At 71.2% G+C, this 57,671-nt stretch carries 43 protein-coding genes, 1 tRNA gene and 4 pseudogenes (2 of these 48 only partly in view); 34 read left to right on the forward strand and 14 right to left on the reverse strand.

The window, feature by feature from the left end; genetic code table 11:
* The 7 genes and pseudogenes from ssd to DDJ31_RS21225 all read left to right on the forward strand — a co-directional run.
* On the forward strand, positions 1–465 hold the final stretch of the coding sequence (gene ssd / locus DDJ31_RS21195; protein ID WP_127178745.1) for a septum site-determining protein Ssd. It extends 639 nt beyond the left edge of the window; the window shows 465 of its 1,104 coding nt (coding positions 640–1,104); its start codon lies beyond the left edge, outside the window; the stop codon is at positions 463–465.
* Positions 462–1,715: a TadA family conjugal transfer-associated ATPase gene (locus tag DDJ31_RS21200; RefSeq protein ID WP_240678123.1), complete on the forward strand. Its 1,254-nt coding sequence runs from the start codon at positions 462–464 to the stop codon at positions 1,713–1,715. Before ssd ends, DDJ31_RS21200 begins: the two co-directional genes overlap by 4 nt.
* On the forward strand, positions 1,712–2,569 hold the full coding sequence (locus DDJ31_RS21205; protein ID WP_127178744.1) for a type II secretion system F family protein: 858 nt from the start codon (positions 1,712–1,714) through the stop codon (positions 2,567–2,569). The genes DDJ31_RS21200 and DDJ31_RS21205 overlap by 4 nt, the downstream gene beginning before the upstream one ends.
* A gap of 305 nt (positions 2,570–2,874) precedes the next feature.
* Complete coding sequence (locus DDJ31_RS21210; protein WP_127178743.1) at positions 2,875–3,669, forward strand: type II secretion system F family protein; 795 nt, start codon at positions 2,875–2,877, stop codon at positions 3,667–3,669.
* 86 nt (positions 3,670–3,755) lie between these two features.
* Entirely contained in the window at positions 3,756–3,965 is a 210-nt protein-coding gene (locus DDJ31_RS21215; protein WP_127182669.1) for a DUF4244 domain-containing protein, read from the forward strand.
* On the forward strand, positions 3,952–4,317 hold the full coding sequence (locus DDJ31_RS21220; protein ID WP_127178742.1) for a TadE family type IV pilus minor pilin: 366 nt from the start codon (positions 3,952–3,954) through the stop codon (positions 4,315–4,317). Before DDJ31_RS21215 ends, DDJ31_RS21220 begins: the two co-directional genes overlap by 14 nt.
* Positions 4,314–4,658, forward strand: a pseudogene (locus DDJ31_RS21225) (Rv3654c family TadE-like protein); the annotation flags it as partial. The gene DDJ31_RS21220 and the pseudogene DDJ31_RS21225, both read left to right, overlap by 4 nt.
* A gap of 236 nt (positions 4,659–4,894) precedes the next feature.
* Here DDJ31_RS21225 and DDJ31_RS21230 read toward each other — a convergent pair.
* On the reverse strand, positions 4,895–7,399 hold the full coding sequence (locus DDJ31_RS21230; RefSeq protein ID WP_164784922.1) for a DEAD/DEAH box helicase: 2,505 nt from the start codon (positions 7,397–7,399) through the stop codon (positions 4,895–4,897).
* Positions 7,400–7,479: 80 nt separating this feature from the next.
* On the opposite strand from DDJ31_RS21230, the gene bldG reads away from it, so the two are divergent.
* From bldG to DDJ31_RS21285, 11 genes are all read left to right on the forward strand, one after another.
* Positions 7,480–7,821 (forward strand): anti-sigma factor antagonist BldG, encoded by a 342-nt coding sequence (bldG, locus tag DDJ31_RS21235; RefSeq protein ID WP_003975386.1) that lies wholly within the window; start codon positions 7,480–7,482, stop codon positions 7,819–7,821.
* Positions 7,822–7,936: 115 nt separating this feature from the next.
* A complete protein-coding gene (locus DDJ31_RS21240) occupies positions 7,937–8,368 on the forward strand; it encodes an ATP-binding protein (protein ID WP_127178740.1) in 432 nt (143 codons plus the stop codon).
* A 382-nt stretch (positions 8,369–8,750) separates the two neighbouring features.
* Positions 8,751–11,150, forward strand: coding sequence for a sodium-translocating pyrophosphatase (locus DDJ31_RS21245; protein WP_127178739.1), 2,400 nt, complete (start codon positions 8,751–8,753; stop codon positions 11,148–11,150).
* 218 nt (positions 11,151–11,368) lie between these two features.
* Entirely contained in the window at positions 11,369–11,962 is a 594-nt protein-coding gene (locus tag DDJ31_RS21250; protein ID WP_127178738.1) for a small secreted protein, read from the forward strand.
* Between the two features lie 485 nt (positions 11,963–12,447).
* Positions 12,448–13,980 carry a DUF7059 domain-containing protein gene (locus tag DDJ31_RS21255; RefSeq protein WP_127182668.1) on the forward strand — a complete coding sequence of 511 codons (1,533 nt, stop codon included), beginning with the start codon at positions 12,448–12,450 and terminating at the stop codon, positions 13,978–13,980.
* Positions 13,981–14,321: 341 nt separating this feature from the next.
* The gene (locus tag DDJ31_RS21260; protein WP_127178737.1) at positions 14,322–14,519 is read left to right on the forward strand and encodes a hypothetical protein; all 198 of its coding nucleotides are present in this window, start codon (positions 14,322–14,324) and stop codon (positions 14,517–14,519) included.
* Positions 14,520–14,764: 245 nt separating this feature from the next.
* The gene (gene topA / locus DDJ31_RS21265; protein WP_127178736.1) at positions 14,765–17,599 is read left to right on the forward strand and encodes a type I DNA topoisomerase; all 2,835 of its coding nucleotides are present in this window, start codon (positions 14,765–14,767) and stop codon (positions 17,597–17,599) included.
* A 218-nt stretch (positions 17,600–17,817) separates the two neighbouring features.
* Positions 17,818–21,285, forward strand: coding sequence for a dTMP kinase (gene tmk / locus DDJ31_RS21270; protein ID WP_127178735.1), 3,468 nt, complete (start codon positions 17,818–17,820; stop codon positions 21,283–21,285).
* A 381-nt stretch (positions 21,286–21,666) separates the two neighbouring features.
* Positions 21,667–22,872, forward strand: a complete 1,206-nt coding sequence (locus tag DDJ31_RS21275; RefSeq protein ID WP_127178733.1) for a DNA polymerase III subunit delta' — start codon at positions 21,667–21,669, stop codon at positions 22,870–22,872.
* Between the two features lie 223 nt (positions 22,873–23,095).
* Entirely contained in the window at positions 23,096–24,706 is a 1,611-nt protein-coding gene (locus DDJ31_RS21280) for an alpha/beta hydrolase (RefSeq protein ID WP_127178732.1), read from the forward strand.
* Positions 24,707–24,833: 127 nt separating this feature from the next.
* Positions 24,834–24,910: transfer RNA gene (locus tag DDJ31_RS21285), tRNA-Thr, on the forward strand.
* Between the two features lie 456 nt (positions 24,911–25,366).
* Here DDJ31_RS21285 and DDJ31_RS39895 read toward each other — a convergent pair.
* Positions 25,367–26,041, reverse strand: a complete 675-nt coding sequence (locus DDJ31_RS39895) for a CHAT domain-containing protein (protein ID WP_127178731.1) — start codon at positions 26,039–26,041, stop codon at positions 25,367–25,369.
* A gap of 280 nt (positions 26,042–26,321) precedes the next feature.
* The gene (locus DDJ31_RS21295; protein ID WP_164784921.1) at positions 26,322–27,320 is read right to left on the reverse strand and encodes a TauD/TfdA family dioxygenase; all 999 of its coding nucleotides are present in this window, start codon (positions 27,318–27,320) and stop codon (positions 26,322–26,324) included.
* A gap of 239 nt (positions 27,321–27,559) precedes the next feature.
* On the opposite strand from DDJ31_RS21295, the gene DDJ31_RS21300 reads away from it, so the two are divergent.
* The 3 genes from DDJ31_RS21300 (at position 27,560) to DDJ31_RS21310 (ending at position 30,856) form a co-directional block, all read left to right on the forward strand.
* Positions 27,560–29,050, forward strand: a complete 1,491-nt coding sequence (locus tag DDJ31_RS21300; protein ID WP_127178729.1) for a class I adenylate-forming enzyme family protein — start codon at positions 27,560–27,562, stop codon at positions 29,048–29,050.
* Positions 29,047–30,057: an aldehyde dehydrogenase family protein gene (locus tag DDJ31_RS21305; protein WP_164784920.1), complete on the forward strand. Its 1,011-nt coding sequence runs from the start codon at positions 29,047–29,049 to the stop codon at positions 30,055–30,057. Before DDJ31_RS21300 ends, DDJ31_RS21305 begins: the two co-directional genes overlap by 4 nt.
* 115 nt (positions 30,058–30,172) lie before the next feature.
* Complete coding sequence (locus DDJ31_RS21310; protein WP_127178727.1) at positions 30,173–30,856, forward strand: GPP34 family phosphoprotein; 684 nt, start codon at positions 30,173–30,175, stop codon at positions 30,854–30,856.
* Positions 30,857–31,122: 266 nt separating this feature from the next.
* On the opposite strand, the gene DDJ31_RS21315 is transcribed toward DDJ31_RS21310, so the two are convergent.
* From DDJ31_RS21315 to DDJ31_RS21325, 3 genes are read right to left on the reverse strand one after another with little or no spacing between them, the layout of a single operon-like run.
* Entirely contained in the window at positions 31,123–31,818 is a 696-nt protein-coding gene (locus DDJ31_RS21315) for an SDR family oxidoreductase (RefSeq protein ID WP_008744236.1), read from the reverse strand.
* Positions 31,819–31,834: 16 nt separating this feature from the next.
* Positions 31,835–32,485 (reverse strand): response regulator, encoded by a 651-nt coding sequence (locus tag DDJ31_RS21320; RefSeq protein WP_008744237.1) that lies wholly within the window; start codon positions 32,483–32,485, stop codon positions 31,835–31,837.
* A complete protein-coding gene (locus DDJ31_RS21325) occupies positions 32,482–33,684 on the reverse strand; it encodes a sensor histidine kinase (RefSeq protein WP_008744238.1) in 1,203 nt (400 codons plus the stop codon). Before DDJ31_RS21325 ends, DDJ31_RS21320 begins: the two co-directional genes overlap by 4 nt.
* Positions 33,685–33,837: 153 nt before the next feature.
* Here DDJ31_RS21325 and DDJ31_RS21330 point away from each other — a divergent pair, with 153 nt between their 5' ends.
* Both DDJ31_RS21330 and DDJ31_RS40065 read left to right on the forward strand, forming a co-directional pair.
* Complete coding sequence (locus DDJ31_RS21330) at positions 33,838–34,440, forward strand: hypothetical protein (RefSeq protein ID WP_127178726.1); 603 nt, start codon at positions 33,838–33,840, stop codon at positions 34,438–34,440.
* 34 nt (positions 34,441–34,474) lie between these two features.
* A pseudogene (locus DDJ31_RS40065) lies at positions 34,475–34,599 on the forward strand (IS481 family transposase); the annotation flags it as partial.
* A gap of 81 nt (positions 34,600–34,680) precedes the next feature.
* On the opposite strand, the gene DDJ31_RS21340 reads toward DDJ31_RS40065, so the two are convergent.
* On the reverse strand, positions 34,681–35,124 hold the full coding sequence (locus DDJ31_RS21340) for an FAS1-like dehydratase domain-containing protein (protein ID WP_008744241.1): 444 nt from the start codon (positions 35,122–35,124) through the stop codon (positions 34,681–34,683).
* A 168-nt stretch (positions 35,125–35,292) separates the two neighbouring features.
* Between DDJ31_RS21340 and sbnA the strand changes: the two genes are divergently transcribed.
* The 4 genes and pseudogenes from sbnA to DDJ31_RS21360 all read left to right on the forward strand — a co-directional run bounded on the left by sbnA (position 35,293) and on the right by DDJ31_RS21360 (position 41,091).
* Positions 35,293–36,375: a 2,3-diaminopropionate biosynthesis protein SbnA gene (sbnA, locus tag DDJ31_RS21345; protein WP_127178725.1), complete on the forward strand. Its 1,083-nt coding sequence runs from the start codon at positions 35,293–35,295 to the stop codon at positions 36,373–36,375.
* Entirely contained in the window at positions 36,369–37,370 is a 1,002-nt protein-coding gene (sbnB, locus tag DDJ31_RS21350; RefSeq protein WP_127178724.1) for a 2,3-diaminopropionate biosynthesis protein SbnB, read from the forward strand. Before sbnA ends, sbnB begins: the two co-directional genes overlap by 7 nt.
* Positions 37,371–37,966: 596 nt before the next feature.
* A pseudogene (locus DDJ31_RS21355) lies at positions 37,967–38,403 on the forward strand (sensor histidine kinase); the annotation flags it as partial.
* Between the two features lie 777 nt (positions 38,404–39,180).
* On the forward strand, positions 39,181–41,091 hold the full coding sequence (locus DDJ31_RS21360) for a peptidoglycan recognition protein family protein (protein ID WP_240678121.1): 1,911 nt from the start codon (positions 39,181–39,183) through the stop codon (positions 41,089–41,091).
* A 73-nt stretch (positions 41,092–41,164) separates the two neighbouring features.
* Here DDJ31_RS21360 and DDJ31_RS21365 read toward each other — a convergent pair whose 3' ends face one another.
* Entirely contained in the window at positions 41,165–41,872 is a 708-nt protein-coding gene (locus DDJ31_RS21365; RefSeq protein ID WP_127178723.1) for a hypothetical protein, read from the reverse strand.
* A gap of 271 nt (positions 41,873–42,143) precedes the next feature.
* On the opposite strand from DDJ31_RS21365, the gene DDJ31_RS21370 reads away from it, so the two are divergent.
* Entirely contained in the window at positions 42,144–42,968 is an 825-nt protein-coding gene (locus DDJ31_RS21370; protein ID WP_127178722.1) for a hypothetical protein, read from the forward strand.
* Between the two features lie 63 nt (positions 42,969–43,031).
* On the opposite strand, the gene DDJ31_RS21375 is transcribed toward DDJ31_RS21370, so the two are convergent.
* Positions 43,032–44,486, reverse strand: coding sequence for a PE-PGRS family protein (locus DDJ31_RS21375; protein ID WP_127178721.1), 1,455 nt, complete (start codon positions 44,484–44,486; stop codon positions 43,032–43,034).
* A gap of 641 nt (positions 44,487–45,127) precedes the next feature.
* Here DDJ31_RS21375 and DDJ31_RS21380 point away from each other — a divergent pair.
* From DDJ31_RS21380 to DDJ31_RS39900, 3 genes and pseudogenes are all read left to right on the forward strand, one after another.
* Positions 45,128–45,355, forward strand: coding sequence for a hypothetical protein (locus DDJ31_RS21380; RefSeq protein WP_127178720.1), 228 nt, complete (start codon positions 45,128–45,130; stop codon positions 45,353–45,355).
* 131 nt (positions 45,356–45,486) lie between these two features.
* Positions 45,487–46,315 (forward strand): annotated as a pseudogene (locus DDJ31_RS21385) (IS5 family transposase).
* 186 nt (positions 46,316–46,501) lie between these two features.
* A complete protein-coding gene (locus tag DDJ31_RS39900; protein ID WP_367396724.1) occupies positions 46,502–46,606 on the forward strand; it encodes a DUF6221 family protein in 105 nt (34 codons plus the stop codon).
* Between the two features lie 108 nt (positions 46,607–46,714).
* On the opposite strand, the gene DDJ31_RS39270 is transcribed toward DDJ31_RS39900, so the two are convergent.
* Genes DDJ31_RS39270 through DDJ31_RS39280 form a run of 4 tightly spaced genes read right to left on the reverse strand, consistent with a single transcriptional unit; the run spans position 46,715 to position 52,964 of the window.
* On the reverse strand, positions 46,715–47,938 hold the full coding sequence (locus DDJ31_RS39270) for a CHAT domain-containing protein (RefSeq protein WP_164784919.1): 1,224 nt from the start codon (positions 47,936–47,938) through the stop codon (positions 46,715–46,717).
* A gap of 56 nt (positions 47,939–47,994) precedes the next feature.
* A complete protein-coding gene (locus DDJ31_RS39275; protein WP_240678120.1) occupies positions 47,995–49,731 on the reverse strand; it encodes a hypothetical protein in 1,737 nt (578 codons plus the stop codon).
* A gap of 3 nt (positions 49,732–49,734) precedes the next feature.
* Positions 49,735–51,249 carry a hypothetical protein gene (locus DDJ31_RS38775; RefSeq protein ID WP_206280664.1) on the reverse strand — a complete coding sequence of 505 codons (1,515 nt, stop codon included), beginning with the start codon at positions 51,247–51,249 and terminating at the stop codon, positions 49,735–49,737.
* Positions 51,249–52,964, reverse strand: a complete 1,716-nt coding sequence (locus DDJ31_RS39280) for a hypothetical protein (RefSeq protein WP_240678119.1) — start codon at positions 52,962–52,964, stop codon at positions 51,249–51,251. The genes DDJ31_RS38775 and DDJ31_RS39280 overlap by 1 nt, the downstream gene beginning before the upstream one ends.
* Before the next feature lie 135 nt (positions 52,965–53,099).
* Between DDJ31_RS39280 and DDJ31_RS21420 the strand changes: the two genes are divergently transcribed.
* The 3 genes from DDJ31_RS21420 (at position 53,100) to DDJ31_RS21430 (ending at position 56,009) form a co-directional block, all read left to right on the forward strand.
* Complete coding sequence (locus DDJ31_RS21420; protein ID WP_127178718.1) at positions 53,100–53,525, forward strand: hypothetical protein; 426 nt, start codon at positions 53,100–53,102, stop codon at positions 53,523–53,525.
* A 142-nt stretch (positions 53,526–53,667) separates the two neighbouring features.
* On the forward strand, positions 53,668–54,834 hold the full coding sequence (locus DDJ31_RS21425) for a DUF5954 family protein (RefSeq protein WP_127178717.1): 1,167 nt from the start codon (positions 53,668–53,670) through the stop codon (positions 54,832–54,834).
* Between the two features lie 272 nt (positions 54,835–55,106).
* A complete protein-coding gene (locus DDJ31_RS21430) occupies positions 55,107–56,009 on the forward strand; it encodes a glycosyltransferase family 2 protein (protein WP_127178716.1) in 903 nt (300 codons plus the stop codon).
* A gap of 200 nt (positions 56,010–56,209) precedes the next feature.
* Here the strand turns inward: DDJ31_RS21430 and DDJ31_RS21435 are convergent, their stop codons facing one another.
* Positions 56,210–57,671, reverse strand: partial view of a bifunctional 3'-5' exonuclease/DNA polymerase gene (locus DDJ31_RS21435; protein ID WP_127178715.1) — the 3' portion only. Its footprint extends 251 nt past the window's final position; 1,462 of the gene's 1,713 nt are visible here — the last part of the coding sequence; the start codon falls outside the window, past its right edge — the gene reads right to left on this strand; the stop codon is at positions 56,210–56,212.

Consider the following 57,671-nt stretch of genomic DNA (forward strand, 5'->3'; position numbering starts at 1 on the left):
CTCCGGGTCCTCAGCTGGGACCGCGGCGACTGCCTCGCCGTCCCGCCGCAGGCCGTCCGGGCGGTCCTGGCCGCGGGCCGGAGGCGGGGCGGCACGGTCGTCGTCGACCTGCCCAGGCGCCTCGACGAAGGGGTCGCCGAGACCCTCGCCCAACTCGACCTCGGCCTCCTCGTCGTCCCGGCCGAACTGCGGGCCGTCGCGGCGGCCGGCCGGATCGCCTCCGTCGTCGGCATGGTGGTGCGCGATCTGCGGGTCGCCGTGCGCGGTCCCTACGCGCCCGGACTCGACGACCGCGAGGTGGCACGCCTGCTCGGGCTGCCGCTGGCAGGCGAGGTGCCCGTCGAGTCGGGGCTGCTGCGCCCCGGCGAGGGCAGGACACCGCCGGGCGCGGCGGGCCGCGGACCGCTGGCGCGCTTCTGCAAGGGGTTCTGGGAGCGCGCGCTTGTCGAGGCGGGGAACACATGAGCGGCCCCACGGGAGCGGGCCTGCGGCCGGAGCGGACCCCGGCGCCCGCCTCCGTCGGCGGCGGCGAGGTGCCGTCAGGGCTGCTGGACGGGGTGCGGCGGTGGCTGGTCGAGAGCGGCGCCGAACCGACCCCCGCGCGCGTGGCGCAGGCGCTGCGGCACCAGGGGCGGGTGCTCGGGGACGCCGAAGTCCTCGGCGCGGCCGAGCGGTTGCGGTCCGAGCTGATCGGCAGCGGACCACTTGAGCCGCTGCTCGCCGACCCGACGGTGACCGACGTCCTGGTGTCCGCGCCCGACCGGGTCTGGGTGGACCGGGGACGCGGACTGGAACTGACCCCGGTGGCCTTCCCGGACGCGGCGGCCGTACGGCGGCTCGCGCAGCGGCTGGCCTCGGTGGCGGGACGGCGGCTTGACGACGCGCGGCCGTGGGTCGACGCGCGGCTGCCCGACGGGACCCGGCTGCACGCGGTCCTGCCGCCGGTCGCCGTCGACTGCGCCTGCCTGGCGCTGCGGGTGGTGCGGCCACGGGCGTTCACCCTCGGCGAACTGGTCGAGGCCGGCACCGTGCCGCCCGGCGGGGACGGGATGCTGCGGGCGCTCCTGGAGGCCCGGCTGTCGTTCCTCGTCAGCGGCGGCACCGGGTCGGGGAAGACGACGCTGCTGAGCGCCCTGCTCGGGCTGGCCGGGCCGGGCGAACGGATCGTCCTCGCCGAGGACTCGTCGGAGCTGCGGCCCGACCATCCCCATGTCGTCCGGCTGGAGACCAGACCCGCCAACCAGGAGGGCGCGGGCCAGGTCACCCTCCAGGATCTGGTCAGGCAGGCCCTGCGGATGCGCCCCGACCGGCTGGTCGTCGGCGAGGTCCGCGGGCCCGAAGTGGCATACCTGCTCGCCGCGTTGAACACCGGGCACAGCGGCTGCGGCACCGTGCACGCCAACGCGGCCGCCGATGTGCCGGCCCGTCTCGAGGCGCTCGGCACCGCCGCCGGGCTCGACCGGGCCGCGCTGCACAGCCAGTTGGCGGCGGCCCTCTCGGTCGTCCTGCACCTCGCACGGGACCGGAGCGGGCGCCGCCGGATCGCCGAGGTGCACGTCCTGGAGCGGGACCCCTCGGGCCTGGTGCGGACGGTCCCGGCGCTGAGCTGGGGCGCGCAGGCCTTCGTCCGGCGGCGCGGATGGGGGCGGCTGCGGCAACTGCTGCGAGGCGCGAGCGCCGCCGGCGACGGCACGGAACAAGGGGAGGGGCGATGACGGTGACCGGCGCGGCCGTGCTGTGCGCCGGGGTGGCCGCCTGGCTCCTGGGGGAGTGGAACTCCGACGCGCGGCGGGCCCGGCTGCTGCTCGCGGGCGGCGGGGTGACCGGGGTGACCGGAGGCGGGCGGCCCTCCTGGCGGGAGACGGCGGCCGGGCTGCGGAGGGCCCGGGAGCGGTTGCGGCCCGAGTGGTGGGCGTTGGCGGCCGGCCTGGTGCTCGCGGTCGTCGGGGCCTCGGTGGTGCCGGCCGTCGCGGGGGCGGCCGGGGTGCCGTTGCTGCGCCGGGCGCGGCTGGCCAAGGAGGCCCGCGGGGCACGGGAGCGGCAGGGGGACGCGGTGATCGCGCTGTGCGGGGCGCTCGCCGGGGAGGTGCGGGCCGGGCGGCAGCCGGGGGAGGCGCTGGCGCGGGCCGCGCGGGACTCCGGCGGCCTCGGCGAGGCCCAGCCCGCGGTGCTCGCGGCGGCCCGGTTCGGCGGTGACGTACCTGGCGCGCTGACCGGGGCGGCCCGGCAGCCGGGCGCGGAGGGGCTGCGGGGCCTGGCGGCCTGCTGGCGGGTGGCCGTCGACCAGGGAGCGGGGCTCGCCACCGGACTCGACCGCCTGGAAGGTGCGTTGCGCACCGAGCGCGACCAACGCGCCGACCTGCGAGCCCAGTTGGCGGGTGCCCGGTCGACGGCGCTGCTGCTCGCGGGGCTGCCGGTGCTCGGTCTTCTCCTCGGCACGGCCCTGGGCGCCCACCCGCTGCACGTACTGCTGCACACCGGGCCGGGGCTGGGATGCCTGCTGATCGGCGGAGTGCTGGAGGGAGCCGGGATGTGGTGGGCGGGACGGATCGTGCGGGGGGTGGGGTGAGCGGGGGAGCGGCATGGGGCTGAGACGGGGAGCACGAGGACGGAGGCGGGGAGAGCTGGTGGCGGGGGTTGCGGGACGGAGGCAGGAGCGGGGCTGGGCGGGGCGCCGGTGGACAGGGCGAGATACGGAGGCAGGGGCGCGGGTGAGTGGGGCGAGGGACGGAGAGAGGGGCGCGGGTGGATGGGGCGTGGGACGGAGAGAGGACGCGTCGGTGACGGGTGGGCGTGCGGGTTGATCGGTGACGGAAGCAGGGGCCTGCGTGCGTTCGCGGGGGCGGTCGGTGCGGGAGGGAAGGAGGCGGTGTCGTGAGCGGGGAAGTTGTCCACAGGCTGGGGGCAGTCCTGGGGATGCTGGCCGGGGCCGGGTGGCTGGCGCGGCGGTGGGAGGCCGGGCGGCGCGAACGGAGGGTGCGGCGACGGCTCGCCGGGCTGGTGAGAGGGGCGGAGGCGCCGGCCCGCAGGGCACGGGCAGAGGTGCGGGAGGTCGTGCGGCGATGGGCGCCGCCGGTCGGGGCGGCCGGTGCCGGGTGGGCGCTGGTCGGAGGAGTCGCCGGAGTCCTCGTGGGGCTGGCGGGGGCCGTGGGGCTGTGGTGGTGGGCCAGACGGATGGCGGTCGAGGGCGTCCGGGCACCCGACGCCGGGAACGGCGGGGAGAGCGCGGACCGACTGCCGCTGGCGGCCGACCTGTTGGCCGCGTGCATCGCCGCCGGGGCAGGTCCCGTCGTCGCCGCACAGGCCGTCGGTGAGGCGCTGGGCGGCCCGGTCGGGGACGCGTTGGCGCGGGGCGCGGCGGAGGTGCGGCTCGGCGGGGCGCCGGCGGAGGCCTGGCAGCGGCTCGGCGCGCTGCCGGGGGCCGGTGGTCTGGCCCGGCTCCTGGAGCGGGCCGGCGAGTCCGGGCTGCCCGCCGCGGGGCCTGTCGCCCGGCTGGCCGCTGAGGCCCGCGCGGACTGGGCGCGCGGCGCCACGGCACGGGCCAGACGGGCGGCCGTCCTGATCACCGCACCGGTCGGCCTGTGCTTCCTGCCCGCGTTCATCGCGGTGGGCGTCCTGCCCGTGGTGATCGGCCTCGCGGGCGGGGCGCTTGGCGGGGGTGGCCGATGACGGGGTGACGGCGGGCGAGCAGTGGACGGTGAGCCCGGAGCAGGGCTCAGACAACGCGAAGAAACCGAATTCTCATGGGGGTTGCGATGTACAAGGCGGTACGGGCTCGGGTGGGCGTCCTGGTCGGCGGGACGCGCGCGGCGCGGCGGGACGGCGGGATGGTCACCTCGGAGTACGCGATGGGGATCGTGGCGGCGGTGGCGTTCGCGGTGGTCCTCTACAAGGTCGTCACCAGCGGTCAGATCAGCGCCGAGTTGCAGGACGTCGTGAAGCGGGCGCTCGATGCGGGGGTGTGAGCGGGGCCGGGACCGGGGGTTCGCGACGGCGGAGTCGGCCATGGTGCTGCCGGTGCTGGTGATGGTCGCGCTGGCGCTGGTGTGGGGCCTGCTGATGGTCGTCGTCCGGATCCAGTGCGTGGACGCGGCCCGCACGGGGGCGCGGGCGGCGGCTCGGCAGGATCCGGCCGAGGCCGTCGTACGGGTGGCGCGCGAGGTGGCGCCGCGCGGGGCGGAGGTCGCGGTGACCCGGGAAGGCGACCAGGTCAGGGTGGTGGTCGAGGCCCGGCCCGCGGGGTTGCGCGGGCTGCCGTTCACGGTGCGGGAGGTGGCCGTGGCGGCGGCCGAGGACCTGGGCGAGGTGGCGAGGTGAGGCGGACGGCGGGTGGCGCGTCGGGCGACCGTGGCTCCGCCACCGTGTGGAGCGTCGGGGTGATCGCCGTGCTGTGCGCGGTGTTCGGCGCCGTGCTGGCCTTGGGGCAGGCGGTGGTGACGCGGCACCGGGCGGCGGGCGGCGCGGACCTGGCGGCGCTGGCGGCGGCGGACCACTGGACCGAGGGCACGGCGGCTGCCTGCGCCAGGGCCGACCTGGTGGCCCGCTCCCAGGGCGTGCGGCTGGTGCGGTGCGCGGTCGTCGGGGACGTGTCGGACGTGACGGCGGCGGCCGGGCGGGGGGTGTTCGAGGCGCGGGTACGGGCTCGGGCGGGGCGCGCGGGGGCGGTGGGAGGCGAGGGGGCGGTGGAGGGTGAGGGGGTGACAGGGTTCATAGGGCTTGCGGGGTCTGCGGGGCATGTGGGGCATGTGGGGCTTGCGGGACCTGCCGGACCTGCGGGACCTGCCGGACCTGCGGGATCTGCCGGACCTGCGGGGTCTGCGGGGCATGTGCGGCTTGCGGGACCTGCCGGACCTGCGTGGCTGTCATGCCGGACGGGCCCGTGGGGCCCACGGGGTCAATGGGACCCGCGTGGCGAACCGGGGGGCTCCTCCTGGGCCCGGTCTTCCGGTGCGGCTCGCAGCAGGGCTGTGAGCAGGCGTATCGCGCCCCTCTTGTGCAGCGGGTCGTTGCCGTTGCCGCACTTGGGGGACTGGATGCAGGACGGGCAGCCGGCCTCGCACTCGCAGGAGGCGATGGCTTCGAGGGTGGCGCTGAGCCAGGTGCGGGCGGTGTGGAAGGCGCGCTCAGCGAAGCCCGCGCCGCCGGGATGGCCGTCGTAGACGAAGACCGTCGGCAGCAGGGTGTCGGGGTGCAGGGGGATCGAGACGCCGCCGATGTCCCAGCGGTCGCAGGTCGCGAAGAGGGGCAGCAGGCCGATGGAGGCGTGTTCGGCCGCGTGCAGGGCGCCGCCGAGGATCTCCGGGTTGATCCGGGCCTCGTCGAGCTGGTCCTCGGTGACCGTCCACCACACCGCGCGGGTGCGCAGCGTGCGGGGAGGGAGGTCGAGTTTGGTCTCGCCGAGGACTTCGCCGGTGATGACCCGGCGGCGCAGGAAGGAGACGACCTGGTTGGTGACCTCGACGGAGCCGTAGCAGAGGCGGCCGTCGCCCCACGGGATCTCGGTGTCGGTCTCCAGGACGGAGATGGCGGTCGTGTCCCGGGCGACCGTCGAGTAGGACGGGGTGGCCTGCTCGACCAGGGCCACCGACTCGTCCAGGTCGAGCGAGCGCACCAGATAGGTGCGGCCCTGGTGCAGATGGACCGCGCCCTCGTGCACCGTCGTGTGCGCGGAGCCGGCGTCGACGGTGCCGAGCAGGCGGCCGGTGCCGGTCTCGACGATCTGGACCGGCGGTCCGCCCTCGCCGCGGATGTCGGTGAGGTCGGCGGCCCGCTCCCGGCGCGTCCAGTGCCAGGCGGTCGCCCGGCGGCGCAGCAGCTTCGCGGCCTCCAGCTGGGGCAGCAGCCCGGCGGCGGCCGGGCCGAACAGGGCGAGGTCCGCCTCGGTCAGCGGCAGCTCAGCGGCGGCGGCGCACAGGTGCGGGGCGAGGACGTACGGGTTGTCCGGGTCGAGGACCGTGGACTCCACGGGCTGCCGGAACAGCGCCTCGGGGTGGTGGACGAGGAAGGTGTCCAGCGGGTCGTCGCGGGCGACCAGCACGGCGAGGGCGCCCTGGCCGGCCCGTCCGGCGCGGCCCGCCTGCTGCCACAGGGAGGCGCGGGTGCCCGGGTAGCCGGCGATCAGGACGGCGTCGAGGCCGGAGACGTCGATGCCGAGTTCGAGGGCGGTGGTGGCGGAGAGGCCGAGGAGTTCGCCCGAGTGCAGGGCCTGCTCCAGGGCGCGGCGCTCCTCCGGGAGGTAGCCGCCCCGGTAGGCGGCCACCCGCTTGGCCAGCGAGCGGTCGACCTCGGCGAGGCGTTCCTGGGCGATGACGGCGATCAGTTCGGCGCCGCGCCGGGAGCGGACGAAGGCGACCGAGCGGACGCCCTGCACGGTGAGGTCGGTCAGCAGGTCGGCGGTCTCGGCGGTGGCCGAGCGGCGGACCGGCGCGCCCTTCTCGCCCTCCAGGTCGGTGAGCGGCGGCTCCCAGAGCGCGAACACCAGTTCGCCACGGGGTGACGCGTCGTCGGCGACCTCGACGACGGGCAGGCCGGTCAGCCTGCGGGCGGCCACCGAGGGCTCCGCCGCGGTCGCGGAGGCCAGCAGGAAGACGGGTGAGGCGCCGTAGCGGGCGCAGAGGCGGCGCAGCCGGCGCAGCACCTGGGCGACGTGCGAGCCGAAGACACCGCGATAGGTGTGGCACTCGTCGATGACGACGTACTTCAGCGACTTCAGGAAGGAGGACCAGCGGGGGTGGGACGGGAGGATGCCCCGGTGCAGCATGTCCGGGTTGGTCAGGACGTAGTTGGCGTACTGCCGAACCCACTCGCGTTCCTCGAACGGAGTGTCGCCGTCGTAGACCGCGGGGCGGATCGCGTTTCCGAGGGGTTGTGAAAGTTCTTTCACGGATCTGCGCTGATCGGCGGCGAGGGCCTTGGTGGGGGCGAGGTAGAGGGCGGTCGCGCCCCGGCCGTTGGGTGCCTCGGCGCCGTCCAGGAGGGTGGACAGGACGGGCACGAGGTACGACAGGGACTTCCCGGACGCGGTGCCGGTGGCGACCACCACCGACTCGCCGTCCAGCGCGTGTTCGGCTGCCTCTGCCTGGTGGGCCCAGGGGTGTTCGATCCCGGCGTCCCGCACCGCGGCGATCACTTCGGCGCGAATCCGATCAGGCCAGACGGCATGCCGACCCGCACGCGGGGGCAAGTGCTCCGTATGAGTGATGCGCGAAGCCCGGCTCGGCCCCGAGGCGAGCCGGTCGAGGACTATGCCGGGCGCGAGCCGCGGCACCCCGGAAACAGAGTCCGTCAGGGGTCCGTCGGGTCGGTGATTCTTGGCCATCGGCATCGAGTGTGTCACTGGCGTGACGGACAATGGGACCAAGGCGTCGTGCACGCCCGCCGGTAAGTGATTGAATGCCATCGCGGCTGGCGAACCGTTCCGGGGGCTCCGCCGAGGTGTCCCGAGGGACGACCGCTCGATAGCAAGGTGCTGGAGGATCCGTGGACCTGTCCCTGTCGACCCGTACCGTCGGCGATCGTACGGTCGTCGAGGTCGGTGGAGAAATCGACGTATATACCGCGCCCAAGTTGCGCGAGCAGCTGGTCGAGCTGGTCAACGACGGGAGTTTCCACCTCGTCGTCGACATGGAAGGTGTCGACTTCCTCGACTCCACCGGGCTCGGCGTGCTGGTCGGCGGCCTGAAGCGGGTGCGTGCCCACGAGGGCTCGCTGCGCCTGGTCTGCAACCAGGAGCGCATTCTGAAGATCTTCCGCATCACCGGTCTCACCAAGGTGTTCCCGATCCACACCTCGGTCGAGGAAGCGGTGGCGGCCACCGACTGACCGTCGGCCCGGGAGCGGGGCACCCTCGCGTCCGGGGCGGAAGAAGTACATCCAGGGGGTCCGGGTGTTCGGTGGCCCGGCCCCCCAAGCACGCCCGTAGTTCAGAGGGGGATGCATGGCCACCGTTGAACTCCGCTTCAGCGCGTTGCCGGAGCACGTCAGGACCGCCCGACTGGTGGCGGCAGCGGTGGCGCGCAGGGCCGGAGTGGACGAGGCCGTCCTCGACGAGGTCAGGCTCGCGGTCGGCGAGGCGTGCACCCGGGCCGTGGGCCTGCATCAGAACGGCGGCATCACGGCCCCGGTGCAGGTGCTGCTGATCGAGGAGGAGAAACAGTTCTCCATCGAGGTCGGCGACGAGGCACCGCGCTCGGTCCCGGGCGAGGGCGCGTCGGGCGCCGCGGGCGACGACGTCGAGACCGAGGAGGACGAGATGGGCCTCGCGGTCATCAGCGGCCTCGTCGACGACGTGGAGGTCTCCGCGGGCGAGCACGGCGGGTCGATCCGTATGACGTGGCCCACCGCACCGCCGCTCGCCCCGCTCCCCTGACACCGACCCGACGCCGTACCGCACCACCACCAGGGCCCCGCCGACGCGGGGCCCTGATGCGTTTCCGGCCGGACGGGACCGCCGTCGCGCCGGCCCCCTCCGGGCCGTTCCCGAATACGTGAAGGAATTCACGAACAATCGCGCTCGACGACGATCAACGGCCGATAATTTGATCAAGCCGCCGGGCGGTGCCAATATGGGAGTCGCGGTCGGCGGCAATGCCTCCGAGGTGTTACCGCATTCACGTTCCACTGCCGGACGTCGATCTTTCGACAACCTGCGTGTGCAGGCCAATTCATCGTGCCGCGCTCTGTATTGATCAGGTTCCGCTCCCTACAATCCGTCCACATCTTGAGCTCAGTCCAAGCGTCAAGGAGGACGAATGGCGGGGCTTTCCACCTCTCAGCGGTTCGACGGTTCCACATCCCTCGCGGCCGCGGTCCTGACCGACGGCAACCGGATCCTCGTGGTGGTCATCGCGGCCGTCGCGCTGGCCGCGCTCGTGGTGGCGGGCGTCCTGGTGCGCCAGGTGCTCGCGGCGGGCGAGGGAACCGACCGGATGAAGGAGATCGCGGGCGCCGTCCAGGAAGGCGCGAACGCCTATCTGGCCCGGCAGTTGCGCACCCTCGGAGTTTTCGCCGTCGTGGTGTTCTTCCTGCTCCTGTTGCTGCCCGCGAGCGACTGGAATCAACGCATCGGCCGATCGGTGTTCTTCTTGATCGGCGCGGGATTCTCGGCGGCCACCGGCTATATCGGCATGTGGCTCGCCGTCCGCAGTAATGTGCGGGTCGCCGCGGCGGCCAGAGAAGCGACTCCCGCGGAAGGCGAACCGGAAAAGGATCTCCTCACCGTCTCGCACCGGGCGATGAAGATCGCATTTCGCACCGGCGGTGTCGTCGGCATGTTCACGGTGGGGCTCGGTCTGCTGGGCGCCTCCTGCGTGGTGCTGGTGTACGCGGCCGACGCGCCGAAGGTGCTGGAGGGATTCGGTCTCGGCGCCGCTCTCATCGCCATGTTCATGAGGGTGGGCGGCGGCATCTTCACCAAGGCCGCCGACGTCGGCGCCGACCTGGTCGGCAAGGTCGAGAAGGGCATCCCGGAGGACGACCCGCGCAACGCCGCGACCATCGCCGACAACGTGGGCGACAACGTCGGCGACTGCGCGGGCATGGCGGCCGACCTCTTCGAGTCGTACGCCGTGACGCTGGTCGCCGCGCTGATCCTCGGCAAGGCAGCCTTCGGCGACGCCGGGCTCGCCTTCCCGCTGCTGGTGCCGGCGATCGGTGTGATCACCGCCATGATCGGCATCTTCGCGGTCTCCCCGCGCAGGTCCGACCGCGGCGGCATGTCCGCCATCAACCGCGGCTTCTTCATCTCCGCGGTGATCTCGCTGGTCCTGGTCGCGGTGGCCGTCTTCGTCTACCTCCCCGCCCACTACGCGGACCTGCACGGCGTCACCGACGCGGCGATCCGCGCGAAGGGCGGCGACCCGCGGGTCCTCGCGCTGGTCGCGGTGGCGATCGGCATCGTCCTGGCCGCCCTCATCCAGCAGTTGACCGGCTACTTCACCGAGACCACCCGCCGTCCGGTCCGCGACATCGGCAAGACCTCGCTCACCGGCCCGGCCACCGTGATCCTCGCGGGCATCTCGCTCGGGCTCGAATCCGCCGTCTACACCGCCCTGTTGATCGGGCTCAGCGTGTACGGGGCGTTCCTGCTCGGCGGTACGTCGATCATGCTCGCGCTGTTCGCGGTGGCGCTGGCCGGCACCGGCCTGCTCACCACGGTCGGTGTGATCGTCGCCATGGACACCTTCGGACCGGTCTCCGACAACGCCCAGGGCATCGCCGAGATGTCCGGCGACGTGCAGGGCGCGGGCGCGCAGGTGCTCACCAACCTGGACGCCGTCGGCAACACCACCAAGGCCATCACCAAGGGCATCGCCATCGCCACCGCCGTCCTCGCGGCCGCCGCCCTCTTCGGCTCCTACCGTGACGCGATCACGACCAACGTGGCCGACGTCGGCGAGAAACACACCGGCCCGGGATCACCGCTGACCCTGTCGATGGACATCTCGCAGCCCAACAACCTCGTCGGGCTCATCGCGGGCGCCGCGGTCGTCTTCCTCTTCTCGGGACTGGCGATCAACGCCGTCTCGCGGTCGGCGGGCTCGGTCGTCTACGAGGTGCGGCGGCAGTTCCGCGAGAAGCCCGGGATCATGGACTACAGCGAGAAACCCGAGTACGGCAAGGTCGTCGACATCTGCACCAAGGACGCCCTGCGGGAGCTGACCACGCCGGGACTGCTCGCCGTGATGGCGCCCATCTTCATCGGGTTCACGCTCGGCGTCGGCCCGCTCGGCGCGTACCTCGCGGGCGCGATCGGCACCGGCACGCTGATGGCGGTGTTCCTCGCCAACTCCGGCGGCGCCTGGGACAACGCCAAGAAGCTCGTCGAGGACGGCCACCACGGCGGCAAGGGCAGCGAGGCGCACGCCGCGACCGTGATCGGCGACACGGTCGGCGACCCCTTCAAGGACACCGCCGGGCCCGCGATCAACCCGCTGCTGAAGGTGATGAACCTGGTCTCGCTGCTCATCGCCCCGGCCGTGATCAAGTTCTCCTACGGCGCGGACCGGAGCCTCGGGCTGCGGATCCTGGTCGCGGCGGTGGCCCTGCTGGTCGTCGTCGGCGCGGTCTGGGTCTCCAAACGGCGCGGTATCGCCGTCGACGACGACGACAGCCACGGCACCAAGTCGCCCGACCACGCGGCGGTTTCCTAGCCGGCCGCACCGGGCGCGAGTGGCGGACCGGTTCAAGAGGCGGGCGGGAGGCGCGTGTTGACGCGCCGCCCCGCCCGCCTCCCGGCGTCAGGCCCCTCTCCGTGAGGCTTCTCTCTCTTGGTGCAAATGGCTGCAATGTGGCAGCAATGGGTGTCTTGCCGGACGGAGGAGAGGCGGAGGCGGTCCGTCCGCCGTGTAGGGTCCGGGGGCCCAGAGCGATGGAAGGGACCAATCCGGTGAACAAGAAGCTCGCGGCCACACTGTCCGGCGGTGCGGTACTGGCGCTGACGCTGTCGGGATGCGGCAGCGGCGACAACGGCAACGAGAAGCTGGACGCCTGGGCCAAGCAGGTCTGTGACGCGGTGCAGCCGCAGGCCAAGAAGATCGAGGCCGCGAACGCCGCGATCCAGAAGGAGACCTCGGACAACAGCAAGCCCGCGGACGTCAAGAAGACCGACGCGCAGGCCTTCCAGGACATGTCCCAGGCGTACAAGGCGATCGGGACCGCCGTCCAGCAGGCAGGGGCGCCGAACGTCGACAACGGCGCCAAGAAGCAGCAGGACGCCGTCAAGGAACTCAACGGCATCTCCGCGTCCTACGCGTCCCTGAAGAAGCAGGTCGACGACCTCGACACCAAGGACCAGGCCAAGTTCGCCGACGGCCTCAAGGGCATCGCCACTGCCCTCAACAAGCTCAGCCAGAGCGGCAACGACGCCCTGAAGACCCTGGAGGAGGGCGACGTCGGCAAGGCGATGGCCAAGCAGCCCAGCTGCAAGAGCGCGTCGGCCCCGGCGTCGGCGACAGCGGGCTGACGACGGCTTCGGCGGGTCTACGACGGTCCTGCGGGCGGATTGACGACGGTCCTGCGGGCGGGCTGATGACCGCTTCGGTGGGTTGACGACGGTCCGGCGGTTGGGCTGATGACCGCTTCGGCGGGTTGACGACTGACCAGCGGGCCGACGACGATCCTGCGCCGCGGGCCTGACCTGCGCTGGAGGCTCCTGGCCCGCGGCGCGAGGGTTCCGCCCCGGCCGCCGCCGCGCGCACCGAGGTACGCGTGCGCCCGCCCCGGTCGCGTCCATGAGCGCGGCGAGGGACGTTCCGGTGACGCGACGGTACGCGCGCGTGCCCGGTCCGTCGCGTGGGCGCTCGCGATGTCAGTGCGAGCGGCCACAATGGGGGCGTGAGTGATTCCGGTCTGTCCTCCCCGTCCCCCCTGCCGTCCTCGCCGACCGCGCCCACCGCGCCTTCCGCGCCCACCGCGCCTTCCTCGGATTCTTCGGGGCTCTCGGAGTCCATGGACGCGTCCCGGCCGTCCCGGTCCTCCCTCCCCGCGCTGCCGGACTCCGACCGGCCCGAGGTGGCCGCCCTGCTGCGGGACGCCTTCCTGGGCGCCTCCTTCACCGCCGACGGACTGCTCGACCTGCTCGGCGCCCCCGCGTACGCGGCGCTGGCCCGCAGCGAGACCGTGCCCGCGCTCAGGGCCACCCGCGGTGACACCCCGCTCGAGCTGCTCGTCCGGCTGTTCCTGTTGCAGCAGCCCGTGCCGCACGCACGCGTGGCGGACGTCCTCCCCGTCGCCGCGTGTCTGGAGAGCGGCTGGCTGACGGCCGCGGGACCCGACGAGGTCGCCGCCGCCGTGGACGTCAGGCCCTACGGCGGACCCGAGGGCGAGGACTGGTTCATCGTCTCCGACCTGGGCTGCGCGGTCGGCGGCGCCGGCGGCATCGGCAGCCGCGAGGAGGGCGTCGTCCTCGGCGTGGGCGGCGCCTCCACGACCCTGGCCGGCATCACCGTCCGCACGCCGGTCGCCGCCGCCCTCGACCTCGGCACCGGCTCAGGCATCCAGGCGCTGCACGCCGGCCGGCACGCCACGCGCGTGACGGCCACCGACCTCAACCCGCGCGCGCTGCACATCACCGCGCTCACCCTGGCCCTCTCCGGCGCACCCGCCGCCGACCTCCGCCAGGGCTCGCTCTTCGAGCCGGTCCCGGACGGCGAGCGGTACGACCTGATCGTCTCCAACCCGCCGTTCGTGATCTCGCCCGGCGCCCGGCTGACCTACCGGGACGGCGGGATGGGCGGGGACGACCTGTGCCGCACGCTCGTTCAGCAGTCGGGGGAGCGGCTGTCCGAGGGCGGGTACGCGCACTTCCTCGCCAACTGGCAGCACGTCGCGGGCGAGGAGTGGCAGGACCGGCTCCGCGCGTGGGTGCCCCGCGGCTGCGACGCCTGGATCGTGCAGCGCGAGGTGCAGGACGTCACGCAGTACGCGGAGCTGTGGCTGCGGGACGCCGGCGACCACCGCGCCGACCAGGCCGCCTACCAGGCGCTGTACGACGCGTGGCTCGACGAGTTCGAGGCGCGCAAGGTGAAGGCGGTCGGCTTCGGGTGGATCACCTTGCGCAGGACGGACTCGGCGGAGCCGGCGGTCACCGTGGAGGAGTGGCCGCACCCGGTCGAGCAGCCGCTCGGCGACACGGTCCTGGCGCACTTCGCCCGGCTCGACTACCTGCGGGCGCACGATGACGCGGCGCTGCTCGAAGCCCACTTCAAGCTCGCCGCCGAGGTGGTCCAGGAACAGGTCGGGCTGCCCGGCGCCGAGGACCCCGAGCACGTGGTGCTGCGCCAGCACCGCGGGATGCGCCGGGCCACCAAGGTGGACACGGTCGGCGCGGGCTTCGCTGGCGTGTGCGACGGCTCGCTGAGCGCCGGCCGCATCCTGGACGCGATCGCGCAACTCGTCGGCGAGGACCCGGTCCTGCTCCGCGACCGGACCCCGGCGCAGATTCGCCTCTTGGTGGAGCAGGGCTTCCTCGAACCGGTGTGAGCGACCGGTTCCGGCCGGGCCAAAACCGGTGGCGTGCCCTGACCCCGTCGCCGGGAAGGGAAACCGGCCAACCCGGCGCCCGGTGATGCGAGGCCCGCAGGGGCGTGCGCCCCGGCGTGTTCGAGACACTCCGGGCGCTGAGGGTCGCCGCCGGCCGTCGCCGCGCGGAAGCGGCGCCCCCGCGTTCACCTCCGGTTCGCCCGCCCGCAGCCCGCGCGTGCCAGTCTCCCCGGCGAGGCACGCGCCGACGTCGGGATGTCGAGATGTCGGGCCGTCGGGACGTCGGGACAGCGGGCCGTCGGGACAGCGGGACAGTGGGAGAAACGGGGGGCTGGGGAACCATGGAAAGCGGACCGGCGATCTTCGCGGGCGCGGTGTTCGCCCTGTTCGGGGCGGCACTGCTGGGGTGGACCGTGACCCGGGTGCGGCAGGGCCGGCCCGTCGCCCACGATGTGAACCCTGTCGCATCGGCGACCCTCGCGAGCCTCTGCTCGCTCACCGCGCTGATTCTCGCCGCGTGGTGCTTCTCGCGGCTCTGAGAACCCGCGCCGAGCTGCGGCACCGCTGTTCAGAACGTGATCGTCCGGTTCGGCTCGAAAAGGCCGGTGGGGACTCCGGGCGGCAGGAATGGCGGTAGTCGGGTTACCGTTCGAGTGGCCGTTGCGGGCTTTTCCCGTTTGACACGGGGGCGGGATGTACCGTCACACTCCGCAGCGTCACCATGACCCGACCCCGGGACGAAGGCCTGGGGAGGCCCCAGCATCGACCGGAGAGAAGAGCGAAGTTGTCCCCGACCAGCGAGACCGCACAGGGCGGGCGTCGACTCGTCATCGTCGAGTCGCCTGCCAAGGCGAAGACGATCAAGGGCTATCTCGGCCCCGGCTACGTAGTCGAAGCGAGCGTCGGGCACATCCGCGACCTTCCCAACGGTGCCGCGGAGGTACCCGAGAAGTACACCGGTGAGGTCCGCCGCCTCGGTGTGGACGTCGAACACGACTTCCAGCCGATCTACGTGATCAACGCCGACAAGCGGGCGCAGGTCAAGAAGCTCAAGGACCTCCTGAAGGACTCCGACGAGCTGTTCCTCGCCACCGATGAGGACCGGGAGGGCGAGGCCATCGCCTGGCACCTCCAGGAAGTCCTCAAGCCGAAGATCCCCGTCAAGCGCATGGTGTTCCACGAGATCACCAAGGACGCGATCCGGGCGGCCGTCGCCAACCCGCGCCAGCTCAACCAGAAGCTCGTCGACGCGCAGGAGACCCGCCGCATCCTCGACCGCCTCTACGGCTACGAGGTCTCGCCCGTCCTGTGGAAGAAGGTCATGCCGCGCCTGTCGGCCGGCCGTGTCCAGTCCGTCGCCACCCGGCTCGTGGTGGAGCGGGAACGCGAGCGCATCGCGTTCCGTTCCGCCGAGTACTGGGACCTGACGGGCACCTTCGCCACCGGCCGCGCCGGGGACTCCTCGGACCCGTCGTCGCTAGTCGCCCGCCTCCAGAGCGTCGACGGCAGGCGGGTCGCGCAGGGCCGCGACTTCGACTCCGTCGGCCGGCTCAAGAGCGAGCAGATCCTCCACCTCGACGAGGCGAACGCCCGCGCCCTCGCCGCCGCGCTCGCGGAGACCCGGTTCGCCGTCCGCTCCGTCGAGTCCAAGCCGTACCGCCGCTCGCCGTACGCCCCGTTCCGTACGACGACGCTCCAGCAGGAGGCCAGCCGCAAGCTCGGCTTCGGCGCGAAGGCCACGATGCAGGTGGCCCAGAAGCTGTACGAGAACGGCTTCATCACCTACATGCGTACGGACTCCACGACCCTGAGCGACACGGCCGTCACCGCCGCCCGCGCCCAGGTCACCCAGCTGTACGGCGCCGACTACCTGCCGCCGCAGCCGCGCACCTACGCCGGGAAGGTCAAGAACGCGCAGGAGGCGCACGAGGCGATCCGCCCCTCGGGTGATCGTTTCCGCACCCCCGCCGAGACCGGCCTGACCGGCGACCAGTTCCGGCTGTACGAGCTGATCTGGAAGCGGACCGTCGCCTCCCAGATGAAGGACGCCACCGGCAACAGCGTGACGGTGAAGATCGGCGGCACCGCCTCCGACGGCCGCGACGTCGAGTTCAGCGCCTCCGGCAAGACGATCACGTTCCACGGCTTCCTCAAGGCGTACGTCGAGGGCGCCGACGACCCGAACGCGGAGCTGGACGACCGCGAGCGCCGCCTCCCGCAGGTCGCCGAGGGCGACGCGCTGAGCGCCGAGGAGCTCACGGTCGACGGGCACGCCACCAAGCCCCCGGCCCGCTACACCGAGGCCAGCCTCGTCAAGGAGCTGGAAGAGCGCGAGATCGGCCGCCCGTCGACGTACGCGTCGATCATCGGCACCATCCTCGACCGCGGCTACGTCTTCAAGAAGGGCACCGCGCTCGTCCCGTCCTTCCTCTCCTTCGCCGTCGTCAACCTCCTGGAGAAGCACTTCGGGCGGCTCGTCGACTACGACTTCACCGCCAGGATGGAGGACGACCTCGACCGCATCGCGCGCGGTGAGGCGAAGGCCGTGCCGTGGCTGAAGCGTTTCTACTTCGGCGAGGGCACGGGCACCGGCGGGGCGGCCGAGGCCGGCAACGGCGACGGCGACCACCTCGGCGGCCTCAAGGAACTGGTGACGGACCTGGGCGCGATCGACGCCCGCGAGGTCTCCTCGTTCCCGGTCGGCAACGACATCGTGCTGCGGGTCGGCCGCTACGGCCCGTACATCGAGCGCGGCGAGAAGGACTCCGAGAACCACCAGCGCGCCGACATCCAGGAGGACCTGGCCCCGGACGAGCTGTCCGTGGAGCTGGCGGAGGAACTGCTCGCCAAGCCGAGCGGCGACTTCGAGCTGGGCACCGACCCGCAGAGCGGCCACCAGATCGTCGCCAAGGACGGCCGGTACGGCCCCTACGTCACCGAGGTGCTCCCCGAGGGCACCCCGAAGACCGGGAAGAACGCCGTCAAGCCGCGTACCGCGTCCCTCTTCAAGTCCATGTCCCTCGACACGGTCACCCTGGAGGAGGCGCTCCAGCTGATGTCGCTGCCGCGCGTCGTCGGCGTGGACGCGGAGGGCGTGGAGATCACCGCGCAGAACGGCCGCTACGGCCCGTACCTGAAGAAGGGGACCGACTCGCGGTCCCTCACCAGCGAGGACCAGCTGTTCACGATCACGCTGGAGGAGGCGCTGGCGATCTACGCGCAGCCCAAGCAGCGTGGCCGCGCCGCCGCCAAGCCGCCGCTGAAGGAGCTGGGCGAGGACCCGGTCAGCGCGAAGCCGGTCGTGGTGAAGGACGGCCGGTTCGGCCCGTACGTCACCGACGGGGAGACCAACGCGACGCTGCGCTCGGGCGACAGCGTCGAGGAGATCACCCCGGAACGCGGCTACGAACTCCTCGCCGAGAAGCGGGCGAAGGCCCCGGCGAAGAAGACGGCCAAGAAGGCGCCCGCCAAGAAGGCACCGGCGAAGAAGACGGCCGCCAAGAAGACCGCCGCGAAGAAGGCCGCCCCCGCCAAGAAGGCGACGGCGGCGAAGAAGACGACGGCGAAGTCGGCCACGGCGACCAAGAAGACGACGGCCGCGAAGAGCACGGACGACTGACGGGGGAACGGTCCCCTCGTGAGGCGCGGGAGTCCTTCGCGAGGTGCGGAAGCTCCTCCGTGAGGTGCGGGAGCCCTTCGCGAGGGGGGAACGGCCCCTTCGTGAAGTGCGGGAGCGCCCTTCACGAAACGCACGCCCCGACAACGCTTTGGTGTCGGGGCGTGCGTACGTTCGGGCGGGCGCGGCTGGTTGTCGGTGGCTGCCGATAGGCTGAAAGCATGACGCGAGCCGAGCAGCCAACGGCCCACCAACCCGCCCCCGACGACGCACTGGTCGCGGACTCCCGCGAACGCGCCGTCCGCGCTCTCCTGCGCGAACCGCAACTGAAGCGGTTGTGGAGCGCCCAACTGGTGAGCGGAGTCGGCGATGCCCTCGCCCTGCTGGTGGTGGTGGTCCTGGTGCTCCAGGCAGCCATCGCCGAAGGCGCCCTCGGCGGCGGCTTCCGAGGCGTGGCGTTCGCAGTGGCGACCGTTTTCGGAGTGCGCATCCTCGCGACGCTCCTCTTCGGGGCGGTGCTCCTGGGCCCGCTCACCACACTCACCTCGCACGAGGGCCCCCTCGACCGCCGCTGGACGATGGTCGGGGCCGACGGCCTGCGCGCCCTGCTGCTGATCATCGCGCCCCTGTGGATCGACTGGACGCCGGACAACGCGCTGGCCGTCCTGCTGGTCACCGCCTTCGTGACCGGAGTCGCCGAGCGCTTCTGGACGGTGTGCAAGGAGAGCGCGGCCCCCGCGCTGCTGCCCGCCCCGCCCCTTGAGGGCGCGACGGTACGACCGCTGCCCGACCACATGGACGCGCTGCGCCGGCTCTCCCTGCGCACCGGCTTCGTGGCGGTACCGCTGGCCGCCGCCGTCCTCGTCGTCGCGTCCCTCGTCAACAACCTGCTGGGCGCCGGGATCGGCTGGTTCGCGCAGCACCAGGCGGCCCTCGGCTCGTACGTCGCGGCCGGACTGTTCGCCGCGTCCCTCTCGGTGCTGACCTTCCTCGAACTGCCCGCCGTCCGCACGCCACGCGCGCGTTCCCCGCTGGAGGGCCTGCGCCGTCCCAGGACCGGCACCGGCGTCGACAAGGGCCGCACCGGCGGCATCCCGCTGCTCGCCCTCGCCTCCGCGTCCGTCGCCGGCGCGATCGCCGCCGCCGTCGCCGTCTCGGTGCTGCACGCCACGGAGCTGGGCGGCGGCCCGGTCCTCTACGGGCTGATGGTGCTCGTGCTGACGGGCGGGGTCGTCATCGGCGTCCGCACCGCGCCGAAGGCGCTCGTGACGCTGTCCAGGCGCCGCCTGCTCGCGCTGGCGATCGCCTTCACCGGCGTCGCGCTGCTGGCCGCCGGGCTCGTGCCCGACGTCACCACCGTGCTGCTGGTCCTCACGCTGGCCGGCGTCGGCGCGGGCGTCGCCGCGAACACTGGGCACACCCTCCTCGACCAGGAGGCCGAGGACTACCGGCGCACCCGCACCACCGAACACCTGCACGCGCTCGTACGGGTCTTCGTGGCGGTCGGCGCGCTGCTCGCCCCACTGGTGGCGGCGGGCATCGGCCCGCACCGCCTGGAGAACGGCAAGTTCGTCTTCGCGCACGGCGGCGCCGCGTTCACGCTGATGCTCGTCGGCGCGCTGCTGCTGCCGCTCGCCGCGCTGGTCCTCGCCAAGGCCGACGACCGCTCCGGTGTTCCCCTCCGCAACGACCTGCGGGACGCGCTGCTCGGCGGCGACGACCCGGTGCCCGACCGCGCGGCCACCGGCTTCTTCATCGCCATCGAGGGCGGCGACGGCGCGGGCAAGTCCACCCAGGTCGACGCGCTCGCCGAGTGGATCAGGGCCAAGGGCCACGAGGTCGTCGTCACCCGTGAACCCGGGGCGACCCCGGTCGGCAAGCGGCTGAGGTCGATCCTGCTCGACGTGTCGAGCGCCGGGCTCTCCCACCGCGCGGAGGCCCTGTTGTACGCGGCGGACCGCGCGGAGCACGTCGACACGGTCGTCAGGCCCGCCCTGGAGCGCGGCGCCGTCGTCGTCTCCGACCGGTACGTCGACTCCTCGGTGGCCTACCAGGGCGCGGGCCGCGACCTGTCGCCGACCGAGGTCGCCCGAATCAACCGCTGGGCGACGAACGGCCTCGTACCGCATCTGACAGTCCTGCTCGACGTCTCCCCGGAGATCGCCCGCGAGCGGTTCACGGAGGCGCCCGACCGGCTGGAGTCCGAGCCGGCCGAGTTCCACGCGCGCGTGCGCTCCGGTTTCCTCACGCTCGCCGCCGCGGCCCCCGGCCGCTACCTCGTGGTGGACGCGGGCCAGGAGGCCGAGGCCGTCACGACGGTCGTCCGGCACCGGCTCGACCAGCTGCTGCCGCTCTCCGAGGCCGAGGTGAAGGCCCAGGAGGAGGCGCGCAGGAAGGCCGAGGAGGAGGCCCGCCGCAAGGCCGAGGAAGAGGCCGCACGCAAGGCCGAGGAGGAGCGGCTGGAGCGCGAGCGCCAGGAGCAGCTCGCCAAGCTGCGCGCCGAGGAGGAGGAGCGCAAGCGGCGCGAGCTGGAGGAGGCGCAGCGGCGCGAGGCCGAACGCCAGGCCGAGGAGGCCAGGCTGCGCGCCGAGGAAGCGCGTCGGCGTGCCGAGGAGGAGCGGGCCCGCCTGCTCGCCGAGGAGAAGGTCCGCGCCGAGGAGGAGGCCCGCCGCAAGGCGGACGAGGAGCGGCGCCGCAAGCAGGCCGAGGAAGAGGCCCGCCTGCACGCGGAGGCCGAGGAACGGCGGCTGGAGAAGCAGCGCAAGGCCGAGGACGCCCTGCGACGCGCGGAGGAGGCCCGCCGCCTCGCCGAACAGGCGGCCACCGTGGCGGAGACGGGCCCCAAGAGGTCCTTCCCGCGCGCGGACTCGGACGACGGGACCGGCGCCGGGACCGGGACCGGGGGCTCGGGCGCTGGTTCGGGGTTCGGTTCGGGGGCCGGTAGGTCTTCTGGCTGGGACAGGGCTTCGGGTTCGGACCGGGCTTCGGGTTCCGGTTGGGGTTCGGGGTCGCGTTCGGGTTCTGGGTCCGGTTCTGACTCGGGTTCTGGTTCGGACTCGGGCTCTGGTTCGGATTCCGGTGCCGGGCGGGCCTCCGGGGGTGCCTCCGACGAGACGGCCGTGCTGCGGCCGGTGCGGGACGGCGACGACGGCGGCCGGGACTCCGGCGCGTCCGCGCGGGCGACGGGATCGCGTCGGCCCGGCGGTGAGTCCGAGTCCGAGGTGACGGCGACGCTGCCGAAGCCGCCGGCCCCCACGGGCGCGGCGGACGAGACGACGCAGCTGCCGCCGGTGGTGCCGGGCGCGGCCGACGAGACGGCCGTGCTGCCGCCCGTCGTGCCGGGTGCCGCGGACGAGACCGCCGTACTGCCTCCCGTGCGGGGCGGCGACCCCGTGGACCGGGTGCCGCGCGGGCTGTTCCGTGACGAGCCGGGCTCGGCGCGCGGCCGGCGGCGGTACCCCGACGGGGGCGACGACCGCACGCGGGAGCTGCCCCAGGTCGGCGCGGAGACCGGCGCGGACACACCGGAGACCGGTGCGCGGACGCCGCGTCGCAGGCCGCGTCCCGACTGGGCCGAGGAGACGCCGCTCGACGACCTCCCGTCCCTGGCCGACGAACTGCTCGGCCCGCGCGACGACGAACGCGACGACGACGCGGGCCGGGGCGGCCGCGGGGGGCGCGGACGCTGACGACGGCGCGGCGGCGCGAGGACGCGGCGGCGTGAGGAAATCGGCTGCTTGACCGTGCGCTGAGGTGCCGCAGTGCCGAGGTGTAGACGCGCCGAGGTGACGGCGACGGCGGGACTGCGGCGTGACGACGGACGCCGAACAACGGTGGACGTCGGAAGCTGGAAGCTGGAAGCTGGAAGCTGGAAGCCGGAAGCCGGAAGCCGGAAGCCGGAAGCCGAAACCCGGATGGCGGGCCGTGGACGGTGGTGGGGCGTGGACGGTGGTGGGGCGTGGGGCGGCGGATGCCGTCGGCCCGGCCACCGTCTTTCGTTGTCAGTGGCAGCCCGCACAATGGATGCCGGAACGTGGAACGCGGAACGTGACGGAAGGGCGGGGTGACACATGACGGTCTGGGACGACCTCGTCGGCCAGGAGAAGGTGGCTGAGCGGCTCGACGCCGCCGCGCGGGACGCCGACGCGCTGGTCACCGCGTACGCGACCGGCACGGCTCCCCCCGAGGCGTCGAAGATGACACACGCGTGGCTGTTCACCGGCCCGCCGGGTGCCGGGCGCACACAGACGGCGCACGCTTTCGCCGCCGCGCTGCAATGCGTGTCCCCCGACCGCGCGCTCGGCGGCTCACCGGGATGCGGATTCTGCGACGGCTGCCACACCGCCCTGATCGGCACGCACGCCGACGTCACCACCGTCGCCGCCGTCGGCGCCCAGATCCTCGCCGACGACATGCGGGACACCGTACGGAAGTCGTTCACCTCGCCGGCGAACGGCCGCTGGCAGATCATCCTGGTCGAGGACGCGGAACGGCTGAACGAGAAGTCGGCGAACGCGGTCCTCAAGGCGGTCGAGGAGCCGGCCCCCCGCACGGTCTGGCTGCTGTGCGCGCCCTCCCTCGAGGACGTCCTGCCCACCATCCGCTCCCGCTGCCGTCACCTGAGTCTGCTGACGCCCTCGGTCGACGCCGTCGCCGACATGCTCGTACGGCGCGAGGGCGTCGAACCGGCCGTGGCCGCCTCCGCGGCCCGCGCCACCCAGGGCCACGTCGACCAGGCCCGCAGGCTCGCCACCGACCCGGCCGCCCGGCAGCGTCGCGCGGCCGTGCTGAAGATGCCGCTGCGCGTCGAGGACGTCGGCAGCGCGCTCAAGGCGGCTCAGGAACTCGTCGACGCGGCCTCCGAGGACGCCAAGCAGCTCGCCGAGGAGATGGACGGCAAGGAGACGGAGGAGCTGAAGGCGGCGATGGGCGCGGCGCAGGGCGGCCGGATGCCGCGCGGCACGGCGGGCGTGATGAAGGACCTGGAGGACATGCAGAAACGGCGCAGGACCCGCACCCAGCGCGACAGCCTCGACCTCGCCCTCACCGACCTGACCGGCTTCTACCGCGATGTCCTGGCCCTGCAGTTCGGCTCCCGGGTGGCGATCGCCAACGGGGACGCGGAGGACGCCCTGGAGCGGCTCGCCCGGGGCAGCACCCCGGAGGCGACACTCCGCCGGATCGAGGCGATCGGCGCGTGCCGGGAGGCCCTCGACCGCAACGTGGCACCGCTGCTCGCGGTGGAGGCGATGACGATGGCGCTGCGGGCGGGCTGAGACCGGGCGGGCACCGGCCCGGGGTGAGGCACAGCGGTCTCAGGGCGGGGCGGTGCGCGGCGGCTGTGCCGCCGTCGGACGGGCTCGCCCGGGTCGAGGCGGGGCGGGCCGGAGCGCTCGCCGGAATGATCAGAGGATCCACGGGAGGTTGACCAGGTACCTCGTACGAGCCAGTTCGCGCACGCAGAGCATCTATCCCGTCGCTCACGGTTACTCTCGCTTGATGTACCTCAGGCGAACCCCCCGTCGGGCCCCCAGGTCCCCCGCTCCCCGGCCGCGCACCACCGGCACGCTGCTAGCCGCCGCGACCGCGGCGGTCCTGCTGGTCCCGGCCTGCTCGCCCTCGGGCTCGTCGAACGCCGTCGAGGGCGCGGCGCCGGTGGCGCTCGCCGTGCTGCCGAAGGCCACGCCGGCGGCGCTGGCGCCGTACTACGACCAGAAGTTGACCTGGCGGGGCTGCGGAGTCTCCGGCTTCGAGTGCACGACGATGAAGGCGCCCCTCGACTACGCCGACCCGTCCGCGGGGGACGTCAAGCTCGCCGTCGCCCGCAAGAAGGCGACGGGCGACGGCAAGCCGCTCGGCTCGCTGATGGTGAACCCGGGCGGGCCGGGCGGATCGGCGATCGGCTACCTCCAGCAGTACGCGGGCATCGGCTACCCGGCGAAGGTGCGGGCCCGGTACGACATGGTCGCGATGGACCCGCGCGGAGTCGCGCGCAGCGAGCCCGTCGAGTGCCTGGGCGGGCGTGCGATGGACAGGTTCACGCAGACCGACACCACGCCGGACGACCAGCGGGAGACCGGTCAACTCGTCGACGCGTACAAGAAGTTCGCCGAGGGGTGCGGGAAGCGCTCGACGCGGATGCTGCGGCACGTGTCCACCGTCGAGGCGGCCCGGGACATGGACGTCCTGCGGGCGGCGCTGGGGGACAGGAAGCTGACGTACGTGGGGGCGTCGTACGGCACGTTCCTCGGGGCGACGTACGCGGGGCTGTTCCCTGACCGGGTGGGACGGCTGGTGCTGGACGGCGCGATGGACCCGTCGGTGCCCTCGCGCACCCAGAACCTCGACCAGACGGCGGGCTTCGAGACGGCGTTCCAGTCGTTCGCGAAGGACTGCGTGCAGCAGTCGGACTGCCCGCTCGGCGGCAAGGGCACCTCGCCCGGCCAGGTGGGCGACGCGCTGAAGGCGTTCTTCCGGAAGCTCGACGCGCATCCCATCCCGACCGGCGACGCGGACGGCCGGAAACTGGGCGAGGCCCTCGCCACCACCGGCGTGATCGCCGCGATGTACGACGAGGCGGCGTGGGCGCAACTGCGCGAGGGGCTGACGTCGGCGATGAAGGAGAACGACGGCGCCGGCCTGCTGGTGCTGTCGGACGGCTACTACGAGCGGGACGCCAAGGGCCACTACACGAACCTGATGTTCGCGAACGCGGCGGTCAACTGCCTCGACCTCCCGGCCGCCTACTCCACGCCCGAGCAGGTCGAGGAGGCCATGCCGGCGTTCGAGAAGGCGTCCCCGGTCTTCGGCCGCGGCCTCGCGTGGGCGTCGCTGAGCTGTGCGTACTGGCAGGTGAAGCCGACGGGGGAGCCGCACCGGATCGAGGCGAAGGGCGCGGCGCCCATCGTGGTCGTCGGCACCACCCGCGACCCGGCGACGCCGTACCGCTGGGCACAGTCCCTCTCCCGCCAGCTGTCCTCGGCCCGCCTCCTCACCTACGAGGGCGACGGCCACACGGCGTACGGCCGGGGCAGCACGTGCATCGACTCGACGATCAACGCCTACCTGCTCAAGGGGACGCCACCGGCGGAGGGAAAGCGCTGCTCGTAGGCCCGACGGAGCGGCGGACGGGCCACGGCGGGGGCGCTTCGGGGGCGCCCCCGGGGGTGGCACGGAGCACCTCGGGGACTGTGTAGACTTACCGTCGTTGCTGACCGCGCCATAGCGGGGACAGCGCGCCGCCTTAGCTCAGATGGCCAGAGCAACGCACTCGTAATGCGTAGGTCTCGGGTTCGAATCCCGAAGGCGGCTCCATGGTGAACCCCAGGTCAGGCCTTTGACCTGGGGTTTCTCTCCTTCGTTGGCCTTGGGATTCGGGCGAATCGGGCACCTGTGGTCTGTGCATCGTAATGCGTAGGCTAGAGGTTTGGTTTCTGTGACGAGAATCGAGCTCCAAGCCTCTGAACTGGTCTTTTATGTTTCGGAGCGGCTGGTTTCGCCTCGTATCCGGGGTCTCCGGTGGACAAACGGTGGACAGCCGTGCAGTGGGGGTGCAGTCCCGCTTAGATTCCGACCAGGTTGGCTGGCCCTTTGGCTCGTCGTGGCACAGCGCGGCAGCGCTATCCGTGGTCCGTCGCTCTCGTAGGTCTCCGACAAGAGTGGCGGCTCCAACCGCAACCGACACCCAACAGCGCTCCCCCATATAGTTCGCACCGCCTGAGCGTGCGCGGGGTGCCGCGGTCCGAGTGAAAGATCACCCCGCGCACGTCACTACCGACAGCGGGTGTCCACGGCGGCCTGGACTGCGTCCACGACCAAGTCGGCACGCATGTGCTCGGCCAGCGAACCAGCCCATGACCTTGCCCGGGCAGCGTGGCGACGGGCTGGCGGCGGCGTGCGTCGCGCGCCAAGGCGGTCGCGATCGGCTTCGCCAGCCTGGCCACAGGGTCGCAGACTCGGTGATCGACGAGGGCGCCGGCGGTGCCTCAGGGGCGCCCACAGCGAGGGCCGTTCGGGCTCTCGCTCGCGCAACTGGGACACGGCGTGATGGAGGGACTCGGCGACGCTCGCGTCCTGTTGTCCCGTCAGGTGCTCGTAGAAGGCTTTCACCAGGCGGTTATTGGCCTGGTCGGTCACCGGCCAGAGGCTGCCCACCAGGTGGCTGAAGCTGGCGAGCTGGAAGGCCGACAGGAGGTTCAGGGACTCGTCCGGCAGGAGGCGGTTCTGGGCGGTGCCGCAAGCGGACAGGAAGGCCAGGCCGGCTTGGTCAAGCCGTTCCACAAGGGATGGCCGCCCTGGCCTGCGTCTACGGCGCGCAGGAGGCTCCGCTCCGCCCGCACTCGACCGCAGTCCCTCACGCAGCGGCGAGTGCGAGGCTCGGCGCGGTCCGAAGGTGCGCATCAAGTGGTTCTTTTGTTCGGTGGCCAAGGATCCCGCCGAGGTCATCGCCGTCGCCTTCGACCAGGCCGATTACCGCGACTTGCTCCACCCGCGGTGCTGGGCGTGCTGGCCGACGGGGACCGCCACTGTCACCAGATCGAGCGGGGTTGGTCCTGGCTGGTCACCGGGACACCCAAACTGAATAGCGGTCGAGGAGGCGAGGCGCAGTTCCCACAGGACGCACATGACGGAGGGCGTCGAACCGAGTGATTGTCGCGGGCGGCGATGCCCGTTGTATCCGGTGACGTTCCACCGACTGAGACTCTTCAATCGCCCTCGCGGCGGATCAACCAAGCACGCTGCCGCCGTCCCGGCGCACCGGCCGCGAGCGGCGGTGGTCCAGCGAGGCGTAGACCCGATGCAGCCACCGGTCCGTGCCGTCGTAGCGGGGGGTGAACGGCGTTCGGCCGTGCACGGCGAGCCGGTTGTCCACGATCGCCAGGTCACCGGCCCTCAGTGCCAGGGCCGAGCTCACCTGAACCAGTGCGTCGCGCAGTTCGGCCATGGCCACGCGGGCCTCATCGTCCAGTGGGTGTGTGGCCGAGAAATCCACCAGAATATCCGGGTCCTCCCCGGCGCCTTGCAGCACCGCGTGGGCCGGCACTACGCTCTCCAGGGCTTCGAATGAGGGGGGCGCCTCGGTGAGGAACCGCTCCCCGGACAGGACCTGCCGGGCCTGCGCCGAGAGCAGCGGCAGGGCACGCCGCACCGAGGCGGTGCACAGCCGGGCCTGTCCGGTCGGGTCCTCACGGACGCACAACAACCCTACGTAGTCTGGTCGGTTGGGGTGGAATGCGTTCTCGTTGTGCATTTCGAGCAGGACGGAGCCAGCGTTGCTCTGCAGGGTCTCCTGGCCCGGCACCGGCACCACGTTCTGCACCAGCGCGCCGGTCTTCTCGTTGCGGAACGCGACCACCTCGCCGAGCTGGAGCATCGCGGCAGTGATTATCGCGGCGGCCGTGGTGGCGATCCGCTCGACCGAGCCGGGCTGGGTCGGTGTGCGGGGCAGCTCGCGGCTGCCATAGGCCGGCGACACCGGTAGGTTGCGGATCAGCAGCACCGCGTCGGGGCCTGCGTCACGGCGGAACCGTCGAAGCTCGACGAGCAGTCTGGTCGGCAGCTCGACAGACGCGTCGCGGACGGCGGCCAGCCACTGCTGGTCGTCGGTGCGGCCCGGCTCGACCCGTGCGAGCCGGTCGGCGATCTCACTGGTCTGCCGGTACTCCGCCTCGGTCAGCACGAACGCGGCCGGCGGCGCGGCGGCCACCGTGTCGATCTGGGTCATGAACACGCCTTCGGTCCGATGGATTTCCGGTGGGACTGGGCAGCGGCCGGCAACCGAAAAATAAACGACCACTGGAGCAGCAGTCTGGGCAGGCAGCTATATTCGACCTATATGTCCTGGGCAAGGTTGGCTTACCGAGGCGTGGAGCGGATATAGATGCGAATATAGATCACGTGTAGTTCGCCCCGTAGGCTCACATCCGAAAGTAATCGGAGTCGGCTCCCGGGGGTCCTGTGGGGATGCTCATCAATACGGACGGCCGACGCTTTTCGTCGGCCGCTTTGGACGGTGCAATAACCGCTGTCGTACGGGAACTGCGACGGCACGGAATCACCCAGGACGATCGTGTAATGCTGACCGGTGCCAATACCGAGAAATTCGTCCTGGTCCTTTTCGCACTGATGGAACTGGGGACCTCGATCGCTCTGGTCGATCGCCGTACCCCGGCCGCCGAGCAGGCCCGACTCCTCATCGGCGCCGACGCCAGCCGACTGGTCACCGATGCCCCGCTGCCAGCTGGCAGCACCGAGATCGACCAGCTTTCCCTCGAGGACCTATGTGCCACCGCGTTGGCAAGGGCGGCGATTGCCGACCGTGCGCCGGACTGCGGCCCCGCGTCGTCCTTCGGCCGCGACCGGCTGGCCCGCTTCTCGCGCTGGTTCGCCCGCGAGGACGCTCTGATCGTGTGGAGCTCGGGCAGCACCGGCACCCCCAAGGGCATTGTCCGCTCGGGAGCCTCCGTCCGGGCCAACACCGAACGGACCAGCGCCCGGATGGCCTACCGAGCCACCGACGTGCTGCTGCCGCTGTTGCCCTTCACGCACCAGTACGGCCTGTCGATGCTGCTGCTGTGGCAGGACACGGGCTGCGCACTGGTGTTGCAGACCAGCAGCCAGCGCGTCGATGCGGCACTTGCCGCGATCCGCTCTCACCGCGTCACCGTGGTCGACGCGGTCCCGGCGACCTACCACACGCTGCTGAACTTGCTGGAGAGCGGCCGCGGCAGCGAAGACTGGCTCAGCACAGTGCGGATGTGGTGCGTGGGCGGGGAGCCGCTGGGAAGCGAGCCCCGGCAGCGTTTCGCCGACCGGATAGGCAGGCCGCTGCTGGACGGCTACGGCAGCAGCGAGGCCGGGAACATCGCGCTGGCCGTGCCGCCCACACCGATCGGCTGCGGCCGTCCGTTGCAGGGCATCGCCGTGCGGGTGGTCGATGGGGCGGGCATGCCGGTCGCCCCGGGCACCGTCGGCGAGATTGTCGTGCGCACCCCCGACTACATGACGGGCCTACTCGGACCGGGAGGCACGGTACTCGCGATGGAGCACGCCGAGTACCGCACCGACGACATCGGGCAGATCGACGTCCAGGGCAACCTCACCGTGCTGGGCCGCAGGGCTGCGGTGCACCGACTCGGACACACCCTCTACCCGGACGGCATCGCCGACCGGGCAAGTGCCTGTGGTGCTCTGGTCCGGGTGATCCCGGTCGTACCCGAGGGGTCGGACAGCCGGGCACAGCTGGTCTTCTTCGTCGCCGACCGGGCCGAGCGGTCCGCAGCGCACTGGCGGTCCGCAGTGGCCGAACACATCGCGGAGCACGAGCGGCCTAATCGCGTGGTGGTTGTTCCGGAATTCCCAATTAACAGAACGGGCAAAGTCGATCGCCAGTCACTACAGAGGCTGGCGGAATCCGCAGTCGCGAGAGACGCCAAGAAAGGAGAACTGCAGTGAACCAGATCGTCGCCGAAACCAAGGCGGAGCCGCAGTATGAGATTCCCTTCGCCGATCGGCTGGCCATCCTGAGGAATGTGGCGGAGCTGCTCCGGACGCGCCGTGACGAAGTTCTCCAGATACTTTTCGAGAGCTGTAACTACCGGACCGCGGTCGGTGAGATCGAGGTCTCCATCGCGACCCTTGAGGGTGCCGAGCAGGAGATGGCCAGGTTCCGCCCGCCGCGGCTTGAGCAACTGGCCGTTCTCATGCCCTCGAACATTCCGCTCTACAGTTACATCCTCTACCTGCTGATCCCCAGTCTCTACAGCGATCGCCTGGTGTTCCGGCCGTCAGGTCGGATCAGCAGCCAGACCGAGCGGCTGCACAAACTGCTCGGCGAGGCGCACGGTCTGCCGATCGTGTTGCGCCAGAGCGGGCAGCGGGACTTCCTTCGCAATGACGTGACAGGATCACAGGTGCTGGTCTTCACCGGGGCCTTCGAGAACGCCGAGAAGATCCGCGGTCAGCTCCGCAAGGACCAGCTGTTCCTTTACTTCGGCCAGGGCATTAACCCGTTCGTGGTTGGCCCAGACGCCGACGTAGGCAAGGCAGTGGACGGCGCGCTGCGGGCCAGGATGCTGAACTCCGGGCAGGACTGCTTCGGCCCGGATGTGTACTTCGTCCACACCTCCGTCAGCTCCCAGTTCTTCAACCTGCTCAGCCGCCGGGTGCGATCGCTGAAGCACGGCCGCCACGAGGATCCGACCGCCGACTACGGTTCGATGTACTACCTGGACGCCTTCGAGGGAGCGCTCGCCCACCTGGTGGACGACCGTGTCTACATCCTGGTCGGCGGCCGGGCCGACCTGACCGAGGGGCACCTCACGCCCACCGTGCTGGTCCGGCCTGTGGAGAGCGTGGCCGAGGCCGTGCTGGAGACTTATCTGCGCACCACCCGTGCGCTGCTGTTCCACGCCCAGTTCCTCGCGCAGCACGCCCACACAGTCGCGGTAACTCCATGCTGATACCCCGTTGCATGTCCATGTACATCGATATCGAACTGATGCTCAGGTCGACGCAGGACCGGCCCATCCTGTCGGCCGATGGGCGGTTCTGGGCCGCACGGTTAACGTCGAAGCCGTGACCGATGCGCTGCATAACCGCATGTACCTGCTGGCCTACGACGCCGCAGTCCACGGCCCGTTCAATCGCAGCCGGGCTGCCTTCCTGGTCCGCGCCGCGGTGATAATCGAGCTCGCGCTGGGCGGGCAGATCGTGGAGGCGGACGGAGAGGTCCACGTGACGGAGGCGGCGGCCGGTGCGGGGCCGGTGACGCGCGGGGCACGTGTCCGCTATGCGGCACCGGGGACCGGTTGGCGGGCCCTGTTGCTACGGGACCGCGTCGAGACCCTCCAGGCAGTGGAAGAGCACCTCGCGGCCCAGGGCCTGCTGACGATCGAGGATTGCCGCGCGCTGGTGGCCCCCGCACGACATGTGACTCTGACGGACCTGGCCGACTGCGGCACGGTCCACCGGCAGGTCGCCATGGTCCTGCACGACACCGGGCCAGCCAGCGGGGTGCCAGTTGCGGATGCCGCGCTGCTGGCGCTGGCCGCCGTGGGGGACCTGTCCCAGGTCGTGTCCCGCACGGATCCCCGTCAACGGGCCCGGATCGAAGTGCTGACGAGCCGGATCGGTGACATTGCACCTGGCCTCGAACGGGCGGTCCGTGCACTCCCGTTCGAGCTGGCCAGGCCCGTGTCCAGCTTCGCGAACACATGCCACACACCGGCAACGGGCGGGGGGAGCACCGGGCGAAGCTGAGGTGTCGTGTGCTGCCGCTGTTCTCTGCCCAGCCGTCGGCCCGCGGGACGACGGCTCCAGCCCGGGCGCCCGGGCCGCTCTCCGGATCAACCCCTCGTGCAGCAGGAGTTCCGCAGGAAGCGCGCTACCGTGACTGACCGATGTCAGCAGCCTGGCCACGCCCACGGGGGCTCAGCCGCCTGATGCCACAGTCCGTGTCGAGCACCGGACTTCGCCCGTTCCGCTGAGCCGTAGTGCCACCGGTCGGCTGCCCTGCCATGGCTGGGTCAGCGGCCCAGGCCGGAACCGCCGTCGACCGGGATGATGGCGCCGGTGATGTAACTGGCCTGGTCAGAGGCGAGGAACCGGATGGCGGCGGCGGTCTCGTCGGGATGGGCAGAGCGGGCGAGCGGGATCTGGCTGAGCAAGGCGGTGCGCCGACCGGCTGAGAGGGCGTCGGTCATGCCGGTGTCAACCAAGCCCGGTGCGATGACGTTGCAGGTGATGTTGCGCGAGCCCAGCTCACGGACCAGGCCGATCAGAGCGGCCTTGGCAGCGGCGTAGTTGGCCTGGCCGGCGGCGCCTTGGAGGGCGACCACCGAGGAGACAAGGACGATCCGCCCCTTTCCCGCTCGCAGCATCCCGTGGGCGGCCCGCTGGACCGTACGATAGACAGCCGTGAGATTGGTGTCGAGCACGGTGGACAGGTCCTCCTCGGACATCCGCGTCAACAGCGTGTCCCAGGTGATGCCCGCGTTGGCTACCAAGACCTCGACCGGGCCGTGCCGCTCCTCGATCTGCTGGTAGGCCGACTCCACATGGTTGGGATCGGTGATGTCGCAGCGGATGGCCAGGCAGCCCGCGTCGGTGAGGGTCTGCGGTGGCTCGCTCGAATGGCAGGTGACCGCGACCCGGTCGCCGAGTTCGGTGAAGGCGCGCGCGGAAGCGAGCCCGATGCCACGGTTGCCTCCGGTGGCGAACACAGAGCGTTCATTCTGTTCATCCCTCCAGTTCCCGTACCAGCACGGCGGCCTGGGCCCGGCTGCGTAGGTTCAGCTTGCTGAGCAGGCGGCTCACATGGGTCTTGACCGTGGTCTCCGCCATCTGTAGACGGGTCGAGATCTCGGCGTTCGACAGACCCCAGCCGAGGCAGGACAGCACCTCGCGCTCCCGGGGAGTGAGCGTCTCCAGCGCCGCGGAGTCGGTGAGCCTGTCGCCCCGGGAGGCCCGCGAGGAGGCGTATTCGGCGATCAGACGCCAGCCGATGGTGGGCGCGATCAGGCCGTTGCCGGCCGCGACCGTACGCACGGCGTCGATCAGGCCGTCGGCGTCGATGTCCTTCAGCAGGAAGCCGGAGGCGCCGGCGCGCAGCGCGCCGAAGACGTGCTCGTCCAGGTCGAAGGTGGTGAGTACCAGCACGTCGGCGAGCTGTTCGGCGACCACGGTCCGGGTGGCCGAGACTCCGTCCAGCCGCGGCATCCGCACGTCCATCAACACCAGGTCCGGCCGGAGCCGGCGGGTCAGAGCCACGGCTTGTTCGCCGTCGGCGGCCTCGCCCACGACCTCGATGTCGGGCGCGCTGCGCAGGATCAGAACGAGTCCGGAGCGGACGGCGGACTGGTCCTCGGCGACGATGACACGGATGGTCACGGTGTTCCTTCCGCAGGGGTGGAGAGAACGGGCTGGTCGATGGGGAGTGAGGCGCAGACCTGCCAGCATCTGCCGTCGGGGGTAACCTGGGGGCCGGCCTGGAACGAGCCGTGCAGCAGGGCCACACGTTCCCGCATCCCGATCAGGCCCGCACCGGATCCGGGGACCTCCGGTTGCTCCGAGTGGTCGGCGAAGGGGCTGCTCACCTGCACGGTGAGCACGTCGTCCTGCTGGGCGAGGTGAACGATGACCGGCCCCGGGGCGGCGTGCTTGAGCGCGTTGGTCAGAGACTCCTGGGTGATTCGGTACGCGGCGAAGTCGACGGGCGAGGGCAGTTCCGGACCAGGCGGCCGGGTGTCGTCCACGGTGACGTCCAGGCCGTTCGTGCGGGCGCGCGCGACCAGCGCGCCCAGGCCGTCCAGGGTCGGCACCGGCGCCGGATCCGCTTCGCTGCCGCGGTCCCGGAGCAGTCCGATAAGGCGACGCATCTCCGACAAGCCCTCGACACCGTTCTCCCGGATGACCGCGAGTGCGTTCTTGGCGTTCCCCGGGTCGTCCAGCGAGAGTGCGGCGGTGGAGTGGAGGGCGATCGCGGTAAGCCGGTTGGCGACCATGTCGTGCAGTTCACGGGCCATCCGGGTGCGCTCGGCGGTGATCGCCTGCGCCCGGTCCATCTCGGCCAGCCGGATGCTCTGCCTGGCCTGCAACCTGGCGGAATCGGCAGCCTCCCGGTGGTTGCGGACGAGGGCTCCCGTGGCCGCCGGAACGAGGGTGACCAGGCCGATGACCACGCCGATGAACACTGCCTCGGAGGGGCCGTACCAGGCGATGAAGCCCACGGTCGCGGTGACCGTGACCAGCCCGGCGATGACCGGAATCCGTTGGGCGGCAGAGCGGCTGCCGTAGAGGACGGCGGCGTACACGAGGTCGGTGAACATCAGCACCGTTGCCAGGCTGCCCGAGGTGAACTGGTCCCCTACCAGGGCGAGAAAGCCCAGCAGCAGGGCGGTCTGCGGCCTGACGCGCCGAAGCATCTCAAGCCCGGCGGTCACGGTCAGCGGCAGCAGTACCCACGCCCCGTCCAGCGGCCGATCGGCCTGGGGATACTGTCCGAGCAACCACAGCACCAGGCCACCGGCCAGCCCGACAAAGGCGATTGACAGATCGTCACGATGAGGTTGTGAACAAGGGGTGGCCATTTCACCATCCAACCACCGGGTGCTCAGGGGGAGCCTCCTCCTCACAGCGGACCAGGACATACATCGAAGGATGCAGGCAAAGGTCGTTATCGCTGACGACGTCCCGAACACGCGCGGACGCCATGATGACGAGGTGAGCGGAAGGAGCTCGACGTGATCGTCACCCTGATCGTCATCTGCGAGGTCAGCTTCTGGGTGCTGCTGGCCGCTGGGCTCGCCGCCCGCTATCTGCTCAAGTTGCGGCGCACCAGCGTGGTCATGCTGCTGTGCGAACCACTCCTGGAGGTCGTCCTGCTGGTCGCGACCGCGGTCGATCTTCGTAATGGTGCCAAGCCGAGCTGGGAGCACGGCCTCGCGGCCATCTATATCGGCTTCACGGTCGCCTATGGCCACTACACGATCAGCAGGCTCGACGGTTGGGCCGCATATCGCTTCGGTGGCGCGCCACGGCCGGCCAAGCCACCGAAGTACGGGATGCCGCGCGCCCGACACGAGGGCAAACTGTGGCTGCGTACGCTGCTTGCGGGGGCGGTCGCCTCCGGCCTTCTGCAGCTGGCGATCTGGTATGTGGGGAACGGCACGTCCGCCGCTGATGCATTGCGTCTCTGGCAGCTGGTCGCGCTGCGCGCGGTCGGGATCCATGGCGTGATCGCGGTCACCTATCTGCTCTGGCCGAAGAAGGCGCCGACCGAGGAGCCCGCGGGGCGCGCGGCGACGGCTGAGCGGCTCCCCCGGGAGCACTCAGGAGGGCGCTGAGGTCTGCCGATCCAGTGGGACCACTCTGATGTGCGGTTGGCGGGCCAGGGCGGTAGCGAAGACGTCCGTTGCCGGGGCATCGGCTACGACTACGTGCACGCCGCCGTGGACGACCACTTCCGCCCGGCTTACGCCGAGATCCTGGCCGACGAGAGAGGACAGGGGCCGGTAGCGGTGATCCACTGACAGGTGCACCTTGCTGGTCTTGTGTCCTGAACATGAAAGAGGTGTGGGACAACTCTAGTGGGACCGGGCGGCCAGGGACATGTACACCGTCCCCACTGCCGCCCGGTTTTGTGCGGTCACCTCCGCCCGTAGCTCCAGGACATCGCTGCCTCCGAGTGGCTTCACCGCGTCGATGTGGACCGTCAGAAGCAGGAGGTCTCCGGCGAACACCGGGCGGCGCAGCACGAACCGCTGGTCGCGGTGGACCACTCGGTCGTAGTCCAGCCCGACCTCGGGGTCGAAGACCGCCTGGTCGGAGGCGCGTTGCATCGGCACGCACAGGAACGTCGGCGGGGCGAGGAGGTCGGGGTGACCCAGCGCCCGTGCTGCCTCGAGGCTGTGGCAGGCGGGATGCCGCTCGCCCACCGCCAGGGCGAAGGCGCGGACCTTCTCCCGCTCCACCGGGTACGCCGGGCCGGGTGGGTAGACCCGGCCAGCCAGCGAGGCGTCCAGTGCCATGCGTCCTCCAGTCGGATTCGGTCGAGGGCCACGACGCCCCAGCAGACTGGAGAGAACTACATCGTCTCTACATGGCGTGGACGGGCCGGGAGCTACGTGGAGGCGGCTGACCACACCGGCTCACGCGTATAGATCGCTGATAGCAACACTCCTGATACTGCTGGCGGAATGAGATCGAGAATCGGGGGCCCACGCCTCTCCGACGATGAAGGGAGAGCCGTGTCCACAGGGCTCAAGGGCATCCTCTCGACGGTGGGCAATACCCCGCTCATCGAACTGGACCGGCTGATATCCGGATTCTCCTCACACGTGTTCGCCAAGGTCGAACGGTTCAACCCCGGCGGCAGCATCAAGGACCGCTCGGCGCTCGGCATGCTGATGGCGCGCCTTCGTGACGGGCAACTGGTGCCGGGCCGGTCAACCGTCATAGAGTCCAGCTCCGGCAATCTGGCCATCGGACTGGCACAGATCTGCGGCTACTTCGGTTTGCGCTTCATCTGCGTGGTCGATTTCCGCACCACGCAGCAGAACCTGGCAATCCTGCGGGCTTATGGGGCCGATGTCCGGGTCGTCACCGAACCTGACCCTGCCACAGGAGAGTTGCTGCCCCAGCGGCTCCGGCTGGTGGCTCAGCTGCTCGAGGAAACCCCAGATTCCTACTGCCCCGACCAGTACACCAACCCGCTCAACCCTCAGGCGCATCTGACCACCATGGCGGAGATCGACACGGCCCTCGACGGCCGGATCGACTACCTTGTGGTTTCCGCTGGCACCACCGGCACACTGGGCGGTTGCGCTGAGTACATCCGCCGCAGAAAACTGCCCACCAAGGTGGTGGCGGTGGACGCTATCGGCAGTGTCCTCTTCGGCTCGACCGTGGCCTGCGAGCGGCTCATACCCGGCCACGGCAACTCGGTGCCCCCCAGGCTGCTCAGACGCGAGGACGCACACCGAGTCGTCCATGTGAGCGACCTGGACTGCGTGGTGGGCTGCCGTCGGCTGGTTCAGCGCGAAGCGGTGCTGGCCGGCGGCTCCTCCGGCGCGGTGGTCGCGGCTCTGGGGCGGATCGCCGCCGAGATCCCTCCCGGTTCCAACTGCGTCCTGATCCTGCCTGGCGGTGGCGACCGCTACCTCGACACGGTCTACGACGACCAGTGGGTTCGCCACCACTTCGGTGAGGTCTCCCACTTGTGGAAGGGCCCGAACCCCATCCCCGAACCTGACCAGCGGAAAGCGAGTGCTCAGTGCTAATAGTCGGCCACAACGAGGTGCGTGCGCTGCTCGAAGAGCGGGAGCAGGACATCCTCGACTTGATCGCGCGGGCCTACCGGTTGCATGGCGAGGGCCGCAGCGCGGTCCCGCACTCGGTCTTCCTGCGCTTCCCGGAGGAACCGGCCAACCGCATCATCGGCCTGCCGGCCTACCTGGGCGGCTCCGAACCGGTGGCCGGGATCAAGTGGATCGCCAGCTTCCCCGGCAACGTGGCACGCGGCATCGAACGGGCCAGCGCGAGCATGGTGCTGAACTCCATGGTCGACGGTCGTCCAGAGGCGTTCATCGAGAGCTCACTGATCTCCGCCAAACGCACCGGCGCCTCCGCCGCACTCGCCGCAGGGCTCCTGTGCGCCGAGCCGGAGCCCACCGGTATCTCCCTGGTAGGGCTGGGCCCCATCAACTTGGAGGTGCTGCGCTTTACCACTGCCCGGCTGCCCTCGCTGCGCACCGCCACGGTGTACGACCTGGACACCGAAAGGGCCAAGGTCTTCGCCGAGCGGGCCCGCCAAGTGGTCCCTGGCCTGACGGTGGCAGTGGTCGACAGCGCCGCCGCGGCGCTGGGCGCGCACCCGCTGGTCTCGCTGGCCACCACGGCGGGCAGGCCACACATGGACCTGTCCGCCTGTCAGCCCGAGGCGGCCGTGCTCCATGTCTCGTTGCGAGATTTGACCGTGGCAGCGGTGCTGGACGCGCAGAACGTGGTCGATGACGCCGACCATGTCTGCCGTGAGCGCACATCCCTGCACCTGGCCGAGCTGGAAACGGGCGGGCGAGAGTTCGTGCATGCCGAGATTGGCACCCTGCTACGCGGCGGCTCCGGCTTCCGCCGCGAGGCCGGGCGCCGGGTGGTGTTCTCGCCGTTCGGCCTCGGTGTCCTCGACCTGGTGCTCGCCCGGTGGGTTCGTGATCGAGCGAATGCCGAGGAGGTCGGAGTCCGAGTCGAGGGCTTCTTGCCGGGCGGGGCCGCCTGACCCGCCGTCGCTCGCGGAAGGGGGGCCCATGTGTACGAGCGGACCGTCCTCCGTGTAGGGGCGGTGGCACACCGCGCTTCTCTCGACTCGACCGACCGAAGCGGACGTGCATCCGCCATGCTGCGGAGGTTCGTGCGGTGTGGTCGACCGGCGGGAGCGGGTCGCGCCGGAGCCGGTCGGTGAGGTCCGGTCCGTTCACTCCGGGCCGGGCTGCCGTGCCGGCCAGAAGGGGGCCTGACGGGTACTGGATCCGCTTCAACGTGTAGTCGCCGCCATTGTTGATCGGGGTCGGTCCTCTTTGCCAACGACCCGTCGCTTGCCCGATGCAGCGCCTCAACCAGAACGCGGACGCCTCGCGCTCGGTGCTCACCGGGTCGGACGGCGCGAACCACGCAGCGGCCTGATCAGCGACAAGTGGGCCATCCCCGGCCCGTACTCCTTCGACGACGCGAAGTTCCCCGCCGCAGTCATCCGTGCCGCGCATCACTCAGGCCCTGTTTGCAGCTTGGCAGGTATACGTGACGGACTTCGCGAATTCGACGGACACCTCCGAGCGATGCGCAACGACGAGTGCGACATCGATCTGGACGCCTTCAGGCTACCGGCATCGACTCGTCACGGTCACCTTTCTGCTCGGCGCCGCCCGCCGCATGGTGGCCCGCGATCCGGCCAGCGCCGACGAACTCCTCGAACGCGCCCAGTCCGCAGCCGAACAGGCACTGGGCCGATCTGTGCACTGTCTCGCGGAGCATCCTGCCCCCGGTTCTGTCTGACCGGGGCCTGGTCGGCGCGCTCTCCGGACCGCCGCGAACTGCGCGGTGCCCTGTCGGACCGACGTCGAAGCGCCCGAACGGTGCGCCACTTCGTCGAGGTGACCGTCTACTTCGTCGTGGCCGAGGCCCTGACGAACATCGCCAAGTACAGCGGCGCCGCACAGGCGGCCGTCACGGTCCGCAGCCGTGGCGGCCACCACATCCTGCTCGTCGAGGACGACGGCCGGGGCGGCGGCCGACGGTATGCTCTGCCTGGCCTTTGGAGTGGGCGTTCCATATGTTTGACCGCACGGACACATGTGTTCGCTCTGGGACAGATCATTGGGCAAACCGCGTTTGTATGAGACCGACAAAGCATCCTGGTTGTCCTGCTGATCCTCTGAACAGCTGCGCTTGTGTGCTCGGGGCTCTCTCTGGCGGCCCTGCAGCAACTCCGCCGGTGGACAGCCGGTGGACAGACGCCTTTGGACGGTGCATCACGGGGTGGCACAGGTCAACCTGCTGCACGTGCTCTGATCAGCATAAACGTCACCGGACAGCATGACGAGGCACTACGCAACACGATCACTGATGGTCTCGTAATGCGTAGGTCTCGGGTTCGAATCCCGAAGGCGGCTCGGAATTACCCCAGGACTCACTCGCCGTGACCTGGGGTTTTTTCATGTTCCGTGTCTCCGAGGCGCTGGTGCTGTGGGTGTCTCAGCGCAGCGGTTCCGCCGTGAACTCACCCGACGCCGTGTTGCCCGGCTCCCCTCCCCGCAACTCGGCTCGGGCCATCCCCGCCCCCCGCCTCCCTCCCCGGTCCGACCCGCCTCGACGGCCCCGCCCGGCCCGCCCCCCGCCGTCCGTACGCATGTGTGCGGGGCGTGAGGTGTTCGTGGGGGGAGCGTGTTCCTTGCGTTCCGGGGTGTCTGTTCTTACGTCTCCCTGGCTAGACGGGCGTCCGGCGGGCAGAGGGGCGCGGCCTCCGGGCGACGGCGGTCCCGCTGGACAGGCCCACGTGTTCGGTACCGAAAAACTTCATCAGAGGACATTCCTTGCGGAAATCCCTACACAAGAAGCCCTCCCGGAAAGTGCTCACCGGGATCGTCGCGGGCGGCGCCGTCGTGGCGGGCTGCGTCGCGCTGTTGCCGTCGGTGGCGCAGGCCGCGTTGAACGACGACGCCTCGCCCGAGCGGCAGGCGTACTTCGTCGACGCGGCGAAGGAGTTCGATGTGCCGCTCCCGGTCCTCATGGGCATCTCCTACCAGGAGTCCCAGTGGGAGGACCACGACGGGCGGTACAACACCTCGGGCGGCTACGGCCCGATGAACCTGACGGACGTCACCGCCCGGATGGTCTCCGGCGGGGGCGCCGGCGCGGTCGGCCGCGGTGACGTCGCCGAGTTGACGTCGGACCCGGCTCTGCACACGTTGAAGAAGGCGGCGAAGCTGACCGGCGCGTCGGCGCGGGACCTGCGCACCGACGACAAGGCGAACATCCGCGGCGGTGCCGCGCTGCTCGCCTCCTACCAGAAGCAGCTGACCGGCTCGACCTCCACCGACCCGGCCGACTGGTACGGCGCGGTGGCCAGGTACAGCCAGTCCACCGACCGCAAGGCCGCACAGGTGTTCGCCGACCGGGTCTTCACGACCGTGGCCAAGGGCGCCTCCCGTACCGTCGACGGCGGCCAGAGCCTGAAGTTGGCCGCCACCAGGTCGGTGAGCCCTGACAAGGGGCGCCAGCTTGCGGCGCTGAAGCTGAAGGCGAGCGTCTCGGACAGCGACACCGAGTGCCCGGCCACCGTCGACTGCACCTTCCTGGCCGCGGCCGCCTCCAACGGCCAGGTCGCCAACCGGCCGGGTGACGGGGTGAAGGTCGACTACATCGTGCTGCACGACACCGAGTCGTCCTACGACTCCGCGATCAAGACGTTCCAGACGCCCGGCAGCGGCGACTCGGCGCACTACGTCGTGCGGTCCTCCGACGGCGCCGTGACCCAGATGACGCCGACCAAGAACATCGCGTTCCACGCCGGCAACTACTGGTTCAACATGCACTCGATCGGCATCGAGCACGAGGGCTTCGCCGCGCACGGCGCCAGCTGGTACACGCAGACGCAGTACCAGACCACCGCCGAACTGGTGAAGTACCTGGCCGCCAAGTACGACGTGCCGCTCGACCGGCAGCACATCATCGGCCACGACAACGTGCCCGGCCCGCAGGACAGTTACGTGGCCGGCATGCACTGGGACCCGGGGCCCTACTGGGACTGGCGCTCCTTCATGAAGCTGGTCGGCGCCCCGGCCGCGAGCCGGGACGGCAAGAGCCCCGCGGTGGGTTCCGCCGTCACCGTCTCGCCGGACTTCGGCGGCAACGAGCAGACCGTCGAGGTCTGCCCCGACGACGACCCGACCGGCGCCACCCCCGCCTGCACCGACCGCACCGAGTCCGCCAACTTCCTGCCGGTGCGCACCGGGCCCAGCGCGTCGGCGCCCCTGTTCGCCGACCCGGCCGTGCACCCGGGCGCCGGCGCCGGCTCCGACGTGATCCACGACTGGGGCAGCACGGTCCAGGCAGGCCAGCAGTTCGTGGTCGCCGACCGGGACGGCGACTGGACCGCCATCTGGTTCAGCGGCGCGAAGGTCTGGTTCTACAACCCGGGCGGGGCCAACACCGAGCCCGCCGAGGGCGTCACCATCGTCCGCTCCGGTTCCCAGGGCGCCACGCTGTACGGTTCCGGCTACCCGCAGGCCGCCGAGTACCCGGCGGGACGCTCGCCGTCGCAGCAGAAGGCGCTGACCGTGTACACGTTCCCGGCGGGCCAGGCGTACGTGGCCACGAAGCCGGCGGTCCCGGCGGACGACTTCTTCGCCTCGGACGACACCTACGTCACCGGCGCCGCCCGCTACTACACCATCCAGTACAACCACCGGGTCGTCCTGGTGGACGCGGCGGGCGTCTCCTAGGCCGACCGCATCTGACCGCCGCGGCGCGAGGAACCGACCATCGGTTCCTCGCGCCGCGGCGGTTTCGGTCCGCCTACAACTCGGGGAAGTCCGGGACCATCGCGACGGCGAAGGCCAGCCGGCGGTCCAGCCAGCCGACCTTGATGGAGATGTCTACGCTGCTGTCGTGCTGCGGGAGTCCCTTGGAGGTCATCACCAACTCGTCCCCGCAGTGCCATTCGAGAACGCGGCCCTGGTTGGCGGGGGGATCGCCGGCCGCCGCCATTTCCAGGAGCAGGTTCAAGGTCGTTTCGACGCCGCGCATGGCGAGGCCCTTGGGGGTGTTGTGCGCGAGCGACCACGGGCTGCGGCCCGAGATCTCGGGCCGGCCCGGCTGGTCGACGCGCCAGGTGTGGTGGACCAACTTGTTCGCCGGGGGAATCCGGCGGAGCGTGCCGACAGCCTGCCCCTCGCCGTCCCGGACGATCCGGTGGACCTCCTTGCCGACTTCCACGGGTTCGTCCACGGCACACAGGACCTGTTGGGCCGCCTCGTCCTCGTAGAGGACGGGCTCGACCACTGCGCTTGTGGCCAAGTCGGTCCGGAAATAGGCGCAGGGCGCGTAGGTGCGGACGTCTTTCACCTGACGGGGAACACGCACCGCGAGCCGCCCGAGCTGGGGCTTCTTCGCGTGGACGACCGACCGCTCGGTCCTCCCGATGGTGATCCGACGCACGTCCTCCCAGCGGATGGCCTCCACCGGTGGTGCCTGCTCCTGCGACTTACGCTTGCCGAACACCATCGGCGACATCCTCCAGCCCGTCAGTAACGCAACGAACAGAGCCTATCGGGGAGATGGTGAGAGCATCACCGCGGTGGTGCCGGGGACGAATCCGCGGTCAGGGGTCAACTGGAGCGATCCGTAGCGGGAAGTGGCGCGTTGCGGGTCCCGCATTTCGAGCTGCCCGGCGGACCTACGGTGGTCACAGTGGGGGGTGTCCGTCCCCAGAGAACAGGCCGCTTCTTTGATATTTAGACGGCTGAGATGCGATGAATTGAGGTATGCACCCTTTATGCCTTCCTATGACAGCTCCCGGGCGCGATTCCGGCTCGCGGATCGCCACGTAGCGGTGCTCGCGCATCTTCTCGACGGCGAGAATCCGCCCGAAGATCTCTGGGCTTCACTCGGTGAGCTCGTGCGGATCGGCCTGGTCGGCGAGGAAGGCGAACTGGCGCCCATCCTCAGGGATCTTTTGAGTGCCCTGGCCGCTCCGCTGGCCCTGGTGACCGTGGAGGTCATGGGGGAGCACGGCACGATCAACCACGGCGTCATCGTGGGACATCGGACGATGATCGCTCATGAGGGTTGGCCGGATGAGGAGGAGTCCGAGTACACGCCCATCGCCCCGCACAGTCTGGTCTGGGAGTTGGCCCGCATGGTCAATCTCCAGGCCGACGACGAGGCGACTCCCGTTGTCTCCCGTGTCGAGACGACCATGGGCGCCCTCGACGCGGCGTTGTCCGTCCTGGAACAGGACGTGAGCGACGAGGCCGCGACCAGGGATCTCATCCGCAAGGCGTTGACGGAGGCCGGCACTCCCGAGGAGCCGGGCCTGACCGAACTCACCGAACTCATCATGGCCATGAACGCGATGTGGCGTATCACCACGGCCTGGGACGGCAAGCATGAAGGCGAGCGGGCCGCGATGGTCCGGGGTCTGGCGGTGTGGGATTGCGGGCCCCGAGGCTACTGGGTCAGGGAGAAGCCCACGGAGCCCATTCTGGAGGGGCAGGTCGGCCCCGAGAGCGAGCTGTGCCTGGTGCGTACGAGGAACGGCGACATCTGGGGGAAGATCACGGACCTCCTCCCGGACAAGGAGGAGCTTATCGACGCCTGAGCGTCGGCGGAGAACGGGGCGCAGTGAGATTTTGAGCGCCCCGTTCCTCGTTTCTTCGGAGCGTCAGAACCAGTTTTTTGGATTGAGCGTGTGGCCTACTTCTTTGGCTGTTCCAAGGGGATTGGTCACCGCCTCCTTGGCCGCGTTGCCCACCGTGCTCGCTGCCTTGTACCCGCCCTCCTTGATGCCGTCCCAGTGCTGGACCGCCTTGGCACCCACATAGACGGCGCCGAAAGCGATGGTGGCGCCGATGGTGATGGGGTTGGGGGCTACGATGGCCGCCGTCAAAGCGGCGTTGAAGCCCGTCTCGGCGACATCCGCGACATAGGCCGCGCCCTTTTCCCGAGTGGCGAAGTTTCCCTTGTCCCACGGCCGTCCGTTGTGGTAAACGGTGTTGGCGCTGATGGCGGTCGAAGCGACACCGCTGACCACACCGAAACCGCGGAAAGCGCCAGCCACCTTTCCGGCGGTGGCCAGCCCTCTGGCCGCTGCTGCTCCTCTGCCCAGCCCCTCTGTGCCGCGCGCCAATGCGTAGGAGTTTCCGGTGACCTTGAAGAGGTTGGCGCTGGAAGCCTTTGCGGCGACACCCGCATGCGTGGTTCCTCCAAACGCAGTTGCCAGATCACTGTTTCCGCCGATGAACCGGATGATCGAATTCGGTCCCATGTTCATGAATCTGGACCTTGAAACCGCGTTCCATCCGTGACTATTGGCCCAGGCTTGCACTGAGGATACTCCAGGGATTCGAACAATTCGCTGGAATCTCTGACTGCGATAGAAATAACCGGCCAGTCTCGTGGGGATCCACGATCCTGGCGCGCTTAGTGATTTCGGGACCGGATACCAGACCTTCGCGCTCCTGGCGAATCGCACCAGGGGTCTGCTTCCGCTCCTCCGGAGCGACTGATAAATAGATTTCTGGATGCGCTGTGGCCAGTTGCCGGTGCGCCATGCCTTGCGAATACGGTTTCCGACCAGAATCGTCGTCATGGAGGTCGTGAGCACGGTGATGCGGCCGGTGCCCTCGGTGAAGCCGGTGAATTCCCGGTACGCCCCGACGAACGATTCAACTGTCTCCTTGTGTGGTCGGAGAAGAGGAATCTTCGTCAGCGCGGTCACTTCGAGGCGTTCGATCCACGCGTCGATCGATTCGTTGTCGCCTCTGCGCAGCGACTCGGCGGCCGGGTCGTCGCTCGCGGCCACGGAGTTGGCCAGGAGCAGGTGGTCGGGTGACAGGCCCTCTCCGTTGTACTTCTTGAGTTCCTCGTCGCTGAAGCCGGCCCAGCGAAGGCCCGCCTCCGGGTCGCCGTTCTCCAGCCGTGCGATGCTCGCGCGTTTGCGGAGGTCCGGTGCGGTCTCCGTCACCCAGCTCCGCAAGGGCTTCAACGCCGACAGATTGCTGGAGACGCCGAGTCGGGAGGCTCTGCTGAAGGCCTCGTCGATCTTGTCCTGTACGCCGCCCCTCCCGTCCAGGGTCTTGGCGAGTTGCTCCAGGTCGTCCGGGTTGACCGTCCTCACGCGCTGCCCCCTGCAATCCTGTTCCGTTGGTGCTGTCGGTGGCCATACCAGCCCTGAGCGAGCGTCACATGCTACGTGGGCTTGTTGTGGTCCCCGACTTGAGAGAGCGAAGGGAAATGATGGCCATTTGGTTTTCCCGCCTTCTCCGCTTGTCGACGTCGAGGTGAAGGTGAATATCAGGAAGTCCTGACGTGCCTCTCCCTCTGGGAGTGACTCGCTCGGGGTGCTCCGGCTCTGTCGCATCCCAACTGTCGACTCCGTTGGGTGAATCAGATGACGGCAGTTGACTGGTGGCCGGTGGGAACACCAGTGCGCCCGCTCTCAAGTCAGTCCAGAGGCGGCCACTGTCCACCAGCCGCCACCTCTTGATGCGACCACGGCACAGTCAGGGCCGCCCGTACGAAGGTGTTCGCGCGGCACGTCAGGGTCGGTGAACACCTTCGGAGCTGCGGCAGGGAAAGACAACAGATGGGCGTAGTGCGCCGCGCCACCTGATGTTGGTCAGCGGGAGTGGAGCAGGATCACTCCAGGCGGTGAAACAGAGAGGCTGTCCGGAACCATGGACCTGTGGGTGGGGTTCGTGATGGTCACAGGCAGGTGGTCGGCAGACATCGTCGTCCGAGGCCGGAAATGAGCCGTTCATGAGTGAGCAGAAGCAGGACCGTCGCACGGAATTGCGGGACGGGCGGCAGCGGCGGGTTCGGGTTGGGGTGTTTGTCGGTGGGGTTGTGGTGGCGCTTGTCTTCTTCGGGTTCTTTCCCGGGATGCCCCATGTCATCGACTGGGGCGCCATCCTCGTCTCCCTCGCGGTCGGGGCGTTCGCGCAATGGGGTTGGGGGGTGTGGAGGGGCGGGCGCCGTGGTTCGTAGGGGCTTCCCCTCGCTACCTTTCCGAGGGGGCGCGGGGTGGCCCGTGCGGTGGTTCTCGGGCTAGAGCGTGTCTCTTTGATCGGTTGGTCAGTTGATCGGATGTGCCTGTCCGATTAGTGATCAATGATGCGATGTGGGACCGGATCGAGCCGCTGATGCCGGCCGCTCCGGTCCGCGGTCGGTGGTGGGCCGATCACCGCCGAACCTTGGAGGCCATGGCTTGGAAGTACCGCACCTGCTCGCCGTGGCGGGACCTGCCGGACGAGCTCGGCTCGTTCCAGACCGTTCACAAACGCCTGATCAGGTGGGCCGTGGACGGCACCTGGAAACGCATCCTCGCCGCGGTTCTGGCAGCGGCCGACGCTGATGCCGACATCGGCTGGACCGTCTCGGTGGACTCCACCGTCTGCCGGGCCCACCAGCACGCAGCCGGGGCCCGGAAAAGGGGCGCCAGGCCAGGCCGAACCTGACGATCATGCCCTCGGACGCTCCCGCGGTGGCCTGAGCACGAAAGTCCACCTCGCCAGCGACGACCGTGCACGGCCCCTGGCTCTTCGCGTCACAGCAGGCCAGGCGGGCGACGCCCCGGCCTTCGAGGCCGTCATGGCCAGCATCCGCGTTCCGCGAAGCGGACCCGGAAGACCGAGGACCCGGCCGTAGGCCGTCCTGGCGGATCGGGCGTATTCATCCCGCTCTATCCGGAATCACCTTCGCCGACGCGGGATCCGCGCCGTCATCCCCCAGCCGTCCGACCAGGTCGGCCTACGTCTGCGGCGAGGCCGCGCCAGCGGTCGCCCATCAGCTTTCGACGCCGAGGCGTACAAGCAGCGCAACGCCGTCGCGCGGTGCATCAACCGAATCAAGCAGAGGCGCGGCCTGGCCATGCGAACCGACAAACTCGCCATCGCCTGCCAGTCCGCACTCCACCTTGCCGCCATCTTCATCTGGACAGCCGCTTGACCGCCGAAACGCCTTGCCCGCGAGGATGGCCGCATGGACGATCTTGTGAAGTTCCTCGTCGAACGCATCATGGACGACAACCATGCCTATGCCTACGTGGCCGACACCCTGGGCGGCGAGGCTCTTCTCGACAGCCATCTCCCCATGCTCGACCTGACTGAGCAACTGGCGCACGACTACAAGGCCATGGATCCCTCGGACCCCCGCTCGGCCGGCCTGGCTTACGCGCTTCGAGTCCTTGCCCAGTCATACGCCGAGCACCCCGCCTACCGCCAGGAATGGCGGCCATAGCCTCTCAAGGAGACACCTCTAGGTGCGCTGCTCACCTTCGGGGGCTTGAGCTTGGGCCCGTTCGGGACGTGCTGTTTGGCTTTGACGGTGACGTGTCGGTTCGCTCTGTCACCGTACGATGCACGTCAACGACGCCCACAGCAGCGGGGAATGGCTTGGGTTCCCGGTGGTGCGCCACTTGGTCAGTTGGGATTGTTGCCAAGTGGTCAGCTCGGTCACCGGGTTGTCGCTCTCGTGTGCCGTGTCTACCGCCGTCACCGCCTCCGTCAAGGGGCGTACCGTCTGCGGTACGCCTGCCAGGCGGTGGAACGCGAAGCTGGTGGGCAGGACCCAGCGGGTCGCCGTGACCAGGTCCGCGCCGTTGTGGATCATCGCCGACGCCAGTCCGAACGACTCCGCGAACCGGAGATCGCCGCCGCTCTCGCAGCCGATCAGGGCGACCCGCGGCGGCGCAGGCCACAGGCTCGACCCCGGTTCGCCGTCCGCGCGCAGCGGGAGCGTGCCCAGGAAGAGGTCCTTCGCCGCCAACGGGCGGTGTCCGCGCACCGGTTCGGCCAGGCCCGTCGCCTGGGCGTCGCAGCACAGGTGGAGCGTGACGTCCTCGCTCTGGCCGTTCTCGACCGGGGCGCCGCTCACATGCCCGACGTACAGCAGCCTCCGCGCGCCCTCGCGCAGTACGGTGCCGAGCCACTCACGGTCGAGGTCGGTGCGGCGCAGCGCCTCGGCGGGTGTGGTGACCTCCGGGGCCACCGTCCCGGCCTCCAGGCGGCGCTCGATCAACTTCAGTAGCTCCGGGTCCGAGCCGGGGCGGCCGAGGACCGAGCCGAGCGGGGAGTCCGCGCGGAAGCCGGGCACCTTCGGGTCCAGGACCAGGACGACTCTGTCCGAGGTGGCCGTGCGGTCCGTCGTCGGTCCCGGGCGGCGTGACGACGCCGGAGCGGTGGTCACCACGTCCGCCAGGTCCATCAGGCGGACGTCCTCAGTCGCATCCGCTTGGCCCGTGGGGTCAGCCAGCGCCAGTAGCTCCCAAGGGACTTGGGCTGTTCTCGGTGACGGTTGGATTCTGATCAGCGGGCGTTGGGGGCTTCTCGACCTCACCTGGTGCAGCTGCTCCGTCAGTTGTGGGGGCCAGAGCGCCTCCGCCAGGGTGTTCGCCAGTCCTCGCTCCGACTCGTACGCGGACATCGCCCCCGACCCCAGCGCCCGCGCCATCCCCTCCGCGCCCCCGCCGGGCAGCGCCGCCGTCAGCGCGGCCACCGCCCGTTCGACGTCCTCGGCCGGGCCGTGCGCGGTGCCGGAGCCCTGGACGCCACCGGCCCACGTCCAGGTCATGTGCAGGTCCCCGGCGTCGGCCAGCCGGATCTGGACCACCGGGCGGTGCGGTCCGGTCAGGTCGTCGGTGGCCAGAACGGCACCTCTTCCTCGCTCACGATCCGCCGGTGATAGCGGAACTCCGCTGCCTGGACGTACTCCTGGAGCGCGAAACGGCCCGACTCCGCCGACATCCGCACCCTCGGCGGTGGCGCGACCCGCAGGCCGGCCGTCGCCGCCGCCTCGGCCGCCGCCCCGCCCAGCAGCGACGACGGGCCCGCCCCGGAACCGGTTCCCTCGGCCGGGGTGTGCGTCTTCATCGCGGGTGCCGGGAAGACCAGGCCGGGGCGACGGTCGGGGGTGGAGGGCGGCGGGGGCGGGTCCGTGCGGGTCAGGGCCAGGGACGCGCCCGCGCAGCGGTGTTCCACCAGCTCGAACAGGAGCCCCTGATCACCCCGGCGCAGCGCCAGCCGGAACGCCAACCGCATCGCCGCGTCAGCCAGTTGGAGCCACTGACTGCGCGCGTGCGCGGTGACGAAGTCGTAGCGCGCCGCCTCCAGCGCCAGCGCGGCCGGGAGCGCGAGACCGAGCGCCATCGCGACGGACTGCGCCTCAAGGGCGCCGTGATCCGTCCGGTTCAGGTTGTCCTCAAGGGCCATGGCGAGCAACAGGTCTACCTGCGCGCACCGTTCGTACACCCGCTGCTCCTCGAACACCTCCCGCGCGGTCTGCGCCAGCCGCTGCATCTCCGCGATGTCGCCCCGGTCGTACGCCTGTTGGGCGCTCAGCAGCATGGTGTCCGCGGCGGCCAGCGCGGCACCGAGCCGCTCGAAGCGGGCCAGGCTCGACGCGGTCAGGTCGTGGGCGACGGAGGTCTCGCCGCGCTGCTCGGCGAGGAAGGCGCGGGCCTGCTCGCAGACCGCCAGGTCCGCGGCCAGGCCCTGTTCCTCGTAGAGCGCGGACGCCTCCGCGTAGAGCCGCTCCGCGTGGTCGAGGTCGCCCCGGAGCATCACGACGTACGCGCGATGGGCGAGCAGTCCCTGACGTGCGCCGTTGTCACCGGCGGCCCGGAAACCGTCGTCCGCGCGCGCCAGGTGGTCGTCCGCCAGGTCGAACCGGCCGGTCGAGGCGCAGATCACCGCCAGGCAGTCCAGCAGGCGGGGCGCGGTGGGCGACGGAGCCGGTGGACGATCGGGTCGCGGGGCGGCTGTCGGCGCGGGGGAGAGCAGCGCCGAGGCCAGTTCCTCCGCCGCGCCCCACTCGCTGCGGTCGATCAGCAGGAGCACCCGGGTCAGGCCGACCTCGGCGGCGCGCAGCCCCTCGGGGTCGTGGAACTCGGCGAGCAGTGCCGTCGCCTCGTCCACGCAGCTGCCCGCCTCGTCCAAACTCCGTGTCCTGCGCAGGAGTTCGGCCTTGGCCAGCAGTGTCTTCAGCAGGACTTCGAGCCAGACCTGGCGGCCTCGCGGTCCCATCGGGACGTCCGCCACGCCCCGCACCAGAGCGAGGGAGCGTTCGAGGGCGCGGGCCGCGGCTGCCGGGTCGGCGGCCTTGAGCTGGACCGACGCGATGTTCGACAGCAAGTGCCCGCGCAGGAAACGGACATCGGGGGAGTCGTCGAGCGACTCGGCCAGAGTGAGGAGTTCCGCGTAGACGGCCAGGGCGGCGCCCAGGTCAGGGGTCGACTGGTGGTGTTCCGCGAGCGCGAATCCCCCGTCGAAGGGTTCCCCGTAGTGTGCCTCTGTGGCCTCTGTGGCCTCTGTGGCCTCTGTGGCGTCAGCGGGAGCAGCGGGATCTGAGGGGTCCGGGGTGGTCATGGGTCAGTAATCCTCCTCCGCTGTGGTCGCGGCCGCGGCGATCTCCGCGAGGAACGGTTCATGGTCCTCGTCGCTCTCCCGCCGCGCGGGCGGCTGCGCCTCCGCTCTCGCCAGCCGTCGTCGGGCCAGCGCGCGCACCGCGTCACGGTCCGTGCGGGACGACGGTTCGAGGGTGGGGGACGGTTCCGGATCGAACCCGGGCAGCAGGATCCCGACCTCGATGCGGGGCGGGCCCGCCTCCGGGATGTGCACGTCCGCGCGGCCGGTCCACGCGTCGTCGCGCCGGGCGAGCGGCACCCGGTGCGGTGGACCGCCGTTCACGTGGACCTCCGCCGCGAGCCGCGCGCCCCCGACCGGCGCCGCCACATCGGCGACGACGTCGACCTCGATCCGCCGCCCGGCACCGACCGCGGACGCCGTCCAGGTCACCGCGTTCTCGGCGGCGTCGACGAAGCCGGGCGGGTACCGGCGCCAGTCGTTGGTGCCCGCGCCCCTGGCGATCACCCGGCCACCCGCGACGAGCGGTTCGCCCGCCGCGAGCGCGTAGTCGTGGTGCCGCCTGGCGAACAGCTCACCGACATCGACCGGCGCGGACAGGCCCGCCGGTTCGTCGAACGGCGAGGCTGGGTCCGTCGGTTGGTCGAACGGTGAGATCGAGTCCGGTGGTTCGCCGGGCGCCGTGGACCCGGCCGCCGTCTCGCCGGTGACCCCGTGGCGCTCCAAGGCGGCCCGCAGCGCGCGCAGTTCCTCCCCGTCGAGGCCGGCGCCGTCCGCCGCGTCGTCGATCAGGCGGACGACGACGTCCAGTCGGAGTGCCGTCGTCGTGCCGGGCGGCGCGGCACGCCACCAGCGCAGGAGCGGGCCGAGCGCGGCGCGGTGGTCGTCGATCAACTCGGCCGCGTCGGCGTCGGGTTGGTCCTCGACGTCGTCGAAGAGTTGCTGGCAGGTGTGGGTGAGGGCCGCCAACTCAAGGCCGAGCAGGTCGGGTTCGAGAGCCGGGATGCCGTCGAGGTAGGACGCGGGCCACCACCGTGCGGCCCAGTGCCCGAGGGCGAGCCGCGCGGCGCTGCCCGCGAGGGCGCCGGCACGCGCGTTCACCGCCGGGGCGGTCACTGGGACGGTCACCGGGGCGGCCACCGGGTCGGAGGCGCCGGTCGCTCCCACCGTCTCCGCTGCCGCTCCGTCTACCGTCCCCGCTCCCGCTCCGTCCACCGTCCCCGGTTCGTCCGTCGCCTCCGCCCCGTGCAGCGTCCCCGCCGCGTCCACGGCCCCGGCGACGGTCTCCCCGTACACCGCCCACAGCCACTGCTGCGCCCGTCCCACGTCGTGGATCTCCGCGTCGGGCAGGCCGGGCGGGCCGAGGACGGGCCAGGTCAGGACGGCACCCGCGACCCCGAGGACGGCCCGGTCGAAGGCGAGCCCGGTCGCGCTGACGGCGTCGGCCCGACCGGTGGTCACGCGCACGGTGGCGTCCTCGGCCAGGGCGACCCGCACCCGCTCCGTCTCCGGGCCCGGCATCACGCGCTCCTCCGCTCGGCCGCCGGTGGCGGGGTCGTCGCGAGGGTCCGCAGGGCCGTCCTGACCCGGGCGCGGTGGTCCATCATCACGGAGCGGGCGACCCCGTCGAGGACCGCCCAGGCCGACGCCGTGTCGGTCAGCGGCGCGTCGCGGACGTCCCGTCCGTGCAGGCGCACCCACAGGCGTCGCATGTACGCCGTCCACGGGGTGCGCAGATCGTGGGCGAGGGCCTCCAGGACGCCGCCGTCCGGATCGGGCCTCGGGGAGACGGTCATCCGGCGGGCCCGCAGCACCGAAGCCTCCCTCTGCCAACGGCTGTTGACCACTCGGTGCGCCGCGGTGCCGCCCGGCGTGAGCGCCCCGCCGCCGAGCGGGTCGAGCCCCACCCCCGTTGCTCCGCCACCCAGCGGATCGAGTCCCACCGCGAGCGTCCCGCCGAGGACCACGGCCACCCGCAGACTCTCGTCGCGCAGGCCGAGCGGAGCGCAGCTTCGACCGACCTCGTGCCGGACGAGTTCCGGGACCGTCGGCAGCTCCTCGCGGTGCGTCGACGCCTGGAGGACGGTGAACAGCCGTTCGAAGAGGGTGCGGTCGAGCGGCGCGGGAAGCGTCGCCGTCGACGCGCCCCTGCCGACCTCCGGCCGCGGCGGCACGTCGAACGCGCTCAGGCCCAGATGCGCGGGGATGTCCCTCCGTCCCCAGACCGAACCCGGACCCCCGCCCTCGCTCCCACCCGCATCGGCGCCAGCGCTCGCACTTGCATCGGCGCCCTCGCTCCCACCTGCACCGGCGCCTTCGCTCCCACCCTTACCCTCGCCGGCGCCAGCGCTCTCGACCGCAGTCTCGCCGCCGCCCGCCCACAACATCCGGCCGAGCAGGCTTCCGTGCCCGCTCTCGATCATGGACGCGAACACCCCCGCGTCCGCTTTCGAGCCCCTCCCCGATGCCGAGCCCGTCCCCGAGCGCGAGCCCGTCCCCGCCCCCGCCCCGGTCCCCGAGCCGCGCCCGCCGCAGCTCTCCAGAACCTGGCCCGCCGCCAGGACCGCTTCCCGCAGGGCCGCCGACCCCACTTCGGCCACTCCTGCCACCTGGTCTACTCCGGCCACTCCTGCCACACGGTCCACTCCGGCCACTCCAGCCCCGCCGCCCGTCCCCGCCCCCGGAAGCCGAGCCCGTCGTCCCCACTCCGCGGCCAACTCCGTGTCGAGGCGTTCCCGGCGGTCGGGGTCGGACAGCCACTCCCGCAGCGCCTCCACCGTCCGCCCGCCGGTGACGTCCGCGACGTCCGCCAGGACCTCCCTGGCGACGGCGACCGCGTCCGCCCCCTCCGACGGCGCCCCGTGTTCGGCGGCCAACTCGAAGCACCGTTGGAAATAAAGATCTTGTGGATTGCCCGCCACGATCCCCAGCGCCCGCCGGGTTTTCTTCAGCAACGTGAACCAGCGTGCCGTCGCGTCGAGCACCGGCCCCGACTCCCGTATCAGCGCGTCGAGTTGGTCGGCCTCCCGGGGCCCGAGGAAGTCCGTGGCCAGCTCGGGTCGGAGGGCAGGTCTGACGATCAGCGGCAGCACGATCAGCTTGACCGTCCGGGTCAGCGGCGCTCCACCGGGACCGCTCAGCGACTCCGGGCCCGGTCCGAGGCCGCGCCAGGCGCTGTCGATCACCATGGCCCGCGGGCGGCGCCCGTCGGTCGGCGGCTGGCTCGGGGACGGCATGGGCCCGAGGGTACGTCGTCGCGGAAGAGGCGGTCGAACCTGGGATCGGTAGGAGTTTCCCGGCTCCTACGGTTCACGGCATCGGGCTCGACCGGCGAGGAAGACGCGAGCAGGACGAAGGAAGGAAGGCACCTCATGGGAATCTTCGGGAAGCGCAAGAGCCGCGAGGAGCGGGCCGCAGAACTGGCCGAGAAGGTGGCGAGCGGCAAGGGTTTCTACGGCCGCACCACCCGCGCGTTCCTCGGCAACGAGGACTTCGCCAAGGTCCAGCAGTCGATGGCCGCGTACAACTCCGGTGTCACCGCTCAGCAGTTGGTCGCGATGGGGGCGCCGACCATGACGGCGTCCGTGGTGTCCATCGCCGACACCGGCAGGCTGATCAACTTCGACCCGGTCGTCGACCTGGTCCTCCAGCCGGCCGCGGCGGGCGCCGATCCGATCGCGCTCCAGACCATCGTCTCCAAGCTGCGCATCCCGCGCGAAGGGGACCAGGTCCTGCTGGTCGCCGACCCGGCCAACCCCGGCGCCCACCTCTACGCCGGCCACGGCGCCACCCCGTGACCCCCGTGGTCTCCTGCCCTCCGGTGACCTCCTGTCCCCCGTGACCTCCTGACCTCGTGGCCCGTGGCCCCGAAACCCAACCATCGGGTCTGTTTGCCTCCGCGCATAGCGACGGCCCCGGCCGGTCGGGCACAGTCTGTGCATGACCGGTTACGAAAACGGAGTTCCCGGCTACCTGACTTTCCGGGTGATCCCGCAGGAAGGTCCAGTCGCAGCCTTCGCGGAGCAGGAAGCCTGGCAGGCGCGGGAGTTGTACCCCGACCTGAACGGGCTGGCACTGGCCGAGTTCTTCCACGCGAAGGAACTCGACTCCGGAGGATGGAAGTTGTCGAAGTACCCCTCGGACGCACCGCAGGGGGCGAGGGATTCGCTCGGCCACCACTTCCGGGTGCGCGCGGCCGAGGCCGAGAAGGCGGGGGACGGCGAGGCGCACCGCGAGTGGATGTCGGCCGCGGTCCGGATGGACCGCGAGGTCGTCGACGAAATCCGGGTCCGCGGTGAGCGGTTCCGGATCGTGCGCGCCTCCCGGTTCCTGCGGACCGGCCCCGAGGGACCCGAGCCGCCGCGCCCCTCCGACCCCGACCCGGCCGTGCCGGGCGAGGCCCACACCCTGCCGTCCAGGATCGAGGGTCATGTCATCGACCCGCGCCTCGGCACCGGGCTCGCCGACGGCCTGCTGAGACTCGACCTGCTCCGGTTCTTCGGCTCGGTGCCCGGCGCACCGGCCGGTATGCGTGAGGACGCCCTGGACGCGGCCGAACGCTGCCCAGGCGGTGTGCTGCTGCCCGCGGTCTTCATGATCTCCGAGCGGGTGGAGGGCCGTTGGCAGGCGTTCCACCCCGGCGCGTCCGACGACACGCCGCAGGGCGCGAGGGACGGGCTGGCCACCTGGCTGCGGGTCATGGCGCCGTTCACCCTGGTGATGACGGACGAGGACCGGGCCGCCTACGCCCGCGCGGCCGACCTGCTCGACGAGAAGCGGTGCGACGACCTCACCGTGGACGGTCGCTGGTTCCGCGTCACCCGGGTCGAACGCCTGGTCAGGTTGGGCCCCGAGGGGCCGGAGGGTCCCCGCCCGCACGACTTCGACCCCGATCCGCCGGTCTCCGTCCAGACCGAGCAGTTGAAGGAGCAGGGCCTGTGGCGGGACGAGGACGACGAGGACGACACCGACCCCGTGGTGGAGCAGCGGGTGAGTGAACTTCAGGCCCTCTGGGAGCAGGAGTTGGCCCGCCGCGCGGCCGTCCAGGAGCGCCGGGCGAACCGCCGCGGGGGAGCGAGGGGCACGACGGACCAGGCGGAGGGCTGACGCCAGCATCCACATGCCACATGCCACATGCCAGAAGGCAGCAGGGGGACGGCAGAAGGCGGACGGCGGACGGATGACAGCCGACCACCACTGCCTGGTCGCTGTTGCCGCCACCCCCGCCTCCCCGCCGCCGGGCCCGCCCCCCCACGCCCCTGCCGCCCCCCCCGCCCCCACGCCACACCCGGCAACGCACCGGCGTATTGAGGAAGTCCTCATCATGAACGGCTAGCATCGCGGCCGACGTTGTCGGTCGGCCGGGATGAGGTGAGGGCATGGCGGAATCGGTGGCGCCGAGGATCGCCGTAGCCGTGGTGACCATGGGGAACCGGCCCGATGAGGTCGATGCCCTGCTGGAATCCGTGGCCAAGCAGGATCTCACCCCCACGCGCATCCTGATCGTCGGCAACGGCTGCCCGCTGCCCGACTTCGCGGAGCGCCTGTCGCTGCCCGGCGAGGTCACCCTCCTGGAGATCGACGAGAACCTCGGCTGTCCCGGCGGCCGGAACGTCGCCCTCGAACGGGTGCGCGCCTTCGGTGACGTGGACGTCGTCGTCGAGCTGGACGACGACGGGCTCCTCGTCGACGCCGATGTGCTGCGCCGCGTCGCCGACCACTTCGCCGCCGATCCCCGCCTCGGCATCGTCGGTTTCCGCATCGCCGACGAGCACGGCGAGACCCAGCGGCGGCACGTGCCCCGGGTCGGCGCGGCCGATCCGATGCGCGGCGGGTACGTCACCGGGTTCCTCGGCGGCGGCCACGGCCTGCGCACGGCGATGCTCGACCAGGTCGGCGACTGGCCCGCCGCGTTCTTCTTCGCCCACGAGGAGACGGACCTCGCGTGGCGTGCCGTCGACGGCGGCTGGCGCATCCGGTACGCGCCCGAGCTGCTGCTCCAGCATCCGAAGACGTCGCCCGCCCGGCACGCCATCTACTACCGGGTCAACGCCCGCAACCGGGTGTGGCTGGTCAGGCGCCGCCTTCCGTGGCCGCTCGTCCCCGTCCACCTGGGGGTGTGGACGGCGCTCACCCTGCTGCGGATCCGGTCGCGGGCGGGACTGCGGGCCTGGTTCGGCGGGTTCGTGGAGGGCTGGCGGGAGCCGGCCGGTGAACGGCGGCCGATGCGCTGGCGCACGGTCTGGCGACTCACCCGCCTCGGCCGCCCACCCGTGATCTGACCCCACCCGTGATCTGACCCCACCCGCGATCTGCCCCCCTGCCGGTCTGACCCCTCGTGACCCAGCCCCTCCGTACCCAGCCCCCATGACCCGGCCCCCATGACCCAGCCCCCTGACCCAGCCCCGCCATGACCCAGCCCCCTCATGACCCAGCCCCCTGATCTGGACCCCCGTGACCTGACCGCTCCCCACCGCTCCCCTCACTTCGCGTCGGCGTAGCACTCCACCACCGCCGTCGTGAACGGGAACCGCACCGGGGTCCGGCCGAACGTCAGGCGGCCGGCCAGCTCGGACGCTTCCCGGATCGCCGCGACGACGGTCTCGGCCTCCTCCTCGGGACAGTGCACGATCACCTCGTCGTGCTGGAAGAAGACCAGCTCGGCCGCCATCCCCGCGCAGCTGCTGCGCAGTGCGGCGAGCAGCAGCAGGGCCCAGTCGGCCGCGCTGCCCTGGACGACGAAGTTGCGCGTGAAGCGCCCCCGGGCGCGGGCGTCGCTCGACGCGTAACCCGGCACCCAGTCCCCGGACCCGCCGCCTCTCTCCTGCTGAACCCCCTTCTCCAGGGAAGGTTCCTGCGGAAGGCCCGCCTCCTCGGCCGCGTCGCCGCCCGCGCCGGCGGCCGGCGGGCAGGTGCGGCCCAGCCAGGTGCGGACCAGCCTGCCCTCCTCCCCGGCCCGTGCCGCGTCGTCGACGTAGGCGACCGCGCGGGGGAAGCGGCGGCGGAGCGCGGCGAGGTTCTTCAGGCCGTCCCCCGAGGTCTGGCCGTAGACCGCGCCGAGCACCGCCAGTTTGGCCTGGGCGCGGTCGCCCGCGAAGGCGCGCTCCGAGACGGACTGGTAGAGGTCGCTCTCCCGCCCGGCCACCTCCATCAGACCGGGGTCGCGGGAGATGGCCGCGAGGACCCGGGGTTCCATCTGGTCGGCGTCGGCGACGACCAGCCGCCACCCCGGGTCGGCGACCACCGCGCGCCGGATGACCTTGGGGATCTGGAGGCCGCCCCCGCCGTTGGTGACCCAGCGTCCGGTGACCGTGCCGCCCGCGAGGAACTCCGGTCTGAACCGTCCTTCGCGCACCCAGTCCTGGAGCCAGGACCAGCCGTGGGCGACCCAGATCCGGTACAGCTTCTTGTATTCGAGCAGCGGCTTCACCGCCGGATGGTCGAGGGACTCGATCTCCCAGCGCCGGGTGGAGCGCACCTTGACGCCTGCCTGCGCGAACGCCTTCACGACGTCGGCGGGCAGGTCGGGTCTGACCCGGCGGCCGAAGGCGGCGGACACCTCGTCGGCCAGCTCGGCGAGGCGGCGCGGCTCGCCGCCGCCCGCGTACCGCTCGCCGAGCAGGTCGTGCAGCACCTGCCGGTGCACCTCGGCGCTCCACGGCAGCCCGGAGCGGTTCATCTCGGCGGCGACCAGGGTGCCCGCCGACTCGGCGGCGGTCAGCAGCCGCATGCGGTCGGGGTGGGCGGTGGCGTCGTGTCTGCGCTGCTGCGCCGCGTAGACCTCGACGAGGTCGGTGAGCGGGAGGTGGACGGCCTCCGGCTCGAAGAGGGAGGACTGCGCGCCCGGTTCGGCCGAGCGCTGCGGCGGGTCGGCGGGGACCGGGCCGCCGCGCAGCCTGGCCAGCGCGGCGGCGGCCGAGCGGGGTTCGCCGTGCCTGCCCTCG

This window comes from Streptomyces griseoviridis (genome assembly GCF_005222485.1).
Lineage (GTDB): Bacteria > Actinomycetota > Actinomycetes > Streptomycetales > Streptomycetaceae > Streptomyces > Streptomyces hintoniae.

Bases quoted from the DNA above. Each gene is read 5' to 3' on its own strand.
- DDJ31_RS21300 (WP_127178729.1), top strand. From the start codon at position 27,560: ATGCTCATCAATACGGACGGCCGACGCTTTTCGTCGGCCGCTTTGGAC.
- DDJ31_RS21260 (WP_127178737.1), top strand. From the start codon at position 14,322: ATGGAAAGCGGACCGGCGATCTTCGCGGGCGCGGTGTTCGCCCTGTTC.
- DDJ31_RS21380 (WP_127178720.1), top strand. From the start codon at position 45,128: ATGAGTGAGCAGAAGCAGGACCGTCGCACGGAATTGCGGGACGGGCGG.
- DDJ31_RS21280 (WP_127178732.1), top strand. From the start codon at position 23,096: ATGTACCTCAGGCGAACCCCCCGTCGGGCCCCCAGGTCCCCCGCTCCC.
- DDJ31_RS21220 (WP_127178742.1), top strand. From the start codon at position 3,952: ATGCGGGGGTGTGAGCGGGGCCGGGACCGGGGGTTCGCGACGGCGGAG.
- sbnA (WP_127178725.1), top strand. From the start codon at position 35,293: ATGAGATCGAGAATCGGGGGCCCACGCCTCTCCGACGATGAAGGGAGA.
- DDJ31_RS21230 (WP_164784922.1), bottom strand. From the start codon at position 7,399: ATGGCATTCAATCACTTACCGGCGGGCGTGCACGACGCCTTGGTCCCA.
- DDJ31_RS21215 (WP_127182669.1), top strand. From the start codon at position 3,756: ATGTACAAGGCGGTACGGGCTCGGGTGGGCGTCCTGGTCGGCGGGACG.
- DDJ31_RS39280 (WP_240678119.1), bottom strand. From the start codon at position 52,964: ATGCCGTCCCCGAGCCAGCCGCCGACCGACGGGCGCCGCCCGCGGGCC.
- DDJ31_RS21340 (WP_008744241.1), bottom strand. From the start codon at position 35,124: ATGGCACTGGACGCCTCGCTGGCTGGCCGGGTCTACCCACCCGGCCCG.
- DDJ31_RS21255 (WP_127182668.1), top strand. From the start codon at position 12,448: ATGGACGCGTCCCGGCCGTCCCGGTCCTCCCTCCCCGCGCTGCCGGAC.
- DDJ31_RS21365 (WP_127178723.1), bottom strand. From the start codon at position 41,872: ATGGTGTTCGGCAAGCGTAAGTCGCAGGAGCAGGCACCACCGGTGGAG.
- DDJ31_RS21205 (WP_127178744.1), top strand. From the start codon at position 1,712: ATGACGGTGACCGGCGCGGCCGTGCTGTGCGCCGGGGTGGCCGCCTGG.
- DDJ31_RS39895 (WP_127178731.1), bottom strand. From the start codon at position 26,041: ATGACCTCGGCGGGATCCTTGGCCACCGAACAAAAGAACCACTTGATG.
- DDJ31_RS21430 (WP_127178716.1), top strand. From the start codon at position 55,107: ATGGCGGAATCGGTGGCGCCGAGGATCGCCGTAGCCGTGGTGACCATG.
- DDJ31_RS39270 (WP_164784919.1), bottom strand. From the start codon at position 47,938: ATGACCTGGACGTGGGCCGGTGGCGTCCAGGGCTCCGGCACCGCGCAC.
- tmk (WP_127178735.1), top strand. From the start codon at position 17,818: ATGACGCGAGCCGAGCAGCCAACGGCCCACCAACCCGCCCCCGACGAC.
- DDJ31_RS21250 (WP_127178738.1), top strand. From the start codon at position 11,369: ATGGAAGGGACCAATCCGGTGAACAAGAAGCTCGCGGCCACACTGTCC.
- DDJ31_RS21425 (WP_127178717.1), top strand. From the start codon at position 53,668: ATGACCGGTTACGAAAACGGAGTTCCCGGCTACCTGACTTTCCGGGTG.
- DDJ31_RS39275 (WP_240678120.1), bottom strand. From the start codon at position 49,731: ATGACCACCCCGGACCCCTCAGATCCCGCTGCTCCCGCTGACGCCACA.
- DDJ31_RS21275 (WP_127178733.1), top strand. From the start codon at position 21,667: ATGACGGTCTGGGACGACCTCGTCGGCCAGGAGAAGGTGGCTGAGCGG.
- DDJ31_RS21325 (WP_008744238.1), bottom strand. From the start codon at position 33,684: ATGGCCACCCCTTGTTCACAACCTCATCGTGACGATCTGTCAATCGCC.
- DDJ31_RS21420 (WP_127178718.1), top strand. From the start codon at position 53,100: ATGGGAATCTTCGGGAAGCGCAAGAGCCGCGAGGAGCGGGCCGCAGAA.
- DDJ31_RS21295 (WP_164784921.1), bottom strand. From the start codon at position 27,320: ATGACCCAGATCGACACGGTGGCCGCCGCGCCGCCGGCCGCGTTCGTG.
- DDJ31_RS21245 (WP_127178739.1), top strand. From the start codon at position 8,751: ATGGCGGGGCTTTCCACCTCTCAGCGGTTCGACGGTTCCACATCCCTC.
- DDJ31_RS21200 (WP_240678123.1), top strand. From the start codon at position 462: ATGAGCGGCCCCACGGGAGCGGGCCTGCGGCCGGAGCGGACCCCGGCG.
- DDJ31_RS38775 (WP_206280664.1), bottom strand. From the start codon at position 51,249: ATGCCGGGCCCGGAGACGGAGCGGGTGCGGGTCGCCCTGGCCGAGGAC.
- DDJ31_RS21370 (WP_127178722.1), top strand. From the start codon at position 42,144: ATGCCTTCCTATGACAGCTCCCGGGCGCGATTCCGGCTCGCGGATCGC.
- DDJ31_RS21240 (WP_127178740.1), top strand. From the start codon at position 7,937: ATGGCCACCGTTGAACTCCGCTTCAGCGCGTTGCCGGAGCACGTCAGG.
- DDJ31_RS39900 (WP_367396724.1), top strand. From the start codon at position 46,502: ATGGATCCCTCGGACCCCCGCTCGGCCGGCCTGGCTTACGCGCTTCGA.